The following is a 47,021-nucleotide window of genomic DNA, read 5'->3' as shown; positions in this document are numbered from 1 at the left end:
TTTCGTAGGTCCGGCTTTAGCCGGGAAGGCTCGCGTCTAGCCCGATCAGTCCTTGCGGTATTCGCACAGGTAAGCGGTTTCGACGCTGACCTCAAGATCGAACTTGCTGTTGGCCGGAACACGGAACTGGTCGCCTGCCTCGAAGGTTTCCCAATCGCTGCTACCCGGCAACAGAACCTTCAGCGATCCCGAGATGACGTGCATGATTTCGCGATCAGCGGTGCCGAAGTTGTATTTCCCGGGAGCCATGACGCCGATGGTCGCTGCACCTTCGGCTTGCTGGAAGGCGATGGACTTGACGGTGCCGTCGAAATACTCGTTGACCTTGAACATGGCTGATCTCCTTGGAAGGGGTGCAAAAGGTCGGACAGTATGCCCAACGTACAAAAGGCCGTCATCCGCTTTGATAATTGCGTCACGCCTAGCCTGGAATCACTAACGGTAACAACCGTGCGGTATTGCGCGCGTCCGACAACGCCCGGTGCTGCTGGCCGTTGAAATGCATTCCCGCCAGCTGCAGCGCGGCATTCAGGCCGCAGGGTTTGCTCAACTGGCGTGCCTGCGCGAAGCGCTGTTTCAGATTGATGTGCGCAAGCCGTGAAAGCTCGCTGCTCAACTGGTGGTGCTGCCATTCCACTTCCAGTTGCTGACGGTCGTAGTCGCCCCAACTCGTCCAGCCTACCAACCGCGCGCGATGATGACTGAGCCAGCGCTCGAACTGCGGCCAGACCGTGGTCAGTGGCAACGCGGCGTCGATGGCGCTCTGCTGGATATGCGTCAGCTCCCGACAGAACGGCGTCAGTTGCGGCCTGCGCGCAGGCCGTACGAAGCGCTCGAAGTGGTCGACCTCACGCCCGGTCTGATTGACCACGGATGCACCGATCTCAATGATCTCCATTTCTGCCACTGGCCATCCGCCCTCTTCAGTGGTGGCCTCCAGATCTATCACCAACCAGTGGGGCATCTCTAACTCCAGTCTTTTAACCCGTGGCACCGCCATGGAGCGTAGTCATATTCGGTCCGGACGGTAAGAAAACTGTCTTCGTCCGTCCCGCATCGGGAACAGGCGAAAGAGGCTCGGCGACGCGGAATAACCCAGTCTGGGACTCGCGCGGCAGACGATTGTTTGCTTCGTGTGGGAATTTTTACCACGAACAACGCGCCAGTGGTCGCCCGAGCGCTTGCTTGGTTAACGCGCTCAGCATAAATTGCCGCGCGGCCCATGCTGTTTGTATCAGAAATTTCCTTCGCCAATCCCGGGAGTTCACGGTGGACGAACACAGTGCCTGGACGGTCATGCGCGAGCTGGTCGGGCAGGGCCTGATCACGGATCCCGACAGCGCGCGCGGCAAGCTGCTGCAGGTGGCGGCGCACTTGTTCCATGAGAAGGGCTACGAGCGCACGACCGTGAGGGATCTGGGGGCCGCGGCGGGTATTCAGTCCGGCAGCATCTTTCATCACTTTCGCAGCAAGGACGAGATTCTCTGCGCGGTGATGGAGCAGACGGCAATCTACAACACGGCGCTCATGCGCGCCGCGCTGAACAAGGCCACTGGTGTCCGGGCGCGCGTGCTGTCGCTCATAAAATGCGAGTTGCAGTCAATCATGGGCGGCACCGGCGAGGCCATGGCTGTGATGGTCTATGAGTGGCGTTCGCTGTCTGCCGACGGGCAGGCGAAAATTCTGGTGCTGCGCGACGCGTACGAGCAGGTGTGGCTGCAGGTACTGGGCGAGGCCAAGGAAGCTGGGCTGATTGCCGGCGATATGTTCGTTACCCGGCGATTTCTGACCGGTGCGTTGTCCTGGACCACCACCTGGTTTCGTACCGGCGGCAGCCTGACGCTGGAGCAACTTGCCGAGCAGGCACTGATGTTGCTGCTCAAAGAGGCAAGATGTGAATAAATGTGATTTTTACGCCTGTTTGACCGTTGTCTAATCGTTCGCAAACGCATAGCTTACGTACTCCGATTCGCATGAGGTGCCTTGTCTTGATGTCTACGCCGGTGCGGATGGCTTTTAAATCGCTGCTGTTGGCGACCACGACCCTGTGGGCCTGGCAGGCGGGGGCGGCTCAGGTCGTGCGCATTGGCGCCGCGCACTTTCCGCCCTATACGATTCGCCCTGAACGCGGTGAAGACACCGGGCTGCTGCCGCAGATGGTCAGTGCGCTCAACGCCATGCAGAGCGACTACCGTTTCGAGATGGTGCCCACATCGATCCCGCGTCGTTTCCGCGACTTTCAGCAGGCCCGTTTCGACATGGCCATTTTCGAAAACCCCGGCTGGGGCTGGAAGGGCATCGCTCACGAGGATGTCGACATGGGCCTGGAGGATGCCGAAATCTTCGTGGCCCACAAGATTCCCGGGCGTACTCAGGCTTTTTTTGACGATCTGCATGGCAAGCGGTTGGCGCTGTTCAGCGGCTATCACTATGCGTTCGCGGATTTCAACGCCGATCCCAAGTTCCTTGCCGAACACTACAACGCGTCGCTGACGTATTCGCACGACAGCAACCTGTTGATGGTAATGCGTGATCGCGCCGACGTCGCGTTGGTGACCCGTTCCTACCTCAGCACCTTCATGGCCAACAACCCTCAGGACGCCGACGAGTTTCTGGTGTCGGACCGCGTGGATCAGGTCTATCGCCACTTCGCGCTGTTGCGCCCGAATGCGCCGATCACCGGCGAGCAGTTCAGCCTGTTGCTCAATCAGTTGCGTGAGAACGGGCAGATGTTCAAGATCTTCCAGCCGTTTCGCATCGCCGTGACACCACAGGCCACGCATCATTCGATCGCGCAGGACAGCTCAAGCGATGGCGATTGATAGGGCAGAGGCAAGGCACTGACTCAGGCTGGCGATAGCGCTTGCCCGGGTAGTCATGGTGAGGATGTCGCGCTGCAGCAGGCATGTGGGAGCGCAGTTCGGCGCTCCCACACGGTTCATCAACGGTCCCGCGCTTCCTTGGCATCCATTTCAGCGTTGCGCTCATGGACACGCTTGAGCTGTTCTTCGGTCAGGGGCAGTTTTTTTGCTGAATCCTTGAGCATCAGCAAACCGCCGACGATCGAGCCGATTGCAACGACCAGAATTAACCAGGCATACCAGGGCATAGGGCTCTCCTTCTTGTGATACCGGTTGGAGCAGCGGCGCTGTCCAGTGGTTCAATTGTAGGAGATGTCCGGCCTGATCACGGAAGTCACTTCAGTGGCCGGCATGAGGCGTCGCTGTGGCACGGCTTGCCATCAGTTGCGCAAGCCGTGCTGCGGCGGTGGGCTGTCGATTCAGACGCCGGTCAGCATCGAGTCGGCGGGCGCCGCCGAACGCGCGCGTCCGGTCATGCCGAAGTAGATGAAGCCGGCGGCCATGAACCCCAGGAAGATCAGGCCGATCAGCGCGTTGAACCAGGCCATCGCGATCAGGCAGACCACCGCCAGCACCAGCGCAATCCCCGGCACGATCGGGTAGCCGGGTGCGCGGAAGGTGCGCTCCAGCAGCGGCTCGCTCTTGCGCAGCTTGAACAGGCTCAACATGCTCATGATGTACATGACGATGGCGCCGAACACGGCCATGGTGATCATGGCTGCCGTCAGCGTCATGCCGCTCAGATTGATCAGGCCGTCGCTGTAGATCGCCGCGATGCCGATCAGGCCACCGGCGATGATCGCCCGATGGGGCGTCTGGAAACGCGACAGCTTCGCCAGCGAAGCGGGCAGGTAGCCTGCGCGGGCCAGCGCGAAGAACTGCCGCGAGTAGCCCAGAATGATGCCGTGGAAACTCGCCACCAGACCGAACAGGCCGATCCACACCAGCATGTGCAACCAGCCCGAGCTTTCGCCGACGACCGCTTTCATCGCTTGTGGAAGCGGGTCGTTGATGTTTGACAGGGCTTTCCAATCACCCACGCCGCCTGCGAAGAACATCACGCCCATCGCCAGCAAAACCAGAGTAATGATGCCGCTGATGTAGGCTTTCGGAATCGTGCGCTTGGGGTCTTTGGCTTCTTCGGCCGCCATCGCCGCGCCTTCGATTGCAAGGAAGAACCAGATGGCGAACGGAATGGCCGCGAACATCCCGGCAATGGCCGGGGCGCCGAAGCTGTCCGAACCGGCCCAGCCGTTGAGGGCGAAGTTGGAAAAGCTGAATGCAGGCGCGACCACGCCCATGAACACCAGCAGTTCAAGGACGGCGAGGACGCAGACGACCAGTTCGAAGGTGGCGGCCAGTTTGACGCCGAGAATGTTCAGGGTCATGAACACGATGTAGGCGCCGACCGCTGCATGTTTAGGGTCCAGGGCGGGAAACTGCACGTTCAGGTAGGCGCCGATCGCCAGGGCAATGGCCGGCGGCGCGAAGACGAACTCGATCAGCGTGGCCAGGCCTGCGATCAGGCCGCCTTTCTCGCCAAACGCCCGTCGGCTGTAGGCAAACGGTCCGCCGGCATGGGGAATGGCGGTCGTCAGCTCGGTGAAACTGAAGATGAAACAGGTGTACATCGCCGCAACCATCAGCGACGTCAGCAGAAACCCGAGCGTTCCGGCGACTCCCCAGCCGTAGCTCCAGCCGAAATATTCACCGGAAATCACCAGACCGACAGCGATCCCCCACAAATGCAGCGTGCCCAGCGTGGGCTTCAGTTGCGTATTCATGCGTCACTCCCTGGATTGATTGGATCATCAGGAGGTAGCGCATTGCAGCGGTCATGCCAGTGGCCGAAAGCGATGTCGTAATGTTTCCAATCGGGTCGCTTACGGGATGCTTATTCGGCGAACTCGGCGTCATCGTGCGCGATTTGTGAGCAGAATGCCGCGGCGTGGCTGCTTAAGAGGCACTGAGGCCTGCGCCGCTCGCAGGCACCAATTGACTCGCAGACGATCGTTCGCAGGTACACAGTAAACCGGTCATGCAGGCCAATCGCCAATCAGCTCGCCCCATAGCAGACTTCGCGAGCCGCAGCGTCTGGAGGATATCGGCGATGAGGTGCAGTCGACGGTGGCAGATTCCTTGCGCCATTTACCGATCACCGGGTCCCGTCTCAGGGCTGCTTCAGCTACAATGCGCGCCGATTTCGACTTGCCAGAGAACCCGCTCATGTCCGCCTGCCAGACCCCCATCATCGTCGCCCTGGATTTCCCGACCCGCGAAGCCGCGTTGAAACTGGCTGATCAACTGGACCCGAAACTGTGCCGGGTCAAAGTGGGCAAGGAGCTGTTCACCAGCAGCGCGTCCGGCATTGTCGAAACCCTGAACGACAAGGGTTTCGAAGTGTTTCTGGACCTGAAATTCCACGACATCCCCAACACCACGGCGATGGCGGTCAAGGCCGCCGCCGAGATGGGCGTGTGGATGGTCAACGTGCACTGCTCCGGTGGCTTGCGCATGATGGCCGCGTGTCGCGATGTGCTGGATCAGCGCAGCGGGCACAAGCCGCTGTTGATCGGCGTGACGGTGCTGACCAGCATGGAGCGTGAAGACCTGGCGGCGATCGGTCTGGATATCGAGCCGCAGGAGCAGGTGCTGCGTTTGGCGGCACTGGCGGAAAAGGCCGGGATGGACGGCCTGGTGTGCTCGGCGCTGGAAGCCCAGGCGCTGAAGAGCGCGCACCCGTCGCTGCAACTGGTGACGCCGGGTATTCGCCCGGCAGGCAGCGCGCAGGACGATCAACGCCGCATCCTCACGCCTCGTCAGGCGCTGGATGCCGGCTCCGATTATCTGGTCATCGGCCGTCCGATCAGCCAGGCCGCCGACCCGGCGAAGGCGCTGGCGGCGGTGGTGGCCGAACTGGCGTGACGCTGGCGCAACGCTGGCATTCAGCGGCCGCTTGATGCCGCTGTTCGGCCAATCGTCAGCCAGCGTACGGCCGCGTCGTCAGCACAGACGGGTGCGCTGCACCCGTTGCCGTCAGTAGCCGATCCGCTTCAAGATCGACTCCATGCTTTCCTTCGACGGCCGACCGTAGAACTTCAGCAGTTCCGAGGTGCGGTTGGTAAAGAAGCCGTCCACGCCGTTGGCACTGATCGCCTTGAAATCCACCGCGTCGTCCACGGTGTAGGGATGAATGATCAGGCCTCGGTCATGAGCCATCTTGTTCATCCACGGTTTCACCAGGTCCATGTAGCTCTGATCGCCGCCGTTTTTCAGCGCAGAGGCGGGGCCGGTGCCTATGGCTCCGTGTGCCTTGGCCCAGTCCATCCAGGCAGCGAACTCCTCTTTCGATTTGACTTGCTGGCTCGCGTAGAAGCTCGCCTTGTCCTTGGCCCCGGAATCCTTGAAGGACGTCTCGGAAGCAGCGGCAATCGAGCCATCGCCCAACCAAAGCAGCAGCACTTTAGGCGTGTCGGGCATGCTCTTCTGCAGCAACTCCAGACTCGACTTCTCGAACGTCTGCAGCACGACCCGGCCGGGCATGTGGGCGACGTTGACATGGCCTTTTTCAGCGGCCGGACGCTCACTCAGCCAGCCGCGCTGATCGAGCTTCTTTTTCAGGTCTTCTTCGATGCCGGGAAACTGCGTCGGCACTTTGGTTTCGATGTACAGGCCGGGTTTGTTCTTGCCGCCCTCGGCGATGTCGATCACTTCATCCAGGGTCAGAATTTTCAGCCCGGCGTAGCTCGCTCTGGCGCGGTCCGGGTAGGCCGTGTTAAACCAGGAACCAGCGTCCAGACGCTTGAGTTCCTCAAGGGTGAAGCTGCTCACCGGCTGAGTCGCCCGGTCTGGAAAGACCTCGTTGATGTTGGTGGTGCGTTGCAGCGTGTCGTCATGCAGCGCGATCAGCACGCCGTCCTTGGTGCGCTGGATGTCCATTTCCAGATAGTCGGCGCCCAGTTCGCGGGCCAGCGTGTAAGAAGGGATGGTTTCCTCAGGCGCGTCGAACGAGGCGCCGCGGTGAGCAATGACCGCAGGCCAGGGCACACCGGCCTTCGCGGCCAAGGCCTTGCCCGGGTTACTGGCCGGCTCGCTGGCGGCGAGCGCCAACCCCGACGACAACATCACACCGGCAATGGCGGCGGTGCTCAACGTTCTGGTTATTCCTTTCAACATGGTTTTGACGTTCCTTTTGTGCATGTTCGTTCATGGCGCAGTGAGATCGGGCACTGCATGGCACATCGTTGTCGCAACTGATCGTTCAGCCCATCGCTGTGACCAATAACAGTTGGCGTCGGTGCGGGCAACCCGGCTGTCGTTGACGCAGACACGTTGTCGTAATGGGAGAGGGTCTGTGCAGTGTCAGCATTTTTCATGACGCTAAAACGTCCGGCCGCGACTTTTCAACCCGCAAGCGTGCCTGCGCATGACGCGTCGCTGATTCACCGATGCCCCCGCGGCGCAGGCCGTCCGGATCGCCTCGCAGCTGCTGTGCCAGACGCTTGCGCGTGCGGGGCGGCGGGTGACGCAAATCGATATCAGGGGTGAAAACCGCGGGGAGTCACGCTACTGTCTGTCCATCCCAATGTGCGCAGCGGAGTGAAGATGAAGACGGTGTTGGTGCTGGTCGAAAGCGTGAACGAGTATTTGCCGATTCTGGAAGACAGCGGGTTTCGCCTGATTCTGGCCCCGACCCCGGCGATGCGGGCGCAAGCGGTGGCAAGCGGGGGCGATGAGATTGACGCGGTGCTGACCCGTGGGCCGCTGGGATTTACCGCCGAGGAGATGGCTGCGCTGCCGCGACTCGGGATCATCTGCGTCATCGGTGCCGGCTACGAGCAAGTCGATCTGGCCGCCGCCGAGGCGAGGGGCATCACCGTGACCAACGGCGCCGGGGTCAACGCGCCGAGCGTCGCCGATCACGCCATGGCGCTGCTGCTGTCACTGGTGCGCGACATCGCGCAGAGCGACGCGTCGGTACGTCGCCATGAGTGGCGCAAGGTCTCGCGGCCGTCCTTCGCGGGCAAACGCCTGGGCATTCTCGGTCTGGGTGCGGTGGGCATGGCCATCGCTCGGCGGGCGCTGGGCTTCGACATGGTGATCCATTATCACAGCCGCTCGGCGCGAACGGATGTCGATTTCAACTACTGCGCGACGCCTCTGCAACTGGCCCGCGACGCCGATTTTCTGGTCGTCGCAACGCCAGGTGGCGGCTCTACCCGGCATTTGATCGATGCTGCCGCCATTGAGGCGCTTGGCCCCGAGGGCTTCATCGTCAATATCGCGCGGGCCAGCGTGGTGGACACCGAGGCGCTGATCGACGCTTTGCAGCACGGCCGCCTGGCCGGGGCGGCGCTGGATGTCTTCGACGACGAACCCCAGGTCCCCGATGCATTGAAATCCTTGAACAACGTGGTGCTGACGCCGCATCTGGCGGGCCTGTCGCCTGAGGCCTCGCGGGACACCGTGCAGATGGTCGCCAACAACCTGCTGGCGTTCTATGCGGGCAAGCCTGTGCTGACGCCCGTTTACAGCTGACGCACTGCCGCAGCTCTTCGCAATCGGATGCTCACTCTTACAAAAAAAGGAAACGTGTATGTCTGCTCCAGCCGTATTGAAAGTCGCCCTCGTCACCGGCGCCGGCAGCGGGATTGGCCGCGCCGTGGCGCTGCAGTTGCTGTCCGATGGTTTCGCGGTGGTGCTGGCCGGGCGACGTTCCGAACCGTTGCAGGCCTTGGCGGACCAAGCGAAAGCGGCGGGGCAGCAAGCCCTGGCGGTGCCCACCGATGTGCGCGATCCAGCCAGTGTCGATGCGCTGTTCGCCACCATCGAACACACCTTTGGCCGACTGGATGTCTCGTTCAACAACGCCGGCATCGGCGCACCTGCGGTGCCGATGGATGAGCTGTCGGTCGAGCAGTGGAAGAACGTCATCGACACCAATGTCACGGGGATGTTTCTGTGCGTGCGCGGCGCATTCGGCCTGATGCGCCGGCAAGTGCCGCAGGGCGGGCGGATCATCAACAACGGCTCGATTTCGGCGCACACCCCGCGTTTGTTCAGCGCGCCGTATACCTCCAGCAAACATGCGGTGCACGGGCTGACCAAAAGCACGGCGCTGGATGGCCGGCCTTACAACATCGCCTGCGGTCAGATCGACATTGGCAATGCGCTCACCGAGATGACCGATCGCATGACCAAGGGCGTGTTGCAGGCCAACGGGACGCTGGAGGTCGAGCCGACCATGAACGTCCAGCACGTGGCAGACGCGGTGAGCTACATGGCCGCGTTGCCATTGTCGGCCAACGTGCTGAACATGACCGTCATGGCCAGCAGCATGCCGTTCGTGGGGCGTGGCTGAGGCAGCCGCCCGCCGTCAGCTCGCGCACCGTTGTTTCGTCCAATAACCTCTGGGATCTGTCCAACCCGGTCGATTCATGTATGCGCAGAATGGCGCCATGCCGATCCATTTCAAACGAGGACTTGATCATGAGCGAATTCGTCATCGCACCGGTCGCCACGCCATCGCTGGCGGTGGCCGGGACCACCAGCCGCTTTCCGATCCGTCGCGTATTCTGCGTCGGTCGCAACTATTCCGAGCACGCTCGGGAAATGGGGCACGATCCTGATCGCGAGCCGCCGTTCTTTTTCATGAAACCGGCCGATGCCGTGGTTCCGGCGGAGGGCAGCATTGCGTATCCGCCGCTGACCGAAGACCTGCACCATGAGATCGAGCTGGTCGTTGCCATCGGCAAAGACGGCGTGAATATCAGCCCGGAGGATGCGCTGAGCCATGTATGGGGCTATGGCGTGGGTCTGGATCTGACGCGCCGCGATCTGCAGGCGCAAGCCAAGAAAATGGGGCGCCCGTGGGAATGGGCCAAGGCCTTCGATGCGTCGGCACCCGCCACGGCGCTGCTGCCGGTGAGCAAGGTCGGCCATCCGGAATCCGGCGGAATCTGGCTCGACGTGAACGGCCAGAGCCGCCAGCGCGGAGACCTGGCCGACCAGATCTGGCCGGTCAAGGACGTCATCGCTTACCTGTCGCAGTCGGTTGGCGTCAAAGCCGGTGACCTGATCTACACCGGCACGCCGGCGGGCGTCGGCGCGCTACAGCGCGGTGATGTGGTCACGGCCGGGATCGAAGGCATCGCCGAGTTGAGTCTGACCCTCGGCTGACCGCCACGCACCTGCCGTGACACAACAATCGCTTGGTTCGACGGCCGCACGTGCCCTAACATGCGGCGGTTCGAACCGGCGACTCAGGTGTCCGCGATGGCCAACCCTTCCCGCATCCAGACCTACGGCATGCAGCAGCGCAGCGACCGCATGGATTTCTATATCCGTGACAAGTCGGCGCGACCGGCGCTGACCGCGCCCCATCGTCACGAATACTTCCAGATCCAGATCAACCTCGGCGGCGACACCGTGCAGCATATTGGCGGCGCCATCCGGCCGTTCCCGCGCAACACTCTGGCATTCATCCTGCCGCATCGGCTGCACGTCATCCCGCATCCGGAGGACGGCAATTTCGTGCTGATCAACTTCTCCCAGGAGTTTCTCCTGCAACATCTGCAGTGCGATCCGATGGACCTCGAAGACGTCTCACTCGCCGAGGCGCCGGAACTGGCACCGTTCCGCTTTCAGGAACATCTGGATTTCATCCTCGACGACGCTGACTTCGCCGACGTGACGGCATTGCTGACCCAGATGCGCGAGCTCGATCAGACGCGGCAACTGGGTTCCGGATCGATTTTGCGCGGCTGCCTGCTGCAACTGATCGGCAAGGTCTGCAACCTGTTCGAGGCGCCGTTGCTGGCGCTGTCGGCGAACAAGGCCGAGCGCAGAGGGCGCCGCGACGCCATGGGCAGGGTCATGGCCTACATCCGCGAGCACATCGCCGAGCCGACGATGACCCTGACCGATGCCGCGGCGGCCGCGTTTCTTTCGCCCAATTACCTGACGCACCTGCTGCGCAAGGAAACCGGCAGCACGTTTTCCGAGTTGGTGCTCGAGCGCCGGATGCGCCTGGCGCGCACGCAACTGATGAACAGCGACAAGCCCCTGAGTCACATCGCAGACACCTGCGGCTTTGCTGACGAAGCGTATTTCTCCCGACGTTTTCGCAAGGCCCATGGCGTCCCGCCCGGTCAGTTCCGGCGCGAACATCGCGGCGTCTGACCCTTGTTGCCTGCCATCGGACAGCTCAGCCTGAACCGCCACAGGCCGGTCAGTCGTGCAGTCGAATCGTTCGGGCCAGTTCGCTGAACAGTGCCGACACTGATCGCAATGCCCGACAGTCCGGTCGCGTCAGTACCCACAGCGCGGTGTCATAACCTTCCAGCGGCCCGCTCAACTGCTGCAAGCCTGCGTCGCGCAACATGAAGTCAGGCAGCGCCGCGACGCCCATGCCTGCACGCGCCAGTTGCGCCACCGCCAGCATCGAGCTGCAGCGATAGGCGAGCTTGACCTTCGGCAATCGTTGTCGGCGCCAGGTCACGGTCGGGTGATCGGGCAGGAAATCATCCGGGGCGATCCAGTGCAGGTTCTCCAGCGTCAGATCGTCCTGGCGGGCCACATAGTCCTCGCTGGCACACACGCGGTACGACACCGTTCCCAGGCGCGTGCCAACCAGATGCTGCGGGGGCGCGTCGGTCAGCCTCAGCGCGATGTCCGCATCGCGGCGGCTGAGGTTGGCGAAGGTGCTGGACGTATTGAGTTCCAGCTGCAGCCCGGGATAGTTCGGCATGAACCGCGTGAGTGCAGGCAACAACAGGCTTTGCAACACCGCTTCGGTGCAGGTCAGGCGAACCGTGCCGCTGACGATGTGCTGCCCTTGCTCGAGGCTGATCTGCGCCAGCGTCAACGCCTGCTCGGCGCTTTCGGCCTGTTGCGCCAGCGCGATCGCGGCGCTCGTGGGTTGATAGCCGGCGCGGCTTTTGTCGAACAGTGCGGTGCCCACCGCTGCCTCGAGCCGACGCACTGACCTGAACACGGTGGACACGTCGACGGCGAGCAGTTCGGCAGCGCGGGACAGGGTCTTGCCGCGCACCAGTGCGAGGATCAACGTGAGGTCGGCGTGGTTGATTCGATAGTGCATCGCTGCATTGATCACTTGCTTGGGCGCCCATTCTGATTGCAAGACCGCAAGCTTATAGTGCCGTTCAGCCACACGGCAAAGCGTTTTGACATCAAGGAACGGTCATGGAGCAGCAACAGGCTATTCGCATTGCATTGGTCGGCGATTACGACGCGCACGTACCTGCGCATCAGGCCATTGCGGTCGCGCTGGACAGGGTCGCGGCGGAGTCAGGGACGCGTCTGACGTATCAATGGGTGCCGACTCCAGAGGTGGCTGAAGGCGCGTTGTTAGAGGCCTTCGATGGCATCTGGTGCGTACCGGCCAGCCCTTATCGCGACCTGAACGGCGCGCTGACCGCCATCGGTTTCGCTCGCACCCGGCGCGTGCCGTTCTTAGGCACCTGCGGCGGCTTTCAGCATGCCTTGCTCGAGTACGCACGCAATGAGCTGGGCTGGACGGACGCCGAGCACGCCGAGACAGCGCCGGATTCCGAGCAGGCGATCATCACGCCGCTGAGCTGTTCGCTGGTGGAAGCGTTCGCGCCGATCCGGCTGCTGCCGGGTTCGCGCATCGCCCAGGCTTATGGCGCGCAGGAAACCCGGGAGCGCTACCGCTGCCGTTACGGTTTGCGCAAGTCGCTGAAGGCCGCAATGTTCGCCGGCCCGCTGAAGGTGTGCGGCTACGACGCCGACGACGAGGTTCGGGCGATTGAACGGGATGACCATCCATTCTTCCTCGCCACGCTGTTCCAGCCTGAACGCGCAGCGTTGGCAAGCGACATCGGGGCGGCCACGACGCCGCCGCTGGTCAAGGCATTTGTCATGGCCTGTGCGGCCTTGAGGGCAACCCGATGATCACTGATACCTTCGACCGACCGTATTACGCGGTGATCTTCACCTCGGTGCGCACGTCCGCGGACGACGAGGGTTATGAGCGAGCGGCGTTGCGGATGCTTGATCGGGTGCGCGAGCAGCCGGGTTTCCTCGGCGTGGAGTCGGCGCGGGGTGAAGACGGGCTTGGCATCACCGTCTCCTACTGGTCGAGCGAGGAGGCGATTCTGGCCTGGAAGCAACACCCTGAGCACCGTGCGATTCGTGAGCGGGGTCGCTCGACGTGGTACCACAGCTGCACCACGCGGGTGAGCAAAATCGAGCGTGATTACCGCTATTCCACCTGAGGCGCAACGGCGCTGGCGCTGCTGGCATGACGTGGCGTCGGCGCGGTGTCGCTGCTGCGCACCAGCAGCCAGGTCAGCAGCGCCGCGCTGAAGGCGATTGCGGCGCCAACCAACAGGATCGCCTGATAGCCGCTGCCAAAACTGTGCAGCGCCAGTCCATGCAGGTCGATGCCGGGAAACATCTCCTCTTGGCCTGCGGACAGATCCCCAGCAGCGATGCTGCGCGTGAGTGCCACGGGGTCAATATTGGAACCCGGCGGCAAACCTTCGGCAAGGGTCGCCGAGACGCGTGAGAACAGAATCGCGCCCAGCGCTGCAAACCCCACGACGATGCCGCTGAATCGCACCGTACCGGAGACGCCGGACGCCATGCCGGCACGCTCGGGCGGAATCACCGACATGCTCACCTTGGCGGTCTCGCCGTTGAGAATGCCCGCGCCGACTCCCGCGATCAGCAGCCCTGCCGACATGGACGCGTAATCGAATTGCAGCGCTTGCATCGCCAGCCATGACAGGCCGACGCCAATAATCGCCAGGCCGACCGTCAGCAATGCCCGGCCACTGAAACGGTGTGTCAGCCAGGTGGCGACAATGCGCGGCACAATGAACAATGGCAGGGCGATGGGCAGCATGAGCAGTCCGGCTTTCTGCGGGCTCAGGCCCAGGCCGCTCTGAAAGTAGATCGGCAAGTAGGTGAACATGGTCAGCAGACCGCCGGCATAGGCCAGCCCTGCGATATTGGCGCCGATGTAGGTAGGCCGGCGGAAGAAGCTCAGGTCGAGCATCGGACGTTGCTGCCTGGTTTCCACCAGCAGGAACAGCGCGAACAGCGTGCCGGAGCAGGCGAATTCCAGAACAATCCCGTTGCTGGCCCAGCCCTCGTGGTTGCCGGTGATCAGTGCCAGCGTCACCAGAAACAGGCTGCTGGAAAACGTCAATGAGCCCGGCACGTCGACCTTGCGTGCGTGCGGATCGCGTGACTCATCGACGGCGTAAAGGGTCAGCGCGAACATCGCGGCGCCGATCGGGATGTTGATGTAGAACACCCATTGCCAGCCGAAATGCTGAGTGATGAACCCGCCGGCCACCGGCCCCAGCGAGGTCGCGATGCCGATGACCGAACCCCAGAAGGCAAAGGCTCTGGCCCGATGTGCGCCGCGGAAGGTATGGGACAACGTGGCCAGCGCCGAACTCAGCAAGATCGCCGCGCCGACGCCCTGCAGCGCCCGCGCGCTGTTGAGCAGCAGCACATCGCCCGCTGCGCCACAGATCAGGGAGGCGCCGGTGAACACGCTCAGGCCGATCAGCAGCATGCGTTTACGCCCGTATCGATCGGCGAGTGCGCCGGCCGGCATGACGCAGGATGCGAAGGTCAGCGTGTAGGCGCTGATCACCCATTCGATGTCGGCGAAGTCGGCATGCAGTGACTGGGCGATGGAGGAGAGCGAAACCGCGACGATATTGGAGTCCAGGTTGATCATGAAGGACGGAACCGACACGCACAGCAGGATCAGGATTCGGTGCAAGCCCTCGGCGGGCGACAGATGTTCGGTGCTCATTTCCAGTCTCGATGACCTGCAATCTACCAATTAGCGGTATATGCTCCTTTTTCAATTTGCGGGGATATGCCAGCATTGGTCAAGGCATATTTTTGAAAGCACGATCGTGTGCCGGACCGGTGCGTCCGCCCATGGCTTGAAGGAAGGTTCATGAACGACAGACAGAAACGCGGCGTCGCGGTACCGGAGGGCCTGAACATCCCGCCACAAGCGACCTGCCATGCCACTTACCTGCGCAAGGCGACCCGACGCATCACCTTGCTGTACGACGCATTGCTCGCGCCATCGGGCCTGCGTTCGACCCAGCGCTCGATCCTGATGCAGATCGCCCGCTGCGAGGTGGCGAGCATGTCGGAACTGGCGGCTTTGCTGCTGATCGACCGTTCAGCGCTGGCGCAGAACCTCAAGCCGCTGGAGCGCGAAGGGTGGGTGCAGGTGCAGGTGGATCCGGCGGACAAGCGCAGTCGCCTGGTCAGCCTGACGCGGGCGGGCATGGATAAATTGCTGGAAACCCAGCCGCTCTGGCAGCAGGCGCAAGCCAGTTTTGAAAAGACCTACGGCGCCGAACGTGCCGTGGTGTTGCGCCAGGCACTGATCGATGTGGCAGCAGGCGAATATGAAGGCGCCGATCCGGTGTGATCGACGCCAGGTTTGCAGCAGGCGGGGAACAAATCCTGCTGCGTACTCGTTTTACGGCATCACTGGCGGGATGTAGGCCAGCGTCGTGCCCAGCGCCCACAGCAGGAACAGCACCAGCGGCGTGTGAACCAGCAGTTGCACGAACGAGAACCCGATCAGATCACGCGCCTTGATGCCCAGCACGCCCAGCAGCGGCAGCATGTAGAACGGGTTGATCAGGTTCGGCAGGGCTTCGGCGGCGTTGTAAATCTGCACTGCCCAGCCCAAGTGGTATTTGAGATCGTTGGCCACTTGCATGACGTACGGCGCTTCGATGATCCACTTGCCGCCACCGGACGGAATGAAGAACCCGAGAATCGCCGAGTACACGCCCATCAGCAGCGCGTACGTGTCGTGGGAGGCGATGCTGGTGAAGAACGTCGAGATGTGATGCGCGACGGTTTGTGCATCGCCACCCTTGACCGTGGTCAGCAGTGCGGCAATCGAGCCGTACAGCGGAAACTGGATCAGCACGCCGGTGGTGGTCGGCACGGCGCGCGCGACCGCATCCAGAAAGCTGCGCGGACGCCAGTGCAACAGCGCACCGACCATGATGAACAGGAAGTTATAGGTGTTCAGGCCGGAAATCGCGGTGATCGCAGGCTTGGTGCTGAACTCGTTGTACAACCATCCCGACGCCAGAATCACCATCAGAATGATCAGCAGCGGGCTGTATTCCAGCCACTCGCCAGGGCGGGTGCGCGGTGGCAGCGGCGGCAGGCTGAACGCCGGATCCACGCCGCATCCCTTGGCGTCTCGGGCGTTGGCCGGGCCAGGTGCCGTGGCGTAGGCGACGATGATCGAGATCACCACCAGCGCCAGCAGCATCACGCCCGACTGCCACAGGAAGATGGTCTGGGTGAACGGGATCATCCCGGTGATCGCGAGGATCGAAGGCGGCAGACTCGCCGGGTTGGCCTGCAGCTGTGCAGCCGACGACGACAAGCCCAGCGCCCACACGGCGCCCAGACCCAGATAGGCGGCAGCACCGGCTGCGCGATAGTCCATTTTCAGATCGGTGCGACGGGCCAGCGCGCGTACCAGCAGCCCGCCGAAAACCAGTGACAGGCCCCAGTTCAACAGCGAGGCGACCATGGAGATCAGCGCGACCCAGGCGACCGCCGAACGGCCATTCTTGGGGATGCGCGCCAGGCGGTCGATCAGCTTGACCGCCGGAGGCGAGCTGGCGACGACGTAGCCGCCGATGACCACGAAGGCCATTTGCATGGTGAAGGGGATCAGGCTCCAGAAACCGTCGCCGAACGCCTTGGCGGTGTCGGCCGGTTTCGCACCGATGGCCAGCGTTGCCAGGGTGACGATGACGACTGCCAGGGCGGCGAACACCCAGGAGTCGGGGAACCAGCGTTCTGCCCACTTGGCACAACGCAGGGCAAATCGGGCGGAGCGGCTTTCTTCAATATCGGCGGCCACGTTTTCTACCTCTTGGAGTTATTGTCAGGTGCTATTCGAATAGCTGTTTTTAGTGTTGGCAGTGATGCGAAAAGTCAGGCGCTAGATACAGCAAAGCCCCTTCACGGGTGAAGAGGCAATATGGCACAACGATATGACGCGGGTGTAACGACAGACTCGGGCGGACGCGTACCCTGTAGGAGCGCGCTTGCCCGCAAAGCGATTGTTCAGACACTGCGTGGGTGAATGGACTGGCTTTGATCGCGGGCAAGCGCGCTCCTACAGGGGAACGCGTTCACTCAGTGCGCTCAGAACTTCATCTCGACCACATCGTTCGGGACGATGAGTTTGCCGGCGGTCTTGGCGATGATCTCCTCGACGGTCACGCCCGGCGCGGTTTCGCGCAGGATGAACGCGCCGTTCTCGATCTCGAGGTAAGCCAGGTCGGTCAGCACTTTCTTGATGCAGCCCGCGCCCGTCAGCGGCAGGCTGCACCGCGACAGCAGTTTCGATTCGCCGTCTTTGGATGCATGAGTCATGGTGACGATGATGTTGTCGGCACCGGCGACCAGGTCCATCGCACCGCCCATGCCCTTGACCAGTTTGCCGGGGATCATCCAGGAAGCGATGTTGCCCTCGACATCGACCTCGAATGCGCCGAGCACGGTCAGGTCGACATGCCCGCCGCGGATCATCGCGAACGATTCGGCCGAGGAGAAGATCGACGCGCCTTTGCGCGCGGTGACGGTCTGCTTGCCGGCGTTGATCATGTCGGCGTCGATGGTCTCTTCGGTCGGAAATTCGCCCATGCCCAGCAGGCCGTTTTCCGATTGCAGCATCACGTCGATGCCTTCCGGTACGTAGTTGGCAACCAGGGTTGGAATGCCGATGCCCAGGTTCACATAGAAGCCGTCTTGCAGTTCGCGCGCTACGCGCTGTGCCATTTGTTCGCGGGAGAGTGCCATGATCTTGGGTCTCTTTTATTGTGTCCGGTGACCGATTCCGTCGCAGGCAACTGGCGCGGGGCGTGCCCCTGCATCAGTTGCGACCGGCGAACCGGCCTGCCTCGGATGAATATGCTGCCGGTCGATCAAAGACCGGCCGCAGGCGTCAGGCTTTCTTGACGGTGCGCTGTTCGATGCGCTTCTCGAACGTGCCCAGAATCACGCGATCGACGTAAATGCCAGGCGTGTGGATCTCGGTCGGCAGCAGGACACCGGGTTCGACGATTTCTTCGACTTCCACCACGGTGATCTTGCCGGCGGTGGCCACGACCGGGTTGAAGTTCTGCGCGGTGTGGCGGTACACCACGTTGCCGAAATGGTCGGCTTTCCAGCCTTTGACAATGGCGAAGTCGCCGGTGATGGCTTCTTCCAGGATGACGTTGCGCCCGTTGAACTGACGCGTTTCCTTGCCTTCAGCCACAGGCGTGCCGTAACCGGTCGCGGTGTAGAAAGCAGGAATGCCGGCGCCGCCAGCGCGCATTTTCTCAGCCAGCGTGCCTTGCGGCGTGAGTTCGACTTCAAGTTCGCCGCTGAGCAACTGACGCTCGAACAGTGCGTTTTCACCCACGTAGGAAGCGATCATCTTACGGATCTGCCGGTCTTCCAGCAGGATACCCAGCCCAAACCCGTCGACACCGCAGTTGTTAGAGACGACGGTCAGGCCCTTGACGCCACGGCGCTTGATTTCGGCAATGAGGTTTTCCGGAATACCGCAGAGACCAAAGCCACCGGAAAGCACGGTCATGTTGTCGGTCAGCCCGGCAAGGGCTTCTTCGTAAGTTGCAACTCGCTTATCGAGTCCAGCCATGGTGATATCCCGCCTTGTTATATTTATGTCCGACAATCTGTCGCCAGGCGCCTGAAGCCACTGCATGAGAACACGGCGCTACGAACGGGCTCGTTCAGGGGCCTGGGCTCCGCTTTTCGCCTGTTCTTGCGTTGTCTTCCCTACGCCGTGAGGTGCTCATGCTGCCTGAGGTTGTTCACAGCATCTTCTCTCGCACTCAGTGATTTGTTAATTTTGTTTTTTTCATAGATTGATAAGCAAACCAAATATATGAACGTCAAACAGCTGCGTGCGTTTCTGGCCGTTGCCCAGTGCCTGAGCTTCGCCCAGGCAGGGGAGCGACTGCATCTGTCGCAACCCGCGCTGAGCCTGACCATCAAGGCGCTGGAAGACGATCTGGGCGGCCAATTGCTGACCCGCACCACACGCAATGTCAGCCTCACGCCCGAAGGCGAGGCCTTGTTGCCGCTGGCCCGACAGCTGCTGGCCGACTGGGACAACACCGAAGAGCTGCTGCGTCAGCGTTTCACGTTGCAGATGGGCAAGGTCACCATCGCAGCCATGCCGTCGTTTGCAGGCAATCTGCTGCCGATCGCACTCAAGGTTTTTCGCGAGCGTTATCCGCGGGTCAACGTCGCCGTGCATGACGTCATCAACGAACAGGTGCTTGAGATGCTAGACCATCGACGGGTCGAGCTGGGTGTCGGGTTCGAGCCGGAGTCGAGCAACAACCTGACGTTCACCCCGTTCTACATGGATCGCTTCGTGGCGGTGGTGCCGATGGATTCGCCATTGGCCGAACGCGGCGTAGTGGCATGGGACGAGCTGTTGCGTCACGACTTCATCACCCTTCAGCGGCCATCGGCGGTGCGGCTGCTGCTCGAACAGGATCTGCACACGCAACACGGCAAATTGTCGGTGGCGTTCGAAAGCCATCAGCTTTCGACGGTCGGGCGCATGGTTGCCAACGGCCTGGGCGTCAGCGCCGTGCCGTCGTTGTGCATCAGCCAGATGGAAGAACTGGGCGCGCGGTGCATCGCACTGGAAGGCCCGCGCATCGAACGCCGGATCGGACTGATGACCCAGGTCGATCACAAACTCTCGGCGGCGGCGCAGGCATTGCGCGACGTGTTGATCGAATGCGCGCAAGCGTGATCTGGCGACCCTTCATTCACGGGTGACACTGCGGTTTCTATGGGCGTGAGCAACGGTCTTCAACGCACCTTTCTCTCGACGATGTGACACCCGACGCGTTCCCGGCTGAAGCCGGTCCTACGGAAAAACTTGTGGCGCCTGTGGGACCGGCTTAGCCGGGAAGAGGCCGGTGCAGACGCAGATTCATTTAGATGAATGGATGAATGGCAGGCCGTTTCGGCCACTTTCTGCGAAAAAATCACTGCGACGTCTTGCCGCATCCGGTATCGTTTGGCCATCTGAAACAAATTGTTTCAGATCATCTTTCAATAAGAATCGAACGATAAGGGGTTCCGCATTGGATTTGTCGTCTGCTGCGTGGGTGTTCCATGACACCCGTCTGATCATCTGCTGCCTGATCGCCATTGCCACGATTATCGTGCTGATCAGCGCTACCAAACTTCCGCCATTTCTGTCGATTCTGGTGGGGACTTTCATCGCAGGGATAGGCGCAGGATTGCCGGCGGAGGCTGTGGCGAAAGCGTTCAGCAAGGGCGCGGGCGGGATTCTTGGGGAAGCGGGGATCATCATTGCGCTGGGCGCGATGCTCGGCGCGCTGATGGCCGAGTCAGGTGCCGCTGATCGCATCGCCTCGACCCTGCTAGGACTTGGCAAGGGCAAGACATTGCCGTGGGTCATGGCGCTGGTGGCAATGGTCATCGGCCTGCCGCTGTTCTTCGAAGTGGGCCTGGTGATGATGGTGCCGATCATCTTCGTCATGGCACGGCAGTCGGGCCAGCCGCTGCTCAAGATCGCCATTCCGGCGCTGGCCGGCATGACCACGCTTCACGCCCTGATGCCTCCGCATCCAGGCCCCTTGATTGCAGTGAGTGCGTTGCACGCCGATCTCGGATTGACGATGTTGCTGGGCTTCTGCATTGCGGTGCCGGCGGTGATCCTCGCCGGTCCGCTCTATGGCAACTGGCTGTCCAGGCGGCTGCACATTGAAGCGCCGGCAGAACTGGGTGAGCTGTTCTCGGCCAAGCCCAACGTGACCCGCCAGCCGGGTTTCGGGATTTCGCTGTTGATCATTCTGCTGCCGGTCATCCTGATGCTCGGCAGCACGCTGGCCAAGGTGGCCATGGAACCGGAAAGCAACACGGCGCTGGCGCTGAAGTTTCTCGGCGAGCCACTGGTGGCGTTGGGCATTGCCGTGCTGGCGGCGACGGTCTGCCTGGGTTGGGCCAATGGCATTTCCCGCGAGCGGGTGGGCAACACGCTGCGTAAAAGCCTGGCGCCGATTGCCGTGCTGTTGCTGACGATCGGTGCCGGTGGTGGCCTGAAACAGACGCTGCTCGATGCCGGCGTCAGTCAGACTATCAGTAAGGTGGCCGAGGGCGCGCACATGCCGTACCTGTTGCTGGCATGGCTGATCGCGGTCGCGCTGCGTCAGGCGACAGGTTCGGCGACGGTCGCGACGACCACTACTGCGGGCATTCTTGCGCCGATGATGGCCGGTCTTGCGCCAGTCGAAGCGTCATTGGTTGCGTTGGTGATCGGGGCGGGTTCGGTGTTCTTCTGCCACGTCAACGATGCGGGCTTCTGGATGGTCCGCGAGTATTTCGGCTTGCAGCTGAAGCAGACCCTCTGGGTCTGGTCGGTGCTGCAGACCATCGTATCGGTTGTCGGCCTGATCGGCACATCGCTGCTGTGGCATTGGTTGGTGTAAACCTTTCTATTGCGGTCACAGATCCCGCAAGGACGCGGGTGTTCTGCCAGAGAACAACCAGAAGACAATCACAGGAGAACGCGCGAACAGCAGTTCTAACCGTTTGCGCAGCCGATACCGACTATCAAGACGACTGATTTCTGCTGGAAAGGGCCGGGGCGTAGCCTTGGCTTCATTCCAGAAACGAGCCGAATGGAGGCTCCCATGAACCGTCTTCTTGCCCTCGCCATGTTGCTTTCAGCCGCCGTTCTCTCAGGCTGTGCCGCTGGCAATCACCCCGAATTGCGTCCTTACACCGCTGAGGAAACCCACCAGCTGGCCCTCGAAGACTTGAACCGTCGCGGTCTGTCATACGACGAATACCAGATTCGCAAAGCCCAGCTGATGGCGCAGCCTCAGATGCAACGGGCCCGTGAGTTCGATAACCGGGGTGAAGTCAGCGCTGAAGTCAGCACGGCATCGCCGGCCCGCCAGGGTTAAGGCGCCAGCCGCGACACTTCCCGGTTCGACCCTTCAAGACGACGAGGACTCTTCACGAGTCCGTCCGTAGACGATCAGCGCTTACAACGCCAGCTTCAAATGCCCGCCTGCTTCCTTGTGGCGCGCATTCATCCGGTGTTGCAGCCCTAGATGAAAATGCTCAAGCCCGTCGTGCAGACGCTGGGTCAGCAATTCGTCCAGTTCTCCCCCCAGTTCGTTCTCGCCGTAGCTGATCTGGCTGTCGATGGCGAATACGCCGTGCAGCACTTCCTGGCATTTGAGCGCGGACAGCACCGGTTTCAGCGCGTAATCCACCGCCAGCATGTGCGCGATGCTGCCGCCTGTCGCCAGCGGCAGTACCACTTTGCCGTGCAGGGAGCGTTCCGGCAGCAGATCGAGCAGGGTTTTCAGCGCGCCGGAAAACGACGCCTTGTACACCGGCGTGCCGATCAGCAGGCCGTCAGCCTTGGCAACGGCCTCGATGAAGGCGACCACTTCGGGGCTGTCGAAGCGGGCGTACAGCAGATCCTCGGCGTTGAAATCCTGAATGCGCACGCTCTTCACATCGACGCCGCGATCCTTGAGCCACTGCGCGGCGTGCTTGAGTACCACACCGGAGCGCGAGCGGGTCGAAGGACTGCCTGAAATTGAAACTACCAACATGCCTTGATTCCTTGGGGTCAGTCACCCGAGGTGCATCAGCACCGTGCAGGCCGCGAGTAACGCGATGGTGATGGGGCGGATAGACCCTTATGACAGCTTCAAAGCAGCATGCGTGCCAGCGTCATCAATGTATCCGACGGCCTGCGAAACCGGGTGTCGCGCCTGAATTCGCGCAGCGTGCTCAAGCCGGCCGAGCTGACCTGTAACGGGGTATCTGTTGATCGACTGTTGCGTGGGCAACACTTGAACGGCGATTGCGCGCAGGCCAGGCCTGATGCTTTTCCGCGCCCGAGCGAATTCGATTGCCGGATGCCGGGCAAAAAAAATCCCCGCAGCCGGCCGCTGCGAGGATTGTGTTTTTGCTTTCAGCTGTCCGCATGAAGCTTGCGGCCGGCGTCAGTTCCGGAACATGGCACCGGTCTGGATGAGGTTGTTCGAACCCAGCAGTTGGCTCACGTAACGGCTCCAGCGAGTGATGTTCGCAGGGCCGACGAAGACCACGTCCTGCGCCGCCAGCTCGAAACCCTTGGCCAGCGCATAACTGGTCGGCTTCTTGGCATTCAGGTGATACACCGTGGCGGCGCGGTTACCCTCCATCGCGCGGATCACATACACCGCTTCGCCATCAGCCGCGTCCGGGCTCAGACCGCCCGAGGTGCCGAGCGCTTCGAGCAGGGTGACGCTGGTGGTGCTGAAGGAAATCACTTGCGGACGCTGAACCTCGCCGAGCACGTAGATCTTGTTCTTCGAGTTGCTGTTCAGGTGCAAGTAGTCGCCGTCCTTGAGGTAAATCTTGCTCAGCTGCGAGTCCTTGCGGTTGAGCGCGTCGACGTCGATGACGTAATCCTTGCCATCGCGACGCAGGGTCAGTCCGGCCAGGTTGGCGTCAGTCAGATCGAGCCCGGCCTGGCTGATAGCCTGCACCAGTGTCAGCGGAATGTTGGTGATCGGTTGCGGGCCGGGGGTCTTGAACGAGCCGGACAGCAAGACGCGGCGGCTGTTGTAACGCAGCACTTTGACGTCGACCTTGACCTCGGTGTACTGGGGCAGCAAGCCCATGCGCAGTTGCTCGCGAATCTCGGCGACGGTCTTGCCCGCTGCCTGAACGCGGCCCACATACGGGAAGAACACAGTACCGTCGTTCAGTACCTCGCGGCTGTTGGCGTCGAGCTGGTCCTGCGAGCCGGGGGCGGTCAGTTCAGGGTGTTCGAACACTGTCACCAGCAGGGTGTCGCCAGGGCCGACGATGTACTCCGAAGGCCTGTAGGTGAACAACTCAGGGGCGATGGGTCTTGCCGTCGCGGCGGCGTTTTTCTCTTGCTGGGCAAGGGTGGTCGGCGTGATATTGACCAGTGTGACATCCGGACCGTCCGGATCCTTGTCCGTGACATCACTGAGCGACATGTATTGACCCGGGGCGAATGCGCAGCCTTGCAAAATGAGACTGGAAAGCAGCACTACCGCTAACGTTACTTTCATATGAATGTTCCTTCTAATCCTAATAGGTGCGTACTGGCACCGCAGTGATTTCGTTGCATCCCTTACCAACACCGAACAGCGGATTAACTTCTTTCACACACCCATGCACCTCCTGCCGAGCGTCTCCGGCCCGGTCTTTTTTCATTGGCAGATGTCGTTATTCAGAAAGCGTTCTTGTTGACGAAGCCTTTGAAGAGCGTCAGCAGGATGATTTTCATGTCCAGCCAGACCGACCAGTGCTCGATGTACTGCAGGTCGAATTCCACGCGCTTTTGCATCTTGTCCAGCGTGTCGGTTTCGCCACGCCAGCCGTTGATCTGCGCCCAGCCGGTGATGCCCGGCTTGACCTTGTGTCGCAACATGTAGCCGGACACTTGCTTGCGGTATTGCTCGTTGTGCGCCACGGCATGCGGGCGCGGGCCGACGATCGACATATCGCCGCGCAGCACGTTGAAGAACTGCGGCAGTTCGTCGAGCGAGGTGCGTCGCAGAAAAGCCCCCAGCGGCGTGATGCGACTGTCATTACGAGTGGCCTGCGTCACCACGTCGCCGTTTTCCTGCACGCTCATGCTGCGAAATTTCCAGACCATGATCGGTCGTCCGTCCAGCCCGTAGCGACGCTGTCGGAACAGCACCGGGCCGGGCGATGTGAGCTTGATCGCCAGGGCGATGAGCATCAGCGGCAGGGCGATCATGGTCAGGATCACGCTCGACAACACGATGTCTTCGATGCGTTTGACCATGCTCCAGGCGCCGTCCATGGGCGAGTCGAAAATGCTGATGCTGGGCAAGCCGTTGATGCTTTCGCTGCGCGCATGCAACAACTCGAACATGAACACATCCGGGATCACGTACACCGACGCCGTGGTGTCGCTCAGGCCTTTGATCAGTTCCTGCAACCGGGCCTGGGCGCCCAGCGTGAGGGTGATGTAGACCTTGTCGATCTTGCCGTCGCGGGCGTCCTGAATCAGTTGATCCAGATCGCCGAGCACCGGAATGCGCCGACCGATGCGCGCCAGGTCCATCTGCTCCGGCGACTCGTCGTAAAAGCCCAGCAGATTCAGGCCCATCCACGGCGCGCTTTCGATCGACATCGCCAGACGCTCGCCGCAGTGCCCGGTGCCCACCACCGCCACGCGGCGGGTGTTGAAACCGTGGCTGCGCAGCGCATGAAGCAGGCTGCGAATCGCCAGCCGATACCCGCACAGCCCAACCAGCACCGTAGCGAACCATGCCATCTGACTGTCATTGGCGAGGTCGTCCGGTTGCAGCAGCATGTAATCGACGAACAGCAGCAGGACGAACGCCAGGCCCCAGTAATTGGCCACCTTCAGCACCTCGCGCAGGATGCGTTCCCCGCGCCAGGAGCCGTACAACTGGTGGTATTCCGCCAGCCAGTGAAACGCCACGGTCGCCAGCAGGATCTGCATCCAGGCTTCAGTGCCCATCGGCACGCCGGTCAACACATTGATGCCATAACCGCCGACGGCGATGACCGCCAGATCCAGCAGGCGATGGGCAACGGACAGCGATGACTGATGAGCGTGCAGGATGCCGCGTAATGGTGTGCTCATGTTCAAGGCTCGCTCAGACGGATTTGATCGGAACAACGCGGGCGGAGAGTTCGTTGGCGACCAGCGCGGGGCTGATCTGAATGGTCCGGATCGGCACCGGATGACGGGGCTGGCGCGCCGCGGCCAGGCGCACTTCGACGAACTGGCGCATTTCGAGCTCGAAGCGCGCTTCGCTGAACCGTTCGGCATTGGCCCGGCACGCCTGAGCGGTGATGCGCGAGCGGTTGGCCTCGAAGGTCTCGATGGCGGCCATCAGCGAGGGCACGGTCTGTTCCGGATAGAACACGCCAGTCGGTTGCGGATGGTCCAGGCCGCAGACGGTTTCCAGCACGCCACCCTTGCCGAAGGCAATGACCGGCGTGCCGCAGGCTTGCGCTTCTACCGGGCTGATGCCGAAGTCTTCTTCGGCTGCGAATACGAACGCCTTGGCATTGCTCATGTGCTGCTGCAGCACCGCGAACGGCTGAAAACCCAGCAGCGTGACATTCGGCGCATGGGCGGCGACGGCTTTGGCTTTTTCCATTTCCGGGCCTTCGCCGACCACCACCAGACGCTTGTCCGGCATGGCTGCGAAGGCTTCGATGATCATCGGCATGCGCTTGTACGGGACCATGCGCGAGGCCGTGAAGTAGTAGTCCTGCTTGTCTTCCTGCAGGGTGAAGCCACGGGTGTCCACAGGTGGATAGATGACGGTGGATTCGCGACGATAAGACTTGGTGATGCGCGCGCCGATGAAGTGCGAGTTGGCGATGAAGTCATCGACGCCGGCGGCGGTGCGCTGATCCCACATGCGCATGTAGTGCAGGATCATCCGCGCGACCTTGCCTTTGAAGCCCATGCTCATGTTGGCCTCTTTGAGGTATTGATGCTGCAGATCCCAGGCATAGCGGATCGGCGAATGCACGTAGCTGATGTGCAGCTGGTCAGGCCCGCACAGCACGCCTTTGGCCACGGCGTGGCTGCTGCTGATGATCAGGTCGTAACCGGAAAGGTCCAGTTGCTCGATGGCCATCGGCATCAGGGGCAGGTAGCGCTGATATTTGGTGCGTGCCTTGGGCAGGCGCTGAATGAAGGTGGTCTTGGCGACCTTGCCGCCCAGTTGCGCGCGGTCCTGATCGCTGAGGAAGTCGATGACGGAGAACAGATCCGCCTCGGGCCAGATTTTGATCAACGATGCCAAAACCCTTTCGGCACCGGCATACGTCACCAGCCAGTCGTGGACGATTGCTATTTTCATTGGAATTCTTCTCTGCATTAACGGCTGAAGGAAACCCGGCACATCGAGCGAAGCTCGCAGGGGTGTTCTCAAAGCCTTTCCATTTGCGCAGGCGCTACTTCAGACGCTGATCGGCTGCGTCTTGGCTTTGCGATTGTTGAGGCGTTTTCCAAGCTGGATGAAGGGATGTTCGATATAGCGAAAGCACAGGTGAGCGGCGCCCAGTGTCAACAGCGTGGCGCACAGCGCGATCACCAGCGCCGACGCTCCGGTCTTGCCCAGCAGTAATTCACTGAGCATGCCCATCGATGGATGCAGCAGGTACAGCGAGTAACTCACCGCGCCCAACCACACCAGCGCGGGGTGGTCCAGGCGCACGCTGCGGGTCAGCAACAGAAAACTGCTGATGGCCACGGCGTAGGTGAAGCAATAGCGGCCCCAGGTTTCCCCGGCGCCCATGTCTCTGTTGTAAGCCATGATCAGGGTTGGCGGCAGCAACACCGCGAATCCGATCAAAAGCATTTTCAGCTGTCGGGTCAGCGCCGGGCTGTGTTCGGCGAGCAGCCACTGGCGCCAGACTGAGCCGAAAAACATCAGCGACAAGGCCAGCGGCAAGGCCACCGGCAGCTTGCGTTCGGTCACTTCGCGCACCGCGGCCATCGCCAGACCCAGCAGCAGAAACGCCAGCGAGCAGCGCGCGCGAAACACCAGGTCGTACAGCTTGCCGGCCAGAAAAAGCGCCAGGCACAGTGCGTAAAACACCAGCTCGATGAACAGCGTCCAGTACAGCCCGACGACATCATCAAAGCCCAGTGCCGCCTGTACCATCGTCAGGTTCGCCACGATCTGCGGCCAGGACGGCAACGTCGCCCCGCTGAGTTTGAGCATCAACACAAACAGTAAAAGTGAAAGCCAGTAGGCCGGGTACAAGCGCATGAAGCGCGAGATCAGAAACCGCTGGGCGCCGTCCGCAACCGGCTTGAGGCTGTACGGAATCACCACGCCGCTGATCATGAAAAACCACAGCACGCCCAGTTTTCCGGGATCGATCAGGTTGTCGAACACCCAGACGTGGTTAACGACCGGCACGAACAAATGGGTGAAGACCACCAACAAGGCGGCGATGCCGCGTAGCGCATCGAGATAAGCCAGGCGATTCATGGGCGTGCCTCAAAGCTTGCTGGAAGATTCACGACGCAGAGCGTCACTGCTCGTACTGCTGCGGCGGTCGCGAGACTGGCTCAGCAAGGCATCGATGCGCTGGGAAACACGACGTGCCGATTCATCCCAGGAAAACCGCGTCACGTTGTTCAGGCCTCGGCGACGCAGTGACTGGCGCAGCGGCAGATCCGTGAGAATGCGTTCCATGGCGGCGGCCATGTGGCTGACGTCCAGCGGATCGAAATACAGGGCGCTGGCTTGCAGCACTTCGGGAATCGAGGCCGCATTGGCCGCCAGGACCGGGCAACCACAGGCTTGCGCTTCAAGGGGCGGTATGCCGAATCCTTCGTAAAGCGACGGGAACACGAACGCGGTGGCGCCCTGGTATTCGCTGATCAACTGGTCATCGCTCAGACGTCCGAGGAAGCGGATACGCGGATCGCGACTGGCCAGGCGTTGCAGGTTGTCATCGGAGAAGATGTCGCTGGCGCCGCCGACGATGTGTAGCTGCAGATCGTCGTGATTGCGCAGCATCAGGAACGCCTGGATCATGCGGCTGAAGTTCTTGTGCGCGCTGGGCGAGGACACCGCCAGCAGATACTCCTGTTTATCCTTGAGCGGCGGCCCGGGCTGGAACGCCTCGCTCACGGCGTTCGGCACCACGAAGATTTTCTTTTCCGGGTAGTTGTAGAACTGCGCGATCTCGCCTCTGGAGAAGTTGCTGACCGTGATCAGCGCCTTGATCCGCGACAACATGATCGGCGTCATGGTCCGGTACAGCAGGCGAAACGTGCGGGTGTAGCTTTCCGGGTGACGGACGTACGTGACGTCATGGTGGGTCGCAATCTGGTTGCCGTAGAACAACGGCGCTGTGCTGCACAGTGACACCAGCAGCGGGTTGCCGTGGCGACGCAGGTACAGCGGCAGGTCCACCTGTTCCCACAGATGGCCGCTGTTCCGACCGATGCATTGCACGTCCAGGACGCGCGCCGTGTCGTGCATTTTGATGCCATGCGGCGCGACGAATACCACGTCGTCCCGCAGTTGCCTGAGCGCCAGACAGGTCTGTTCCGCGAAGCGCTGGACGCCGCGCAGTTCCTGTGTAAGAAAGCGTGCATTGATCACAATCATTGTGGTCGACCTGTTGAAGAGGTGAAGGGCTCGTGCACAAGGTCCGGGAGCACGGCGAATGAACCGGTGCTCTCTGCTGCGGACCGCAAATCGGTGAAGCGAGATCAGGGCAAGGCGAACAGTGCCGGGCGGGTGCCCAGGCTGATTATTTTCGGGAAGTCGTCGATCGGCACTTGTGCCGAGCAACGCCCCTCGTTGCAGTTCCACGGGATGCCGCTGTCCACCACGCCGCTTTGCGGCTGGCGGGTGTCCAGGTATTGCACGTTGCCGTGCAGCACGCTGCTGGCTTCGACCTTGATCGATCGGGGCAGGCCGGCGGTCCAGGCCACGATGATCTGCTCTGAACCCTTGGCGAAACGCAGCAGGTATTGCGAATCGATTTCCCGACTCTTTTCGGCGTCGTAACGGTATTGATGCAAGGTAGGGCTGATGGCCTTGAGGGTCAGATACGCCTGTTTGATGCTCAGGTCCTGATTGAGCAGACCGAAATTCTGCTCCGGGTCGCTGTCGTCGGGGCCGTCATTGAGCAGGCCGTTCCACCACATGCCCTTGATATTGGGCATCGTCTGGACCAGAAAGAAGCTTCGTGCCAAAAACGCCGCCTGGGTTTTTTCATCGCCGCCGCAACGTCCGTCGTTGCTCGGCCAGCCCATTTCCGTCAGATACAACGGCACCGGGCTTTTGTTTCTGCTCTTGTCCTTGAGGTCTTCGCTGATCCGTCGCAGCCAGGCGATCCAGTTTTCCGGCGTGTTGCGCTCGTCGGAGCGACAATGCACATACGGGTGCAGCGACAGGCCGTCGACATGATTGAGAATCCCTGACTCCACCAGCCGGTCGGCAAACCCCAGGTCCATCCCCTGGCTGGTGACGGCACCGGCAAGGATCACCATCGGCCGCTGATTGGTGCGAATGCGCCGCGACGTCTCTTCGATCAATACGCTGTAGTCCTTGGCGAAGGCCGGATCGACAGGGTTTTCCTTGTCCCACTCGTTCCATATTTCGTAGAAATCCACGCTGTCGGTGAGTTGCCGGGTGACGAAGCTTGCATAGTTGCCGTAAGCATCGCGCACCGAGGGTTTTCGTGGCTTGGCGTAGTTGTCATAAAACGGGTTGCCGTAGCCGAGCACCAGCAAGGGCCGCAAATGGTGCTCTTGCGCCTTGCTCAAATAGGCCTGCCAGGATGGTTCAATCCTCATGACCCCTCGTCGGGGCTCGGCACTGGACCAGTAGGCGTCATCGCGAACCGAATCCACGCCCGCCGCTTCGAGCAATTGCAGGGCTTTTGCCGAGGTGGTGTTTTTGTTCATCAGGTGCGTGTCGACCCCGATGATGAATGTTTCGTCGGCAATGGCGGAGCAACTGATGAATGAGCCCAGCAACAGGACCGTCAATGGTCGTCGTAACCTTGTCAGGTGTTTGATGGGCATGGTTTGTCTCAATGAAGAGGCACGGTCCGGAGCGCTTGCTCAGGTAGGTCTCGGGCCGTCGGGTATCGGTGTGGCATCGCGTCCAGGCATGCCGGCCATCTTCAGACGGGATGCGGCATGACGTTCTGGTCGCGCTGGGCAAAGTTGTCCAGCACGGTCTGGGCGAAGATGCTTTCGTAACTGTCGAGCATCAGCTCCAGGTCCAGCAGCGCCGCGACGCTCACCCGCGCCTGACCGCTCAGGCGGGCCAGCAACTCGGGCTGCTGATGCAACCTGAGCATGGCGTGGCCCAGTGAATCCGGGTCATCGGGGCTGCACAGCAGACCATTGAGCGGGTCCTGAATGATTTCCGGCAGGCCACCCATGCGGCTGGCGATCACCGGGACCGAATGGGCGCAGGCCTCGACCGCGACCATGCCGAACGGCTCGTTCCACACCGACGGCACGACGGCCACGTCGATCTGGCTGTAGAACGCTTCGGGCTTCTGGTAACCGACGAAACGGATGTTCGGTGAGGTGGCCAGTGCCTTGAATGCGGCCTCGTCTTCAGCCTGTCCGCGTCCTGCGATCTGCAGCGTGGCGTCGAACGGCAGACGCTGGAACTGCTCGATCAGCCAGCGCACGCCTTTCTGCTGGGACAACGTGCCCATGTAGCCGAAGCGCAACGGCGCCTTTTTCAGCGCAGGATCGCGCTGGCGCTGTTGGTACGGCGCGTTGTGAACCGGCGTGTAGGGGCTGGCGTTGTGCACCACGTAATTTTTCGCGGCGCTGAAATAGCCACGCTTTTGCAGCTTGTCGAGGATGAACTGGCTGACCCCGACCACGGCCGATACCTGAGCCGAGCGGGCGTCGTGGTTCTTGCGAAAGGACTGGCAGGTGCCGCATGGCTGCTGGCAGCACTGGCCGCGCTTGAACATGTTGCTGCTGGGGCACATCAGGTACATGTCGTGCAGCACCTGAACGATCGGCAAGCCTGCGGCGGTGATTTCATCCCACACCGACACCGACCAGCCTGCCAGGTTGTGGCAGACGACCAGTTGCGGTTGTTCGTCGTTGATGACCTCCTTGACGTAGCTGCGCATCGCGCCGTTGTAGCGGTCACGCAGGTGCCAGCCCAGGCGCGCCAGACGGCCGGGGCGCTGGGCGCTGAACTGCCAGTAGAAGTTATGCAGACCGGCGCGGTAGACCTTGACGCCATTGACGGTGTCGACGGCCAGGCCCGCGTCGGGACCGGTCACCAGCACGCTGACCTGACAGCCGCGTTGCTGCAGCCCTTCGACCGTGCGCTGAAGGATGATTTCCGCGCCGCCGCCGACGTGGGGTGAGTACAGGCTGCTGATGAACAGTATTTTCATAATGGATACGACTGATTCAGACCCAGTACGCCGGACTCACCGTCACGGATGGCTTTTTCGATCAGACCCAGACGCTCTTCGGCGCCGCGCCGCTTGGCGATGAGCCTGAGCAGGCGGAAGAACACCCAGCGGTTGAGGCTGTACAGCAACGAGGAGTTGGCCCAGATGTTCTTGTCGAACCAGGCCTGATTGCGCGCGCCGTAATACGCACGTAGATCAGAACCGCCCAGCAGGAAGCTTTCGTAGATGTTGTTGGTGCGCGCCTTGATGTTCCACGAGTTTTCCAGATCGTCGAGCAGCGCGTCGGGGACCAGGAAAATCCGTCCGCCACCGGCCGTGATGCGCCAGGTGTACTCGCTGTCGTCGGCGTAGAGCATCAGTGCGTCCAGCGGCAGGCCGATGCGCCGGTACAGGTTGCGATGGGCCAGCAAGCCGCCGTATGTCGCGAACGGCAATTGCACCATCGGCAGTTTGCTGTGCGGGCTCTGCGGCGCGCCCCACGGCAGGCGACGCCAGATCTTGTAAGGCAGCTGCGCGATGTGGAAACCGAAGAAGCTCGAGCGCCGCTGAATGGCGAAACGCTCGGGCACACCGGCTGCGATGTCGGCCTGATGGGTCGGACGAAAGCCCAGTACCGCGGCCTTGTCTTCGCCGTCCAGGCGTTTGCGCTCATCGAGCACCTGATGCAGCGTGGCGATGGCATTGATGGTCGGCGCATTGTCGTCGTCCATCAGCCAGATGTGCTCGGCGCCGGCATCCAGCGCCGCCTGGATACCCACCGAATAACCGCGTGCCGACCCGGTGTTCTCGTGCATGTAGATGACACTGACCTGGTCCGGCCAGGTGCGGCGCAGGGTGTCCAGCGGCGACGTGGACGCGTTGCTGACAATGATCACGCGATCGATCAGCGGACTTTCCAGCGAACGGCTGACCAGCGTGTGCAGGTAGTTGAAACGGTCACCATAGGTGAGCGTCACCAGAGTTGTTTTAGGGGTCATGGTGAGTTCCGGGCAAAGAGGGTTCAAGAGGCTGAAAGCGTCAGCCCCGGGGAAGTCAGGTTTAGTGGATCAGGGGAGCGTAACGGCAGGACCTTGCAGGAGCGCCAACCCGGCGGCGCCTACCGTTGATGCGCGGTTAATCTCGGATCAGACCCGCGCTTCCATCCGCGTCAGGCTGCTGACCGGCAAAGTCACTTTCTGTTCGCGGTGCAGCAGGTTGAGGAGGATCACGGCGCGTTCATCACCGTCGCACGCCAGGAAGATCGCCTCGACTTCGTTGAACCCGTCTGCGGTGATGCGCACCGCTTCCCCTTGCTGGAACTCGACTTTCGCGGGTGGCGCGAGCAAGCGTTCGCGAATCTGCTCGATCAACTCGTCCTTGACCGGAATCGGCAGCCCGCCAAATGTCACGATGCGGGCAACGCCACGGGTTGAACGGATCGGATACCAGTTGTCGCTGGTCTGGTCCATGCGAATGAACAGGTAGCCAGGGAACAGCTCCTCTTCGGCGGGGGCGCGCGAACCGCGTTTCTTCTCGCCGTGCTTGACCGGGCGGTAGCACTCGAAGAACTGACGTTGCAGATGCTCTTGGGCGCGGGCTTCCTGACGGGGTTTGGTCTGGATCAGGTACCAACGCGCTGGGTTGGTTGAAAGGCTGGCGGCTTGAGGCATGTCCATTTACTCCACTGCAATCCGGTTTGACAGAGTTGAAACAACGTCAGGGTATTGCGCCATCCTGCACATCGCGCCGGGTTCGGTCTGCGGCGGATGCTTGTCCAGCTGATACTCGGTCAGCATCTGCTGCACCTGCTCGACGCAGTTGAACATCAGTACGTCGATAATCGATAAGTTCGCGACGAAAGGTTGCCTGAACTGCCGATACTCCACCGGATCCATCCGGAAAAACCTGATCAGCAGCCGATTGCGCGCAAAGTGATCGCGGTCGTAGACCACCGAACCGCCTTCTGGCGTGATGAACGTCGTCGCCTCGAAGGTGTTCGCGATGCGGATGATGCGCTCCTGCTTGTCGACGGGGTTGCCGAGAATCAGGTCCGAACTGCGCATGATCGGTGTGACGATGTGTAGATAAGCACACAATTCGCGAATCGCATGCTCGGCGTACAGCGCGATGTTCTGTTGCGGAAAACGAATCAGCCGCTCGATCAGAGGCATGACCTGAGCGAAGTAGGGCGCTTGCTCATAACACTCGGCGATCAGCCGGATCAGTTTTTCGGCCTCGTCACTGAAGTGATCGCACAATTGCCGCTGATTGATTTGCAGCTGGAAGCGGTCTTTCTTCAGGGGAAAGGTGATCAGCCGAGCTTCGTGGTTCTGCAGAATGCGGTTGCGGTTGACCCAGCCCGACCGCACATATTGCAGATCGTCTCCCAGGACGAAGACGTCTGCGGCCGCGATGAGCTGGAAGTAGCCCAGGTACGGAAATAAATAAGGTTGCATCACTGCGATGGTCCTGGCCATTTAAGTCTCCTTTACTTCTGAACAGGTTTACTTGCGAACCGTGGTGTAGTCGTATCCATACGCTGCGCAGTCGTAGTCGGCGGTCGAAGCCTTGCGCAGTACGCCGTTGAAAATCGCCCCTTTGATCACGATGCCGTTGTGCATCAGGCGGCGTTTGCAGGCTTCGATTTCCTTGGCCGTGCTCAGGCCGAAGCGGGTCACCAGCAAGCAGGTGCCGGACTGGCGGCCCACCAGCGTCGCGTCGGTCACCGCCAGGATCGGTGGAGTGTCGACGATCACCAGGTCGTACAGCGGCGAAAGATCGGAGATCAGCTTGTTGAAGTTGTCGTGCATCAACAGCTCCGACGGGTTCGGCGCGGCGAAACCGCAGGAAATGAAATCCAGGTTGCGCACTTCGGTGTGGTTGATCACTTCCTTGCTGGTCAGGCGCGCCGCCAGCGTGTCGGACAGGCCGTGCTTGGGCGTCAGGTTGAACATCTTGTGCAGATAACCCTTACGCATGTCGGCGTCGATCAACAGCACGCGCTTGCCGGTCTGGGCAATGATCACCGCCAGATTGCTGGAGACGAACGACTTGCCCACGCCCGGCGTCGGGCTTGAGATCATCAGCACGTTGTTGCGCGCTTCGAGCATGGCGAAATGCAGGCTGGTGCGCAGGCTGCGCAACGACTCGATGGCCAGTTCCGTCGGCGCGCTGACACTCAGCAGGCGAGGTTCCTTATTCGCCGAGCGGTTCTGCGCGACCGCTTTGTCCATGCGTTCCTGATGGCGCGAATACGGCAGCGAGGCATAGACCGGCATGCCGAGGTTTTCGATGACTTCAGGGTTGTCGACGCCGCGATAGAACGCCTGGCGCACGAACACCGTGGCAACCGCCAACAGCAGACCCACCAGCGCCGCCACCAGCACGATGATTTTCTTCATCGGCTTGACCGGCTCTTCGACGTTGGCGTCCGCGTTGTCGATGATGCGCACGTTGCCGATGCTGCCGGCGCGAAGAATGTCCTGCTCCTGACTCTTGTCCAGCAACAGGGTGTAAGTCTGCGAGGTCACCTGCATGTCACGGTTCAAACGCAGCAACTCTTGTTGCGTGGCGGGCAAGGCTTCGATTTTCTTCAGCAACGCCGCCTTCTGCGCTTCGACCTGACCGATCTGCGCCATCAGGCCGCGGTAGGTCGGGTGTTCCGGCGTATACAGGCGCTCGACGTCGACACGCTTCATCTTCAGGTCCGACAGCGTGCCTTCCAGCTTGACCACCTGGTCGAGCACCGATTTGGTCTCCACGCTCAGGTCGACCGATTTGGCGCCCATCTGGAAGTTGTTCAGCGCGATTTCCGACTGTTCCAGCTGCTTGCGCACGGCGGGCAATTGTGAGCGCAGGAACTCAAGGCGCTGCGCGGCTTCGGCCGAGCTGCGCTCAACGTTCTGACGCACGTACAGGCGGCTGACTTCGTTGAGGATGCGTTTGGCGAGGATCGGGTCCGCGTCCTGAATCGACAGGTAGACGATCCCCGAGTCCTTGCCGGCTTCCATGATTTTCAGGCGGTCCTGATATTCCAGCGCGGCGGTCAACGTGCGTTGACGGGTCACGATGAACTCGGTGCCCGGGCGACCGTTGAGGGCGGCGACCTGAATCTTCACGCCACTGCCTTCGACGGTTTCACCGACCGGGCCGCTGAGCAGTTTGTTGTGATCTTCGTCGTACAGGCTGAAGCTGCCAGGCTTGTCGACGACCATCGTCAGCTTCTCGCCGAGCAGTGCGTCGGGCACTTCCAGCTGGAAGATGTCGATCTTCTCTCCACCCCACGCGAAGCTGTTCAGACCGAACAGCGGCTCGGCCTGAGCGCCCTCGCGTTCGGGCTTGAAGCGGCGTGCCATGAAAGGCCCGATGCCCGGAATGTACTTGGGCTTCTGCACGATATAGAGCTTGAGGTCATCGACGACCTTGCCCAGCACGGCGCGGGATTTGATCAGCTCGATTTCAGTGGTGGCCTGAGACACCGACAGCGGTTTGGTGCTGATTTCGGTGCGGCCCTCAATGCCGATTTTCTTGGGTTCGATCTGGATCATCGCGTTGGCCTGATAGATCGGCGTGGCGAGGATCGCGTAGGTCAGTCCGAGCAGGACGCAGAGGCCAACGATCGATGCAATCAATCCTTTGTGATCGAAAAGTGTGCGCAAGATAGTTGCCAAATCGATCCGGGAGTCCTGGACCTCGTCCAGGGAAGTACGGTTCATAGCGGTCATTTATCTTGGATCTCCTGACTGAAGATAAGGAAGCCAGTCGTCGACGCAACGCGAGAGCTGCTCGTAGGTCTGTTCAAAGGCTAGTTTCGGGCGCCGGTAGGGATCGGCGATTTCCAGCTCTTGTTGCCATTTGCCGATCAGAAACGTCTTGCCGCGCACTTCGGGCGCCAGCTTGAGCACGCTTTGGGCCTGGCGATGCTCCATGAGCAGAATCAGATCTGCGTCGTGGAGCATCTGCCGGTCGATCTGTCGGCTTCGATGCTTGTGGGCGGGCACGCCGTTGACTTGCAGCACGGCCTGCGCCAGTGGGTCCATGGTCGAACTGAGCATGGCGTGGGTCCCGGCTGAGGAGAACGTCACGCCTGTGTCGATCGCGCGTTGGCGGAACATGGCTTCGGCCATGGGGCTGCGACAGATGTTGCCGACGCAGACCACCAGCACGTTACTGAACATGACCTTTACGCAAGGGAGTCATCAGTCTTTTGCTGATGTTGGCGCTGAAGTTCTGCCCGACCGCCAGCAGCGTCTGCATCTTGCGTTTGGGCGTGATGGCGGACAGCGAATACTCCACCAGCTCCATCAGGAAGTGTTCGTACAGCTCCTGATTGCCCAGCCGGTTGTAGTAGTTGGCCAGGGCGCCCGAGGTCTGCAGCGCCATGTGTAATTTGCGTTTGTTCGAGCGCATCGAAAACACGCCGCCGGGGTGCAGTCGGTAGGCCGCAGGCTTGATCTCACCCATGAACTTGCCTTTGCCGTAGGCGCCCAGCAGCGACCACCAGACCAGGTCATTGAGCGGCGCCGCCTGCAACTCCTTGGGCAAGGAATCGAAGACATTGCGGAACACCGTCGTCAGGGTCGAGATCGGCCGCGCTTTCTGCAGCTCGAGGGCGGTGGCATCGCCCCGCAGCTTGCCTTGCAGCTGAATCGGATACTGGCCATTGGTGTCGAACGGGATGGCGTCGTGATAAGTCAGCACGTAATCGGGGTGGCTTTCGAGGAAGTCCACCTGGATCTGCAGTTTGCGCGGATCGGTCCAGTAATCGTCGGCTTCGCAGTAAGCGATGTAGCGGCCGCGGGCTTCGCCGAACAGACGCGGCACCGACGGATTGCCTTGCGAGTACTGGTTCGTCTCGTGATAGAAGGGGCGGATCAGCGTCGGGTAGCGTTTGACGTAGTCGGCAATGATGCGGGCGGTGCCATCGGTCGAGGCGTCGTCGTTGACCAGGATTTCGAAGTCGAAGGTCGTTTGCTGCATCAGGAAACCTTCCAGCGTCTGGGTGACGTAGGCTTCCTGGTTGTAGGCCGGGCAGACGATGCTGACCAGGGGCGCGGCAGCCGGCGCGTCGCTCGTGTTTTTGCTGTTGGCATCCATGGCTCAAGTACTCGCTTTGCTGAACAAGACGGAAATTTTCGTCACCAGTGGCTTGTAGCTTGCTGCTACCACCATCAGCGTGATCAGGCCGCTGACGGCCAGACCCATAAACAGGTTGAAGCGGTTTTCGTTGGCGATCAGGCGCATGACCGGTTCGCTGATCGCCAGCCCCACGGCGGTCATCACGCAGATGCGCAGGATGTCGCGCAGCCATTGCCCGTGAATGCCCGGCGCCAGTCGTTGATGCACGATCATCGGCCAGATGGCGAAGGACACGGCCCGCAGCACGAACCAGGCAAGTGCCGCGCCCAATGCACCGGACTCGCGAATCGCCAGGAACATCACCGGCACCGTGATCAGCGCCGACACGACGCTGTACCAGACATGCAGGCGCATCTGCCCGTAGGCGTACTGCAGATAAAACTGAAACGCACTGACGGCCATGATTGCGCTGCCCAGCGAATACCAGGGCAGAATCGAACGGCTCCAGGCGGCGGCTGACTCATCCCCCGACCAGGCGAACACCATGTCGTGCGGGTGCAGGGCAATCAGCGCGGCCAGCGGAAACATGAACGTGCAGACGAACCGGTTGGCCGCCAGAAACAGCGTGTGCATCTCGTCGCGACGACCTTCGGCCATCAACACCGTCAGGCGCGGCAGCAACGTCTGCGCCAGCGGGTTGCTCAACATCATGATCCCGGTGGTGATCAGGGCCACCAGCGAGAAGTAGCCGTATTCATTGAGCGGCAGCAGCTCGGAGAGCAGGACTTTGTCGATCTGTGTCAGCACGATCCACAGCACCGCGGTGCCGGACATGCTCACCGCGAACGGGATGATCGGCTTGACCAGATGCCAGTCGAAGCCTGTCAGCCAGGACGGCGTTGGCATCTGCTGATAGGCGCGGGCCGCGAACAGCCCTGTTTCGACCACGCCGACCAATACCTGAAACTGGAAGAACGTCTCCGGATCGTTGGAGATCGAGCTGACCAGCACCAATCCACCGAAGTAGCGCAGCGTGGCGATGAGCACATTGGCGATGTTCAGCCAGGCATGCTGTTCCAGCCCCTGAATGCCGCTTTTATACAGCGTCGAGTACAGCCGCAACGCGATCACGATGCCCATCAGGCCGATGCACTCGACCAGCGTCTGGGTCGACAGCTCTTTGGCGTTGAGCCAGTGCACGGCGATCCATTGGCTGCCCACGTACATCGCGATGCAGCACAGCGCGGCCAACGGCAGAAAAATGATCTCGAACGAACGCAGCAACCGGCCCGAATAACGGTCCAGCCGGTCGCTGCCCTGCTGGTGCGCGACGGCCCGCACCAGGCTTGGCGACAGTCCTGCGTCCAGCAGTTGCAGCCAGGCCTGGACTACCGAGAAGAACCCGATCAGGCCATATGCCTCGGCGCCCATGTGGCCAAGGTAAAACGGCATGATCAGAATCCCGATCAGCAGCGTGTAGGCCTGGCCGGCATAGCTCAACGCAGTGTTGCGTATGACTGAGCGCTTGGTCTGCATGGGATGTCCTTTTCGCCAGAACGTCAGCGTAAGTGCAGTCGGCCGTCAGATGACCTGGGCCAGCGACGGTACGCGGTAGGGCATGCGGGTTGTGGCGCATTCGGCGATCACCGTGTTGATCACGCGTTCCTGATCTTCCGGCAGCAGGCCTGGATAAATCGGCAGGCACAGCACGCGTTCGCTCAATGAGCGCGAAGCAGTTTGCGCCGCCTGCGGTTGCAGGTATTCGAGGGTGTCCAGCGACGGGTAAAAATAACGCCGAGGATTGATCCCGTTGGTGTTCAGCGCCGAACGCAGACGCAGCAGCTGTTGTTCGTCGCTCAGCGCGATCGGGTAATAACTGTTGTTGAGCTGACTGTCGTTTTCCGCTTTCTGCAGGTCGACGTAGTCGTTCAGGCGAGTGGTGTAGCGGTGGGCGATTTCCGCGCGCTGCTGAAGGATGTTCTCGATATCGTCGAGGATGCACAGACCCATTGCAGCGGAGAATTCGTTGAGCTTGGCATTGATGCCGATGCCGTCGATCTTGTCGACGTCGACGATGCCGAAGTTGCACAGCAGGTGAACACGGCGCGCCAGTTCGTCATCGTTGGTGATGATCGCGCCACCTTCGATGGTGTGAAACAACTTGGTCGCGTGGAAGCTCAATGTGCTGATGTCGCCCCAGTTCAGCACTGACTGTCCGGCATGGCGCACGGCGAAGGCATGGGCGCCGTCGTACACGACTTTCAGATTGCGCCGACGCGCGATCTCTTCGATGCGCTCGACCGCACAGGGATTGCCGAACACGTGGGTGCCGACGATGGCCGTGGTGTCGGAAACGATGCGACTCTCAATGTGCTCCGGCGAAATGTTCCAGGTCTGCGCGTCGATGTCGGCGAAGATCGGGCGGATGCCTTCCCATTGCAACGAGCTGCTGGTGGCCACGAAGCTGAATGGCGTGGTGACCGCGCTGCCGCTCAGGCCCAGTGCGCGATATGCGACTTGAAGCGCCAGCGTGCCGTTGTTGGTGAGGATCACATGCCTGACCCCCAGATAATCCTTGAGCCGCTGCTCCAGTTCACACACCAGCGGCCCGTGGTTGGTCAGCCAGCCACGCGCATAGATGCCTTCGACGTACGTCTTGAACTTGTCGATATCGCCCAGGTAAGTCTTGGTTACGTTGATCATCGAAGTCTCCGTTTCTGATGTAATGCTTGAGAGCTTTCACGGCGGGGCATGCGAAGCAGTGAGGTGCGGCAATGTGCAGCGGCTCAATCGGTGTGCGTGGGCGTCGAAGCGGGCGGCGGGTTGCCGGCCTTGTTGCTCATTCGGCGCGCCCGGCTCTGGTTGATGCTGAGAATCAGGCGTGTCGCCAGGCTGCCGGTGTGCGGGTCACCGAAATGGAACAATGCCGTGGCGCGCTTCAGGCCCGGGCTGCATGCCTGGTTGGCGTGCAGGGTGCGATAGCCCCAGAAGAAGTAAACGTTGCCGGGCTCCAGACGCAGCACGTAAGGCTTGAGCCAGTTGCGCTGCATGCCTTTGATGATCCAGCTGCGGGTGATCTTGTTTTGCAGCAAGGCCTTCTCGATCACGTTGAACAACACCCAGGCGCGCACGCGCCGAATGTTGGGGAAGAGCATCAGATCGCCACGCTCCTGGCCCTCGCTGGGGATGAACACAGGAATCAGCGCAGTGACCAGACTCGCGTCGTAATGGAAGCTGTTGGATTCGCGCTTACCTTGATTGCCCTGTACGCAACGCAGCACCGGGAAGATCCGGTCACTGGCGGCATCGCGTCGGGCGGCATGCTTATAAAGGCGGCCGAGCAGCGCCTTGAACTGGGGGTCGCTCCAGTAGCTGGCCAGCAAGCTGTCGCCCAGACTGGCCTCGCCGTGGTAGGCGAAATACTCGCCGTGGTGCTTGCGTGCCTGCTCATCGGTCCACAGCCGTAACTGCTGCAAGTCAGACTCGCTGACTGCGCCGATGATCTTCGCAAAGCCGTTGGTATCGATTTCGTCAGCCAGGCGTCGGGCCAGCTGCTCATCCATGTCGAAAGATAAAGGCATTGCGTTGCGTCCTCGCATCAAGTGGATCGTTGCAGCCGGTTATCGGGCGCCAGACACGCTACCGCCCGAATCTGCAGATCCTGCCGTTGTATCCAGAGTGGTGATGCTCGTCGGTCATTCGCCTGGAAACCGAGCGTTGGAAACCGTTGGGCAAAGCTACCGCCCCGCCGAGCACTTTCAGCAATTCGAAAAACATTTCTTGAACCCAAGAAGTGCCCACCGGCGCAGGAAACACACCGTTCAGGTCATTAACTTCTTTGGCAGGTACAACATGAAGAAGTCGAAATGCCTTCCGCGCGCGGCTCTTTGGCTGCGCTGGTAAAACGGGAAAACATTGGACACGCATATATATCGACGGCGGCGCAGTTCCTGTCAAATTATTTCGCCAACATTCTGTTAAGTTTTTGATAAGCGGGTCGAATGCGGGCATAACGTATTGATTTTAAAGACAGTCAAAAATCCAGCGAAGTACCCGTACGGCTAAATGACGTTTTTCCGCTGTCTGCCTGGCTGCGCCGCCAGCGTCGACAAAGGGCCTGGGAGGCATTTTTCCAACGCCAGAAGTTGGACGCCACGGGGGAGTAACAGAATTATGGCGTTCAATAATTGAACGGTTGACGGGGGCATTAGTTGTCTTAATTCGAGCAAGCGTAATAGCCAAGAGAGAGAAAACTTAATCGTGGTTCATATGAATGTTGCAGATTGATATAAGTCGTCCTTGTTTATTTGATATTTACGGTCAGGTCGTAACTTTCCATTGAATCGATGGTCCGGAAGCGCGAGCTTGGCGTCCCGGGTTGCGTTGTTGCGGTTGCTCAGCCTTTGGGCCTGCTCCATTATCGGGGGCGTGCGACGCAAATATTTCGGGTCAGCAGGAGATTCAATGAATACGCAGTCCAAACCCACTGGAGTGGTGCCGCAACGCCTGGCGCAGGCACGTGTGCTGATGAGTCGTGAAGGCATCGACGCCTGGCTGGTGCCCTCGGCCGACCCTCACCTCTCAGAATATCTGCCAGGTTACTGGCAAGGCCGGCAGTGGATGTCGGGCTTCCAGGGTTCGGTCGGCACCCTGATCGTCACCCAGGATTTCGCAGGCGTCTGGGCCGACAGTCGTTATTGGGAGCAGGCCAGCAAAGAACTTGCCGGCAGCGGCATTGAGCTGGTCAAACTGCAACCGGGGCAGGGCGGTCCTTTGGAATGGCTCGCCGAGCAGGCGAAGACCGATTCGGTGGTCGCAGTGGACGGTGCCGTGCTGGCCGTTGCATCGTCCCGCACGTTGGCGAGCAACCTCTACGCCCGCGGCGCAAGATTGCGTACCGATCTCGATCTGCTGACTCAGTTGTGGGACGACCGGCCGCAGCTGCCCAACCAGCCTGTTTATGAGCACGTCGCACCTCAGGCCACCGAGCTTCGCAGTGAGCGACTGAGTCGCCTGCGCGCAGCGTTGAGCGAGAAAGGCGCGGACTGGCATTTTCTCGCAACCCTGGATGACATCGCCTGGCTGTTTAACCTGCGCGGCGCAGACGTTCCCTACAACCCGGTGTTCATTGCCTTCGCGCTGATCGGGCCCGACAGCGTCAACCTTTTCGTCGCGTCGGACAAAGTCGACCCGCAGCTGCGCAAGGTGCTCGAAGACGACGGCATCACGCTGCATGAATACACCCGCATCGGCGCTGCCTTGCGCGAAGTCCCTCGTGATGCCCGGCTTCTGGTGGATCCGGCACGGGTCACCTGCGGTTTGCTCGACTATCTGGACAGCGAGGTCACGCTGGTCGAGGGCCTTAACCCGACCACCTTGTTCAAGTCGCAGAAAAGCGAGGCCGATGCGCAGCACATACGCAAGGCCATGGAACAGGACGGTGCAGCGTTGTGCGAATTCTTCGCCTGGCTGGACTCCGCGCTGGGCCACGAGCCGGTCAGTGAACTGATCATCGATGAAAAACTCAGCGCGGCTCGCGCCCGCCGGCCTGACTACATTTCCCAGAGCTTCGCCACCATCGCCGGCTTCAATGGCAACGGTGCGATGCCTCACTACCGCGCCACTGAGCAGGAACACGCGCAGATCGAGGGCGACGGGCTGTTGCTCATCGATTCCGGCGGCCAGTACCTGGGCGGCACCACTGACATCACGCGCATGGTCCCGATCGGGAATCCTTCGCCAGAGCAGAAACGCGACTGCACGCGGGTGCTCAAGGGTGTGATCGCCTTGTCGCGGGCGCATTTTCCGCGAGGCATTCTGTCGCCTCTGCTGGACGCCATTGCGCGCGCACCGATCTGGGCCGAGGGCGTCAACTACGGTCACGGCACCGGCCATGGCGTCGGTTATTTCCTGAACGTGCACGAAGGACCGCAAGTCATCGCCTATCAGGCACCGGCGACACCGCAAACTGCGATGCTGCCGGGCATGATCACGTCTATCGAGCCGGGTACCTATCGTCCGGGACAGTGGGGTGTGCGCATCGAGAATCTGGTAATCAACCAGCCGGCGGGGAAAACCGAGTTCGGCGAATTCCTCAAATTCGAAACCCTGACCCTCTGCCCAATCGACACGCGTTGCCTGGAAATCCACCTGCTTACTGCAGAAGAGCGTGACTGGCTGAATGACTACCACGCAGAAGTCAGGAAGCGTCTGGCGCCGCTGCTTGAGGGTGTCGCGCTTGACTGGCTGAACCTTCGTACAAAGGCTGTCTGATCTGGCCGTTCACCACCGCCTTTGCGGCGGTGGTGCTTCCTTCCTGTGAGTGGCTCGAGGCTTAGGGTTTCGCCGGTTTCTTGCAGATGATGATCATGCTGCGGCTGGTGTATCCGGCGGGGTTGAGTCCCAGCGGGTATTCGCCCGGGTCTTCGGCTGCGTCACCGGATTTGGCAATCACGCGATACTGTTTGGATTCGCAGGAATTGGTCGCCATGTCGTAGCACTGGCTCCACGAGGAAGACAGGCCGGAACAGTTGATGTGAATGCCTCGCTTGCCCTTGACCGGTTTAGACGTAGCCGCACAGCCCGCGACAGCCAGCGCTGCCAAGATGATCAAAAAGTACTTCATTCACTTCCTTACCTGAACGGGGAATTCCGTTCAGTCTCTAGCCTGAATTCGCTCACATGTCCGAAGCCTGACAATTGCGTCCATTCCTATGAGGCTTCAATGGAGAGGCGTACAGGCATAAACATGGCGCAATGGCGTTACAAATGCTAGTGACATCGTGTAACGAATGAAAAACAGGCTAATCCGCAGGGACCAGCGTGACCGGCTCAGCGCGGGTCCCCAGGGTGGCACCCACCGATGCGACGATGATCGCACCAATGGCCAGCCACTGGGTCAGCGACAGGCTCTCATGCAAAAACATCATCCCGGAAAGTGCGCCGACCGCGGGTTCCATGCTCATCAACGTGCCGAATGTCCGAACCGGCATGCGTGTCAGCGCGATCATCTCGAGCGAGTAGGGCAGCGCGGTGGACAGTAAGGCAACGCCGAGTGCCACCGGTATCAGCGCAGGATCAAGCAGGGCGCTGCCAGCGTAGGTCGCACCAATGGGTGCCATCACGATCGCGGCGATCACGACGCCCAGGGCAGCCGTTTGCACGCCATGATCAGCGCCGGCTTTCTGTCCGAACAGAATATAAGCCGCCCAGCAGACCCCAGCCCCCAGTGCATAAAGAGCGCCGGTCATGTCCAGACCGCCTGCCTGTCCGATCGGGATCAGCAGCGCCAGACCCGTAACCGCCAGGGCGATCCATATGAAATCAGTCGCTTTGCGAGAGTGATACAGCGCGACCGCCAGAGGGCCGGTGAACTCCAGCGCAACACCGATGCCCAGCGGAATCGTGCGGATAGCCATATAGAAGAGGAAATTCATGCCGCCGAGTGCGATCCCGTATATAAGCACCGTGCGCAGTGAGCTGGCGGTGAACGTGGTGCGCCATGGACGCAGAATCAGGACCATCAGCACGCTTGCGAACGTCAGGCGCAGTGCTGTCGTTCCTTGGGCGCCAATTACTGGAAACAGCGTCTTGGCCAGTGATGCGCCGGTCTGTACCGACGCCATGGCGATCAGCAGCATGCCGACCGGCAAGACGATCGAACTCAGGCTGCGTTGTTTTGCGTTCATTGCTTGGTTGTAATCCGTATAGAATGGTGAACTCGGAAAGCGACGCGCATGATGCTGAAAAATAGAGGGATGAGCAATATAGTGCTCAATAATCTTAATCTCGTCTATTTTGAAATTAGTGCTTGACGCCCCTCTCAATGTCTCTATAATTCGCCCCACTTCCGGCGCAGACGAAACGGAAAACTCCTTGAGATTCAACGAGTTAGACGAAGTAAGCAGCGTGGAGGGGCTTCGATTCAGGTCACTGAATCGGCAGCGGTGAAAAAGGTGGTTGACAGCAGATTGTAACGCTGTAGAATTCGCCTCCCGCTGACGTGAGACGCCAAGTCGAACGAAGCGCAAGTGGTTGAAGTTGCAAAGGAAACTTTGAAAACTTCTGAAAATAACCGCTTGACAGATGATGAGGACGCTGTAGAATGCGCGCCTCGGTTGAGACGAAAGGCTCTTGACCAACCGCTCTTTAACAACTGAATCAAGCAATTCGTGTGGGTGCTTGTGTCGTAAGACTGAAGTCGCAAGATTATCAGCAACGCAAGTTACTCCACGAGAAATCATGGTTTAACCAACGATTGCTGAGCCAAGTTTATAGGGTTTTCTCAAAACCCGATTGCAGTATTGAACTGAAGAGTTTGATCATGGCTCAGATTGAACGCTGGCGGCAGGCCTAACACATGCAAGTCGAGCGGATGAAGGGAGCTTGCTCCCTGATTCAGCGGCGGACGGGTGAGTAATGCCTAGGAATCTGCCTGGTAGTGGGGGACAACGTCTCGAAAGGGACGCTAATACCGCATACGTCCTACGGGAGAAAGTGGGGGATCTTCGGACCTCACGCTATCAGATGAGCCTAGGTCGGATTAGCTAGTTGGTGAGGTAATGGCTCACCAAGGCGACGATCCGTAACTGGTCTGAGAGGATGATCAGTCACACTGGAACTGAGACACGGTCCAGACTCCTACGGGAGGCAGCAGTGGGGAATATTGGACAATGGGCGAAAGCCTGATCCAGCCATGCCGCGTGTGTGAAGAAGGTCTTCGGATTGTAAAGCACTTTAAGTTGGGAGGAAGGGTTGCTGATTAATACTCTGCAATTTTGACGTTACCGACAGAATAAGCACCGGCTAACTCTGTGCCAGCAGCCGCGGTAATACAGAGGGTGCAAGCGTTAATCGGAATTACTGGGCGTAAAGCGCGCGTAGGTGGTTTGTTAAGTTGAATGTGAAATCCCCGGGCTCAACCTGGGAACTGCATCCAAAACTGGCAAGCTAGAGTAGGGCAGAGGGTGGTGGAATTTCCTGTGTAGCGGTGAAATGCGTAGATATAGGAAGGAACACCAGTGGCGAAGGCGACCA

General features: G+C 60.7%; 44 protein-coding genes and 1 rRNA gene (1 of these 45 cut by a window edge). 16 read left to right on the top strand and 29 right to left on the bottom strand.

What is annotated here, in order from left to right; all coding sequences use genetic code 11:
• Positions 1-45: 45 nt before the first annotated feature.
• Both BMZ10_RS27320 and BMZ10_RS27315 read right to left on the bottom strand, forming a co-directional pair.
• Positions 46-333 carry a pyrimidine/purine nucleoside phosphorylase gene (locus tag BMZ10_RS27320; RefSeq protein WP_093469971.1) on the bottom strand — a complete coding sequence of 96 codons (288 nt, stop codon included), beginning with the start codon at positions 331-333 and terminating at the stop codon, positions 46-48.
• A gap of 88 nt (positions 334-421) precedes the next feature.
• Positions 422-964 carry a 3'-5' exonuclease gene (locus tag BMZ10_RS27315; RefSeq protein ID WP_093469967.1) on the bottom strand — a complete coding sequence of 181 codons (543 nt, stop codon included), beginning with the start codon at positions 962-964 and terminating at the stop codon, positions 422-424.
• A 305-nt stretch (positions 965-1,269) separates the two neighbouring features.
• On the opposite strand from BMZ10_RS27315, the gene BMZ10_RS27310 reads away from it, so the two are divergent.
• Both BMZ10_RS27310 and BMZ10_RS27305 read left to right on the top strand, forming a co-directional pair.
• Positions 1,270-1,902: a TetR/AcrR family transcriptional regulator gene (locus BMZ10_RS27310; RefSeq protein WP_093469964.1), complete on the top strand. Its 633-nt coding sequence runs from the start codon at positions 1,270-1,272 to the stop codon at positions 1,900-1,902.
• 89 nt (positions 1,903-1,991) lie between these two features.
• A complete protein-coding gene (locus BMZ10_RS27305) occupies positions 1,992-2,822 on the top strand; it encodes a substrate-binding periplasmic protein (protein WP_093469960.1) in 831 nt (276 codons plus the stop codon).
• 119 nt (positions 2,823-2,941) lie between these two features.
• Here the strand turns inward: BMZ10_RS27305 and BMZ10_RS27300 are convergent, their stop codons facing one another.
• Complete coding sequence (locus tag BMZ10_RS27300) at positions 2,942-3,109, bottom strand: DUF2897 family protein (RefSeq protein ID WP_093469957.1); 168 nt, start codon at positions 3,107-3,109, stop codon at positions 2,942-2,944.
• 171 nt (positions 3,110-3,280) lie between these two features.
• Positions 3,281-4,645 (bottom strand): ethanolamine permease, encoded by a 1,365-nt coding sequence (eat, locus tag BMZ10_RS27295; protein WP_093469952.1) that lies wholly within the window; start codon positions 4,643-4,645, stop codon positions 3,281-3,283.
• A 442-nt stretch (positions 4,646-5,087) separates the two neighbouring features.
• Between eat and pyrF the strand changes: the two genes are divergently transcribed.
• On the top strand, positions 5,088-5,786 hold the full coding sequence (pyrF, locus tag BMZ10_RS27290; protein ID WP_177182243.1) for an orotidine-5'-phosphate decarboxylase: 699 nt from the start codon (positions 5,088-5,090) through the stop codon (positions 5,784-5,786).
• A 111-nt stretch (positions 5,787-5,897) separates the two neighbouring features.
• On the opposite strand, the gene BMZ10_RS27285 is transcribed toward pyrF, so the two are convergent.
• Positions 5,898-7,037 (bottom strand): glycerophosphodiester phosphodiesterase, encoded by a 1,140-nt coding sequence (locus BMZ10_RS27285; RefSeq protein WP_093469993.1) that lies wholly within the window; start codon positions 7,035-7,037, stop codon positions 5,898-5,900.
• A 429-nt stretch (positions 7,038-7,466) separates the two neighbouring features.
• Between BMZ10_RS27285 and BMZ10_RS27280 the strand changes: the two genes are divergently transcribed.
• The 4 genes from BMZ10_RS27280 (at position 7,467) to BMZ10_RS27265 (ending at position 11,042) form a co-directional block, all read left to right on the top strand.
• The gene (locus BMZ10_RS27280; RefSeq protein WP_093469945.1) at positions 7,467-8,399 is read left to right on the top strand and encodes a 2-hydroxyacid dehydrogenase; all 933 of its coding nucleotides are present in this window, start codon (positions 7,467-7,469) and stop codon (positions 8,397-8,399) included.
• A gap of 58 nt (positions 8,400-8,457) precedes the next feature.
• Positions 8,458-9,222 carry an SDR family oxidoreductase gene (locus tag BMZ10_RS27275; protein WP_093469941.1) on the top strand — a complete coding sequence of 255 codons (765 nt, stop codon included), beginning with the start codon at positions 8,458-8,460 and terminating at the stop codon, positions 9,220-9,222.
• 128 nt (positions 9,223-9,350) lie between these two features.
• Positions 9,351-10,040, top strand: a complete 690-nt coding sequence (locus BMZ10_RS27270) for a fumarylacetoacetate hydrolase family protein (protein WP_093469938.1) — start codon at positions 9,351-9,353, stop codon at positions 10,038-10,040.
• A 96-nt stretch (positions 10,041-10,136) separates the two neighbouring features.
• Positions 10,137-11,042, top strand: coding sequence for a helix-turn-helix transcriptional regulator (locus tag BMZ10_RS27265; protein WP_093469934.1), 906 nt, complete (start codon positions 10,137-10,139; stop codon positions 11,040-11,042).
• 49 nt (positions 11,043-11,091) lie between these two features.
• On the opposite strand, the gene BMZ10_RS27260 is transcribed toward BMZ10_RS27265, so the two are convergent.
• Positions 11,092-11,961 carry a LysR family transcriptional regulator gene (locus tag BMZ10_RS27260; protein ID WP_093469989.1) on the bottom strand — a complete coding sequence of 290 codons (870 nt, stop codon included), beginning with the start codon at positions 11,959-11,961 and terminating at the stop codon, positions 11,092-11,094.
• A 104-nt stretch (positions 11,962-12,065) separates the two neighbouring features.
• Here BMZ10_RS27260 and BMZ10_RS27255 point away from each other — a divergent pair, with 104 nt between their 5' ends.
• Both BMZ10_RS27255 and BMZ10_RS27250 read left to right on the top strand, forming a co-directional pair.
• Entirely contained in the window at positions 12,066-12,797 is a 732-nt protein-coding gene (locus BMZ10_RS27255; RefSeq protein WP_093469929.1) for a CTP synthase C-terminal region-related (seleno)protein, read from the top strand.
• Positions 12,794-13,120 carry an antibiotic biosynthesis monooxygenase family protein gene (locus BMZ10_RS27250; protein ID WP_093469925.1) on the top strand — a complete coding sequence of 109 codons (327 nt, stop codon included), beginning with the start codon at positions 12,794-12,796 and terminating at the stop codon, positions 13,118-13,120. The genes BMZ10_RS27255 and BMZ10_RS27250 overlap by 4 nt, the downstream gene beginning before the upstream one ends.
• On the opposite strand, the gene BMZ10_RS27245 is transcribed toward BMZ10_RS27250, so the two are convergent.
• A complete protein-coding gene (locus BMZ10_RS27245) occupies positions 13,108-14,679 on the bottom strand; it encodes an MFS transporter (RefSeq protein ID WP_177182241.1) in 1,572 nt (523 codons plus the stop codon). The genes BMZ10_RS27250 and BMZ10_RS27245 overlap by 13 nt on opposite strands.
• A gap of 150 nt (positions 14,680-14,829) precedes the next feature.
• On the opposite strand from BMZ10_RS27245, the gene BMZ10_RS27240 reads away from it, so the two are divergent.
• Complete coding sequence (locus BMZ10_RS27240) at positions 14,830-15,318, top strand: MarR family winged helix-turn-helix transcriptional regulator (protein WP_093469921.1); 489 nt, start codon at positions 14,830-14,832, stop codon at positions 15,316-15,318.
• Between the two features lie 51 nt (positions 15,319-15,369).
• Here BMZ10_RS27240 and BMZ10_RS27235 read toward each other — a convergent pair whose 3' ends face one another.
• The 3 genes from BMZ10_RS27235 to BMZ10_RS27225 form a co-directional block, all read right to left on the bottom strand.
• Positions 15,370-16,788 carry a short-chain fatty acid transporter gene (locus tag BMZ10_RS27235; protein WP_093469918.1) on the bottom strand — a complete coding sequence of 473 codons (1,419 nt, stop codon included), beginning with the start codon at positions 16,786-16,788 and terminating at the stop codon, positions 15,370-15,372.
• Positions 16,789-17,075: 287 nt separating this feature from the next.
• Positions 17,076-17,732: a CoA transferase subunit B gene (locus BMZ10_RS27230; RefSeq protein ID WP_093469914.1), complete on the bottom strand. Its 657-nt coding sequence runs from the start codon at positions 17,730-17,732 to the stop codon at positions 17,076-17,078.
• Positions 17,733-17,877: 145 nt separating this feature from the next.
• A complete protein-coding gene (locus tag BMZ10_RS27225) occupies positions 17,878-18,579 on the bottom strand; it encodes a CoA transferase subunit A (RefSeq protein WP_093469911.1) in 702 nt (233 codons plus the stop codon).
• A 249-nt stretch (positions 18,580-18,828) separates the two neighbouring features.
• On the opposite strand from BMZ10_RS27225, the gene BMZ10_RS27220 reads away from it, so the two are divergent.
• The 3 genes from BMZ10_RS27220 to BMZ10_RS27210 all read left to right on the top strand — a co-directional run bounded on the left by BMZ10_RS27220 (position 18,829) and on the right by BMZ10_RS27210 (position 21,901).
• Positions 18,829-19,713 (top strand): LysR family transcriptional regulator, encoded by an 885-nt coding sequence (locus BMZ10_RS27220; RefSeq protein WP_093469907.1) that lies wholly within the window; start codon positions 18,829-18,831, stop codon positions 19,711-19,713.
• Positions 19,714-20,050: 337 nt separating this feature from the next.
• The gene (locus BMZ10_RS27215; RefSeq protein ID WP_093469904.1) at positions 20,051-21,421 is read left to right on the top strand and encodes a GntT/GntP/DsdX family permease; all 1,371 of its coding nucleotides are present in this window, start codon (positions 20,051-20,053) and stop codon (positions 21,419-21,421) included.
• Positions 21,422-21,625: 204 nt separating this feature from the next.
• Positions 21,626-21,901 (top strand): hypothetical protein, encoded by a 276-nt coding sequence (locus tag BMZ10_RS27210; protein WP_093469901.1) that lies wholly within the window; start codon positions 21,626-21,628, stop codon positions 21,899-21,901.
• Positions 21,902-21,982: 81 nt separating this feature from the next.
• Here the strand turns inward: BMZ10_RS27210 and ssuE are convergent, their stop codons facing one another.
• A complete protein-coding gene (gene ssuE, locus BMZ10_RS27205; protein ID WP_093469898.1) occupies positions 21,983-22,564 on the bottom strand; it encodes an NADPH-dependent FMN reductase in 582 nt (193 codons plus the stop codon).
• A 108-nt stretch (positions 22,565-22,672) separates the two neighbouring features.
• Between ssuE and BMZ10_RS27200 the strand changes: the two genes are divergently transcribed.
• On the top strand, positions 22,673-22,945 hold the full coding sequence (locus BMZ10_RS27200; RefSeq protein WP_093469896.1) for a hypothetical protein: 273 nt from the start codon (positions 22,673-22,675) through the stop codon (positions 22,943-22,945).
• Positions 22,946-22,960: 15 nt separating this feature from the next.
• Here the strand turns inward: BMZ10_RS27200 and BMZ10_RS27195 are convergent, their stop codons facing one another.
• From BMZ10_RS27195 to BMZ10_RS27120, 16 genes are all read right to left on the bottom strand, one after another.
• A complete protein-coding gene (locus BMZ10_RS27195; protein ID WP_093469893.1) occupies positions 22,961-24,043 on the bottom strand; it encodes a polysaccharide biosynthesis/export family protein in 1,083 nt (360 codons plus the stop codon).
• 161 nt (positions 24,044-24,204) lie between these two features.
• The gene (locus BMZ10_RS27190; RefSeq protein ID WP_093469890.1) at positions 24,205-25,617 is read right to left on the bottom strand and encodes an undecaprenyl-phosphate glucose phosphotransferase; all 1,413 of its coding nucleotides are present in this window, start codon (positions 25,615-25,617) and stop codon (positions 24,205-24,207) included.
• Positions 25,618-25,630: 13 nt separating this feature from the next.
• Positions 25,631-26,854 carry a glycosyltransferase family 4 protein gene (locus BMZ10_RS27185; protein ID WP_093469888.1) on the bottom strand — a complete coding sequence of 408 codons (1,224 nt, stop codon included), beginning with the start codon at positions 26,852-26,854 and terminating at the stop codon, positions 25,631-25,633.
• Between the two features lie 99 nt (positions 26,855-26,953).
• Positions 26,954-27,994, bottom strand: a complete 1,041-nt coding sequence (locus BMZ10_RS27180; RefSeq protein WP_093469885.1) for an acyltransferase family protein — start codon at positions 27,992-27,994, stop codon at positions 26,954-26,956.
• A gap of 9 nt (positions 27,995-28,003) precedes the next feature.
• Positions 28,004-29,125, bottom strand: coding sequence for a glycosyltransferase family 4 protein (locus BMZ10_RS27175; RefSeq protein WP_093469882.1), 1,122 nt, complete (start codon positions 29,123-29,125; stop codon positions 28,004-28,006).
• Positions 29,126-29,229: 104 nt separating this feature from the next.
• Positions 29,230-30,552 (bottom strand): hypothetical protein, encoded by a 1,323-nt coding sequence (locus BMZ10_RS27170; RefSeq protein WP_093469879.1) that lies wholly within the window; start codon positions 30,550-30,552, stop codon positions 29,230-29,232.
• A 101-nt stretch (positions 30,553-30,653) separates the two neighbouring features.
• Entirely contained in the window at positions 30,654-31,907 is a 1,254-nt protein-coding gene (locus BMZ10_RS27165; protein WP_093469876.1) for a glycosyltransferase family 4 protein, read from the bottom strand.
• Positions 31,904-32,905, bottom strand: a complete 1,002-nt coding sequence (locus tag BMZ10_RS27160; protein WP_093469873.1) for a glycosyltransferase — start codon at positions 32,903-32,905, stop codon at positions 31,904-31,906. The genes BMZ10_RS27165 and BMZ10_RS27160 overlap by 4 nt, the downstream gene beginning before the upstream one ends.
• 147 nt (positions 32,906-33,052) lie before the next feature.
• Positions 33,053-33,577 carry a transcription/translation regulatory transformer protein RfaH gene (rfaH, locus tag BMZ10_RS27155; RefSeq protein WP_093469981.1) on the bottom strand — a complete coding sequence of 175 codons (525 nt, stop codon included), beginning with the start codon at positions 33,575-33,577 and terminating at the stop codon, positions 33,053-33,055.
• Between the two features lie 6 nt (positions 33,578-33,583).
• A complete protein-coding gene (locus BMZ10_RS27150; RefSeq protein WP_093469870.1) occupies positions 33,584-34,384 on the bottom strand; it encodes a WbqC family protein in 801 nt (266 codons plus the stop codon).
• Between the two features lie 27 nt (positions 34,385-34,411).
• Positions 34,412-36,631 carry a polysaccharide biosynthesis tyrosine autokinase gene (locus tag BMZ10_RS27145; RefSeq protein ID WP_093469862.1) on the bottom strand — a complete coding sequence of 740 codons (2,220 nt, stop codon included), beginning with the start codon at positions 36,629-36,631 and terminating at the stop codon, positions 34,412-34,414.
• The gene (locus BMZ10_RS27140; RefSeq protein ID WP_093469859.1) at positions 36,632-37,084 is read right to left on the bottom strand and encodes a low molecular weight protein-tyrosine-phosphatase; all 453 of its coding nucleotides are present in this window, start codon (positions 37,082-37,084) and stop codon (positions 36,632-36,634) included.
• Positions 37,074-38,003 carry a glycosyltransferase family 2 protein gene (locus tag BMZ10_RS27135; RefSeq protein ID WP_093469855.1) on the bottom strand — a complete coding sequence of 310 codons (930 nt, stop codon included), beginning with the start codon at positions 38,001-38,003 and terminating at the stop codon, positions 37,074-37,076. The genes BMZ10_RS27140 and BMZ10_RS27135 overlap by 11 nt, the downstream gene beginning before the upstream one ends.
• Before the next feature lie 3 nt (positions 38,004-38,006).
• Positions 38,007-39,521 carry a lipopolysaccharide biosynthesis protein gene (locus tag BMZ10_RS27130; protein WP_093469852.1) on the bottom strand — a complete coding sequence of 505 codons (1,515 nt, stop codon included), beginning with the start codon at positions 39,519-39,521 and terminating at the stop codon, positions 38,007-38,009.
• A 45-nt stretch (positions 39,522-39,566) separates the two neighbouring features.
• Entirely contained in the window at positions 39,567-40,688 is a 1,122-nt protein-coding gene (locus BMZ10_RS27125; protein ID WP_093469849.1) for a DegT/DnrJ/EryC1/StrS family aminotransferase, read from the bottom strand.
• Between the two features lie 83 nt (positions 40,689-40,771).
• On the bottom strand, positions 40,772-41,566 hold the full coding sequence (locus BMZ10_RS27120; RefSeq protein WP_177182240.1) for a hypothetical protein: 795 nt from the start codon (positions 41,564-41,566) through the stop codon (positions 40,772-40,774).
• Positions 41,567-42,449: 883 nt separating this feature from the next.
• Here BMZ10_RS27120 and BMZ10_RS27110 point away from each other — a divergent pair.
• Positions 42,450-44,258, top strand: coding sequence for an aminopeptidase P family protein (locus tag BMZ10_RS27110; RefSeq protein WP_093469843.1), 1,809 nt, complete (start codon positions 42,450-42,452; stop codon positions 44,256-44,258).
• A 61-nt stretch (positions 44,259-44,319) separates the two neighbouring features.
• Here BMZ10_RS27110 and BMZ10_RS27105 read toward each other — a convergent pair whose 3' ends face one another.
• Both BMZ10_RS27105 and rhtA read right to left on the bottom strand, forming a co-directional pair.
• The gene (locus tag BMZ10_RS27105; RefSeq protein WP_093469841.1) at positions 44,320-44,610 is read right to left on the bottom strand and encodes a hypothetical protein; all 291 of its coding nucleotides are present in this window, start codon (positions 44,608-44,610) and stop codon (positions 44,320-44,322) included.
• A gap of 178 nt (positions 44,611-44,788) precedes the next feature.
• On the bottom strand, positions 44,789-45,673 hold the full coding sequence (gene rhtA, locus BMZ10_RS27100) for a threonine/homoserine exporter RhtA (protein ID WP_093469839.1): 885 nt from the start codon (positions 45,671-45,673) through the stop codon (positions 44,789-44,791).
• A 617-nt stretch (positions 45,674-46,290) separates the two neighbouring features.
• On the opposite strand from rhtA, the gene BMZ10_RS27090 reads away from it, so the two are divergent.
• A 16S ribosomal RNA gene (locus tag BMZ10_RS27090) occupies positions 46,291-47,021 on the top strand (it continues 806 nt past the right edge of the window).

The sequence above is a fragment of the Pseudomonas sp. NFR16 genome (genome assembly GCF_900108875.1).
Lineage (GTDB): Bacteria > Pseudomonadota > Gammaproteobacteria > Pseudomonadales > Pseudomonadaceae > Aquipseudomonas.
This window is presented reverse-complemented; position numbering and strand designations above follow the sequence as displayed.

Excerpts from the sequence above, each read along its gene's own strand:
- BMZ10_RS27320 (WP_093469971.1), bottom strand. The coding sequence starts at position 333 with ATGTTCAAGGTCAACGAGTATTTCGACGGCACCGTCAAGTCCATCGCC.
- BMZ10_RS27315 (WP_093469967.1), bottom strand. The coding sequence starts at position 964 with ATGCCCCACTGGTTGGTGATAGATCTGGAGGCCACCACTGAAGAGGGC.
- BMZ10_RS27305 (WP_093469960.1), top strand. The coding sequence starts at position 1,992 with ATGTCTACGCCGGTGCGGATGGCTTTTAAATCGCTGCTGTTGGCGACC.
- BMZ10_RS27300 (WP_093469957.1), bottom strand. The coding sequence starts at position 3,109 with ATGCCCTGGTATGCCTGGTTAATTCTGGTCGTTGCAATCGGCTCGATC.
- eat (WP_093469952.1), bottom strand. The coding sequence starts at position 4,645 with ATGAATACGCAACTGAAGCCCACGCTGGGCACGCTGCATTTGTGGGGG.
- pyrF (WP_177182243.1), top strand. The coding sequence starts at position 5,088 with ATGTCCGCCTGCCAGACCCCCATCATCGTCGCCCTGGATTTCCCGACC.
- BMZ10_RS27285 (WP_093469993.1), bottom strand. The coding sequence starts at position 7,037 with ATGTTGAAAGGAATAACCAGAACGTTGAGCACCGCCGCCATTGCCGGT.
- BMZ10_RS27280 (WP_093469945.1), top strand. The coding sequence starts at position 7,467 with ATGAAGACGGTGTTGGTGCTGGTCGAAAGCGTGAACGAGTATTTGCCG.
- BMZ10_RS27275 (WP_093469941.1), top strand. The coding sequence starts at position 8,458 with ATGTCTGCTCCAGCCGTATTGAAAGTCGCCCTCGTCACCGGCGCCGGC.
- BMZ10_RS27270 (WP_093469938.1), top strand. The coding sequence starts at position 9,351 with ATGAGCGAATTCGTCATCGCACCGGTCGCCACGCCATCGCTGGCGGTG.
- BMZ10_RS27265 (WP_093469934.1), top strand. The coding sequence starts at position 10,137 with ATGGCCAACCCTTCCCGCATCCAGACCTACGGCATGCAGCAGCGCAGC.
- BMZ10_RS27260 (WP_093469989.1), bottom strand. The coding sequence starts at position 11,961 with ATGCACTATCGAATCAACCACGCCGACCTCACGTTGATCCTCGCACTG.
- BMZ10_RS27255 (WP_093469929.1), top strand. The coding sequence starts at position 12,066 with ATGGAGCAGCAACAGGCTATTCGCATTGCATTGGTCGGCGATTACGAC.
- BMZ10_RS27250 (WP_093469925.1), top strand. The coding sequence starts at position 12,794 with ATGATCACTGATACCTTCGACCGACCGTATTACGCGGTGATCTTCACC.
- BMZ10_RS27245 (WP_177182241.1), bottom strand. The coding sequence starts at position 14,679 with ATGAGCACCGAACATCTGTCGCCCGCCGAGGGCTTGCACCGAATCCTG.
- BMZ10_RS27240 (WP_093469921.1), top strand. The coding sequence starts at position 14,830 with ATGAACGACAGACAGAAACGCGGCGTCGCGGTACCGGAGGGCCTGAAC.
- BMZ10_RS27230 (WP_093469914.1), bottom strand. The coding sequence starts at position 17,732 with ATGGCACTCTCCCGCGAACAAATGGCACAGCGCGTAGCGCGCGAACTG.
- BMZ10_RS27225 (WP_093469911.1), bottom strand. The coding sequence starts at position 18,579 with ATGGCTGGACTCGATAAGCGAGTTGCAACTTACGAAGAAGCCCTTGCC.
- BMZ10_RS27220 (WP_093469907.1), top strand. The coding sequence starts at position 18,829 with ATGAACGTCAAACAGCTGCGTGCGTTTCTGGCCGTTGCCCAGTGCCTG.
- BMZ10_RS27210 (WP_093469901.1), top strand. The coding sequence starts at position 21,626 with ATGAACCGTCTTCTTGCCCTCGCCATGTTGCTTTCAGCCGCCGTTCTC.
- ssuE (WP_093469898.1), bottom strand. The coding sequence starts at position 22,564 with ATGTTGGTAGTTTCAATTTCAGGCAGTCCTTCGACCCGCTCGCGCTCC.
- BMZ10_RS27200 (WP_093469896.1), top strand. The coding sequence starts at position 22,673 with ATGCGTGCCAGCGTCATCAATGTATCCGACGGCCTGCGAAACCGGGTG.
- BMZ10_RS27195 (WP_093469893.1), bottom strand. The coding sequence starts at position 24,043 with ATGAAAGTAACGTTAGCGGTAGTGCTGCTTTCCAGTCTCATTTTGCAA.
- BMZ10_RS27190 (WP_093469890.1), bottom strand. The coding sequence starts at position 25,617 with ATGAGCACACCATTACGCGGCATCCTGCACGCTCATCAGTCATCGCTG.
- BMZ10_RS27185 (WP_093469888.1), bottom strand. The coding sequence starts at position 26,854 with ATGAAAATAGCAATCGTCCACGACTGGCTGGTGACGTATGCCGGTGCC.
- BMZ10_RS27180 (WP_093469885.1), bottom strand. The coding sequence starts at position 27,994 with ATGAATCGCCTGGCTTATCTCGATGCGCTACGCGGCATCGCCGCCTTG.
- BMZ10_RS27175 (WP_093469882.1), bottom strand. The coding sequence starts at position 29,125 with ATGATTGTGATCAATGCACGCTTTCTTACACAGGAACTGCGCGGCGTC.
- BMZ10_RS27170 (WP_093469879.1), bottom strand. The coding sequence starts at position 30,552 with ATGCCCATCAAACACCTGACAAGGTTACGACGACCATTGACGGTCCTG.
- BMZ10_RS27165 (WP_093469876.1), bottom strand. The coding sequence starts at position 31,907 with ATGAAAATACTGTTCATCAGCAGCCTGTACTCACCCCACGTCGGCGGC.
- BMZ10_RS27160 (WP_093469873.1), bottom strand. The coding sequence starts at position 32,905 with ATGACCCCTAAAACAACTCTGGTGACGCTCACCTATGGTGACCGTTTC.
- rfaH (WP_093469981.1), bottom strand. The coding sequence starts at position 33,577 with ATGCCTCAAGCCGCCAGCCTTTCAACCAACCCAGCGCGTTGGTACCTG.
- BMZ10_RS27150 (WP_093469870.1), bottom strand. The coding sequence starts at position 34,384 with ATGGCCAGGACCATCGCAGTGATGCAACCTTATTTATTTCCGTACCTG.
- BMZ10_RS27145 (WP_093469862.1), bottom strand. The coding sequence starts at position 36,631 with ATGACCGCTATGAACCGTACTTCCCTGGACGAGGTCCAGGACTCCCGG.
- BMZ10_RS27140 (WP_093469859.1), bottom strand. The coding sequence starts at position 37,084 with ATGTTCAGTAACGTGCTGGTGGTCTGCGTCGGCAACATCTGTCGCAGC.
- BMZ10_RS27135 (WP_093469855.1), bottom strand. The coding sequence starts at position 38,003 with ATGGATGCCAACAGCAAAAACACGAGCGACGCGCCGGCTGCCGCGCCC.
- BMZ10_RS27130 (WP_093469852.1), bottom strand. The coding sequence starts at position 39,521 with ATGCAGACCAAGCGCTCAGTCATACGCAACACTGCGTTGAGCTATGCC.
- BMZ10_RS27125 (WP_093469849.1), bottom strand. The coding sequence starts at position 40,688 with ATGATCAACGTAACCAAGACTTACCTGGGCGATATCGACAAGTTCAAG.
- BMZ10_RS27120 (WP_177182240.1), bottom strand. The coding sequence starts at position 41,566 with ATGCCTTTATCTTTCGACATGGATGAGCAGCTGGCCCGACGCCTGGCT.
- BMZ10_RS27110 (WP_093469843.1), top strand. The coding sequence starts at position 42,450 with ATGAATACGCAGTCCAAACCCACTGGAGTGGTGCCGCAACGCCTGGCG.
- BMZ10_RS27105 (WP_093469841.1), bottom strand. The coding sequence starts at position 44,610 with ATGAAGTACTTTTTGATCATCTTGGCAGCGCTGGCTGTCGCGGGCTGT.
- rhtA (WP_093469839.1), bottom strand. The coding sequence starts at position 45,673 with ATGAACGCAAAACAACGCAGCCTGAGTTCGATCGTCTTGCCGGTCGGC.